The organism is Thalassiella azotivora (assembly GCF_054781695.1).
The window spans coordinates 1-55603 of sequence record NZ_BAAGTX010000024.1 but is presented as its reverse complement, the minus strand read 5'-3'; the positions used below and the strand labels follow the sequence as shown (position 1 = coordinate 55603).

The window sequence follows — 55603 nt, the reverse complement described above, 5'->3', positions numbered from 1 at the left end:
GCTGCTGGCAACGGCGCGGCTGCCGACGGCGCGGCCGGGGACGGCGCGGCCGGGGACGGCGCGGCCGGGGACGGCGCGGCCGGGGACGGCGCCGACGCGTAGGGGGCCGGTCGCGGCACGGGGGTGGTCGACGGCTCCACGGGCAGGACGCGGGTGCGCGGCGTGGCGATGGCGGCGGTGCGGTCGTCGACCGGCGCGTGCACGACCTGCGTCGCGTCGGCGGCGTCGTGCCCCCGGCCGTTGAGCAGGTCCTCGCGCAGCGGGACCCGGGAGGCCAGCCACAGGTCGCGGACGGCGGCGCGCAGCTCGGTCGGATGGGGCCGTTGCCAGGGTTCGGCGACCAGCGACCGCTCCAGGACGGGCGCGAGCGCAGCGGGGACGCCGTCCAGGTCGACGTCGCCGCGACGCACCCGGTCCAGGACGGCGTCCACGGGACCGCGGCCGAACGGCGGCCGGCCGGTCGCGGCGAAGGCGAGGGTCGCGGCCCACCCCCACCAGTCGGTGGCGTGGGTGGCAGGGTTCCCGTCGAGCACCTCGGGGGACAGGTACCCGGGAGTGCCCATCACCAGGCCTGTGCTCGTCAGCCGCACGTCGTCGGCGACGTGCGCGATCCCGAAGTCGATGACGACCGGCTCGCCCTCGTCCATCAGGACGTTGCCGGGCTTGAGGTCGCGGTGGACGACACCGGCGGCGTGGATGGCGGCGAGCGCCTCACCGAGCCCGTCGGCGAGGCGGGCCAGGTCCCCGCCGGTCAGCGGCCCGCGCAGCCGGACGTGGTCGTCCAGCGGCGGCGCGGGGACGTACCGGGTGACGACGTAGGGCTGCTCGCCGACGGTGTCGGCGTCGAGGACCTCCGCGACGCGCGGGTGCCGGACCCGCTGGAGGGTGCTGACCTCCCGCGCGAGGCGGTGGCGGGCGGCCGGGTCCTCGGCGACGTGGGGGCGCAGCACCTTGACGGCGACGGCGCGGCCGCTGGCGTCCAGACCGAGGTGCACGACGCCCATCCCGCCGGCACCGACGCGCTGGACGAGCCGGTACGGGCCGAGTCGCTGGACGTCGGCGGGCCTGGGGACGGCGTCCCACCCGTGGTCCTCCACGCCGCCCACGGTACGTGAGCGGCGGCGCGCGCCGGTGGCTCCGCCGTCCGACGAACGTCTCGTCCGCGGGCGCTCGGGTCCGACGAAGGTCGGTCCCCCGCGGCGTCGCCGGCCCGCGCCCGCGCGCGGCGGGCACGGTCCAGGAGGTTCAGGAGGTGATGTACGCGGTCAACTGGTCGCGCTCGCTGGTCAGCTCGTCGATGCGGTGCTTGACGACGTCGCCGATGCTGACGATGCCGACGAGCCGGCCCTCGGACAGCACCGGCACGTGCCGGATCCGCTGCTCGGTCATCAGCACGGCCATGTCGACGACCGGGCTGCCCGGCTCGCAGGTGTGGACGTCCGCGGTCATGATCTCGGCGACGGTCTCGTCGAGCAGGCCGGTGCCGTCGCTGTGCAGCCGCCGGACGACGTCCCGCTCGGAGACGATGCCGTCCACGGTGCTGCCGTCCGCGGACACCACCATCGCGCCGATGCCGTGCTCGTCGAGCCGGGCCAGGAGCGTGCGGACGGACTCGTCGGGGGCGATGGTGACCACCCGGTCGCCCTTGCGGCGCAGCACGTCGGAGATGCGCATGGCTCCCACCCTCCACCGTCCGGTCTGCTGCACGGACCGTCCGTGCCGAGCGCGTCCGGTGCGTCGACCGTAGTGCGCCGTGCCCGTTTCGTCAGCCCCCGACCGGCCCGCGTCCCACGAGGTGGGCGCGCGGCCGACGCGACGGGTTCGAGGGGGGCGGCTAGGGTCGACAGGACACCCGCCGGCTGCCCCGGGAGCGCCGCTCCGGACCTCCCTCGGCGCCCTCGCACAGAGCAGGAGTTGGTGCAGCGTGCCCACAGCGTCCGGGCGCTACGACTTCGTGGTGGTGGCCAACCGGCTGCCCGTCGACCGGGTGGAGCAGCCGGACGGTTCGACCGCCTGGCGGCAGTCCCCCGGGGGCCTGGTGACCGCCCTGGAGCCGGTGATGCGGCGCGCGGACGGCGCCTGGGTCGGGTGGACCGGTGCCGCCGGTGAGCACCTCGACCCGTTCGACGAGGGCGGGATGCGCCTGGTGCCCGTGGAACTGTCGGCCGACGAGGTCACCGACTTCTACGAGGGCTTCTCCAACGGCACGCTGTGGCCGCTGTACCACGACGTCATCGTCGCACCGGAGTACCACCGGGACTGGTGGGAGGCGTACGTCCGCGTCAACGAGCGCTTCGCCCGGGCGACGGCCGAGCAGGCGGACGAGGGCGCGACCGTGTGGGTGCAGGACTACCAGCTGCAGCTCGTGCCGGCGGTGCTGCGCCGGCTGCGCCCGGACCTGCGGATCGGGTTCTTCAACCACATCCCCTTCCCCCCGTACGAGATCTTCGCCCAGCTCCCGTGGCGTCGGCAGGTCGTGGAGGGGCTGCTCGGCGCGGACCTGCTGGGCTTCCAGCGCACCCAGGACGCGAACAACTTCCTGCGCGCGTGCCGGCGGGCGGTGGGCCTGACGAGCCGCGCGCACACCCTGGACGTGCCGGACGGCGAGGACGGCCGACGTCGCCGGGTGCACGCGCGCGCGTTCCCCATCTCGATCGACGCCGGGAGCCTGGACGAGCTGGCGCGCAGCGAGGAGACGGCGGAGAGGGTGCGGAGCCTGCGCGAGGAGCTGGGCAACCCGCGCAAGGTGGTCCTCGGGGTCGACCGGCTCGACTACACCAAGGGCATCCGGCACCGGCTCAAGGCCTGGGGTGAGCTGCTGGAGGACGGCGTCGTCGACCCCACCGAGTCCGTGCTGGTGCAGGTCGCGACCCCGAGCCGGGAGCGCGTGGAGCAGTACAAGCAGCTGCGCGACGAGATCGAGCTGACCGTCGGCCGGATCAACGGCGACCACTCGACCATCGGCCAGCCCGCGGTGCACTACCTGCACCACTCCTACCCGCGGGACGAGATGGCGGCGCTGTTCCAGATCGCCGACGTGCTGCTCGTGACGTCGCTGCGGGACGGCATGAACCTCGTCGCCAAGGAGTACGTCGCGGCACGCCACGACGAGCGCGGCGTGCTGGTGCTCAGCGAGTTCACCGGCGCCGCGGACGAGATGCCGCAGGCGCTGCTGGTCAACCCGCACGACATCGAGGGCCTCAAGGAGTCGGTGTGCCGGGCCCTGGCGATGCCGGCGAAGGAGCAGGGACGGCGGATGCGGGCGCTGCGCCGTCGGGTGCGCGAGCACGACGTGACGCGCTGGGCCCAGGACTTCCTGCGCTACCTGCAGGACCCGCCCGTCCCGCGCGGCGGTTCGGCCCAGGGCCCGCGGGAGTCCACGTCGGACTCCTCGGGGAGCCACGAGGCGTCCGTGCAGCAGCAGCGCGACGCGGCGAACGAACCGTCGTCGTGACGGGCGAGGGGGTGCGCGGCGCGTTCGAGGCGCTGCGCGGGAGGTCGGTGCTGGTGGCGCTGGACTTCGACGGGGTGCTCGCCCCGATCGTCGAGGACCGCGACGCAGCGACCCCACTGCCGGAGGCGTCCGCGGCCCTGCGCCGACTGGTCCGCGCCGACGGTTCGCACCTGGCCCTGGTCAGCGGGCGGGCGCTCGAGGACCTGCGCCTGCGCGCCGGCCCACCCGAGGGCGCGCTGCTCGTGGCCAGCCACGGCGCCGAGGTCGAGGGCGCACCGACCGACCTGGACGACGCCGAGCGGGAGCGCCTGGAGCGGGTGATGACCGCGGTGCGGGACGTGGTGGACGACCACCCGGGCACCGACCTGGAGACCAAGCCGGCCGGCGCCGTCCTGCACACCCGGCAGGCCGACCGCGACGTCGCGGCCGCCGCGACCCGCGCGGTCCTCGACGGCCCCGCCACCCTGGACGGCGTCCACGCGATGCAGGGCAAGGAGGTCGTCGAGCTGTCGGTCGTCGACACCGACAAGGGCCGCGCCGTGACGTCCCTGCGCGAGCAGCTCGGCGTCGACGCGGTGGTGTACATCGGGGACGACGTCACCGACGAGACCGTGTTCCGGGTGCTCGGCGAGGGGGACGTCGGGGTCAAGGTCGGGGACGGCGACACCGCCGCGGGCTGGCGCCTGCCCGACCCGCCGTCCGCCGCGGTGGCCCTGCACCACCTGGCCGACGTCCTGGGCGCGCCGGCCGCGGACTGACGAGCCGCCGTCAGCGGGTCCCGGCGCAGCGCAGCCGGAGCGTCGTCACGCCGTCCCCGTCGAGCTCGTCGCAGAACACTGGCCGGCCCGCCATGGCCATGGTCAGCGCGAGCGTCGTGCCGGTGACCAGCGGGCCGGCGCCGGTCGCGAACGGACCGTCGGTCGCCGCGAGCCGCAGCCCCTTCACCGTACGCCTGCTGGCGACCGTGAAGTCCCGGTTGGCGTAGAACCGGGCGACCGCGGTGACGGCGGCGACGTCGGGCTCGCGGGCCAGGCCGAGCGGGCGGCGGACGTCGGTGGCGTGCACGACCACCTCGCCCAGCCACGCGGCGGTGTGCCCCGACGCCGCGGTGGTGCTGGCGACCACGGCCCCGAAGCGCTCGAGGGTCCCTGCCGGGTCGGTGCCCCGGTGCTCGGCGAGCCGCCGCTCGTTGTGCACGGCCGGGTCGAACCGGGCGCCGACGATGCTGGCGATCCACCGCAGCCGTCCGGTGCTGGCCGCCGCCGTGAGGTGGGCGACGACGTCCTCGACGGTCCACTCGCCGCACAGCGTCGGGTGCGACCACTGCTCACGAGTCAGGTCGGCCAGGTCGTCGGCCAGCGCCTCGCGCTCGGCGTGGACCGCGTCCCACAGGGCTGATCGGTCGGTGGTCGGTGACGGCACGGGTCCTCCTGGTGTGGTGGTGGCACCGATCCGACCAGCCGCGCAGGTGGAACTCATCGGTGACATGCGCCTGGCTCCAGCGAGCGTCGGTGACTACTATTCGAGTCATGAGCACCAGGTCCCTGGCATACACCAAGGCGCACTTCAGCGACGTCGTGAACTCGGTGCGAACCACGCACGAACGAGTGACGGTCACCCGCAACGGCGAGGCAGCGGTGGTGATCATGGCGGCCGACGACCTCGAGGCGCTGGAGGAGACCCTCGCCCTCCTCCAGGACCCGGAGGCCATGGCCGCCCTGCGCGAGGGCGAGCGCGACGCCGCCTCCGGGGCGTTCACCACGATGGAGCAGCTGGAGAGCGACCTCGCCCAGCGGCGGCGCGGCGGCCGTTGACGTATCGCGTCGTCCCCACCGCCTCAGCCCGACGCCACCTGCAGACGCTGCCCGAGGCAGTCGCCGCCGCTGCCATCGAGTTCATGGTCGGCCCGCTGGCGAAGAACCCGCACCGAGTCGGCAAGGCCCTCAGGCCTCCCTTGACGGGCCGGCACTCGGCCCGTCGGGGCCAGTACCGGATCGTGCACGTCGTCGATGAGGACGCCCGGACCGTCACCGTGCTAGCCGTGACTCATCGGCGGGACGCCTATGCCACCTGACCTGATGGGCGCCCACGGCGGTGTCGGTTCGTTGACCGACGTACCGTGAACGGGTCACGATCACCGTCGTGGGACGCACCGGGCGCGACTGGCGACGACCGTGAGCGACCGGCTGTCGGACCGGTTGCGTCGTGTCGTGGACGCCCTGCCGCTGGAGCAGGGCACGCGCGTCCTGGAGGTCGGCGGCGCCCCGGGTGCCGCCGCGCGCGAGGTCGCGGCGCGCGTCGGTCCGTCCGGGCACGTCCTGGTCCTCGACCGGTCGGCCTCGGGCATCGCCCGGACCCGCGCCACCTGCGTCGACGAGATCGCGTCGGGCGTGCTGTCGACCCTGCAGGCTCCCGTCGAGGCCTTCACCCTGCCGGACGGCGTCGACCTGTTCGACCTCGCGTTCGCGTGCCGGGTGGGGGCGCTCGACGGACGCCACCCCGACCTCCTGCGGCCCGCGCTGGCCTGCATCGCGCGCGCCCTGCGGCCGGGCGGCCGGCTGCTCGTGGACACCGGTGACCCCCTCGCCGAGGTGCCCCTGCCGCGCTGACCAGCCCCAGCGGGCGCGGTGGTCCGGTCGCATGGCCCGGACGGGGACGGGTACGGCTCCGGCACGACCGGACGGAGGCCCGATGAGCACGCACGCCACCGCACCGCAGCGCGGCGGCCCGACGTCCTGGAACGTCCGCGACGTCCACATGGCCGACACGCTCGACGCCGTCGCGGAGCACCACGCCGAGGTCGCGGGCGGCACGCCGGTCCGGGCGGTGGTGTGGGAGCACAACACGCACGTCGGTGACGCCCGGTTCACCGACATGGCCACCGCCGGGATGGTGAACGTCGGCCAGCTGGTCCGGGAGCGGCACGGTGAGCGGGACGTCGTCCTCGTGGGCTTCGCGACCCACCGCGGCACGGTCGTGGCGGCCGACGCGTGGGGTGAGCCCGCGACCGCGATGCGGCTCCCCGCGGCGCGGCGCGGCTCGCTGGAGCACCTGCTGCACGAGACCGTGCCGGGCGGCGCCGCGCTGTTCGTGCCCGGTGGTGACCGGGCCGGCGGCTGGGCCGCGGAGACCCTCGACCACCGTGCGGTCGGCGTCGTCTACCACCCCGACCGCGAGCCCTGGGGCAACTACGTGCCCACCGTCGCCGGGCGGCGCTACGACGCGCTGCTGTGGCTGGACGAGACGACGGCGCTGGCACCCGTCCACGGAGTCCGCCCGCACGGTGAGGAGCTCGAGGCCTACCCGACCGGGCAGTGACCCCGCGCCGCCGCCCGTGGGGTCACCGGCGTGGGGTCACCGGCGCGGCGTCACCGGCGCGGCGCGGCCCCTGTCGAGGACCTGACCACCAGTTCGGGCCGGAAGACGTACTCGGCGCGCGGCGCCGGGACGCCGCTGATCTCGTCCAGCAGGGCGCGGACGGCTGCGGCGCCCATCGCGGGGACGGCCTGGCGGATCGTCGTCAGCGGTGGGTCGGTGTAGGCGATGAGGAGCGAGTCGTCGTAGCCGACGACGGACACGTCGTCCGGGACGTCCAGGCCCCGCTCGCGGACGGCGCGGATCGCGCCGAGCGCCATCATGTCCGAACCGCAGATGACGGCGGTGCAGCCGCGGTCCATGAGGTGCTGCGCGGCCGCGGCCCCGCCCTCGACGGAGAACAGGGTGTGCTCGACGAGGTCGGAGGCGTCCTCGACACCGAGGTGGGACGCCAGGGCGGAGCGGAACCCGGCGACCTTGCGGGTGGACGGGACGAAGCGCCCCGGACCGAGGGCGAGCCCGATCCGACTGTGCCCCTGGGCGACGAGGTGGGCCACGGCCAGGTCCATCGACGCGGCGTCGTCGTTGGAGATGAACGGCGCGTCGACGTCCTCGGCGTACCCGTTGATCAGCACGATCGGCAGCCCGCGGTCGCGTAGGCGGGTGTACCGGCCGGTGTCCGCGGTGGTGTCGGCGTGCAGGCCGGAGACGAAGACGATGCCGGAGACGCCGCGCTCGAGCAGCATCTGGGTGTAGTCGTCCTCGTGCACCCCGCCGGGCGTCTGGGTGCACAGCACCGGGGTGAACCCCTGCCTGGCCAGGGCCGACTCGATCACCTGCGCGAACGCCGGGAAGATCGGGTTCTCCAGCTCCGGGGTGATCAGGCCGACCAGACCGGCGGACTTGCGGCGCAGGCGGGCGGGCCGCTCGTACCCGAGGACGTCGAGCGCGGTCAGGACGGCCTGGCGGGTGGACTCCGCGACGCCGGGCTTGGCGTTGAGCACGCGGCTGACGGTGGCCTCGCTGACACCCGCCTGAGCGGCGATGTCGGCCAGGCGGGCTCGGTCGGTGGCCATGGGCCGGACCCTAGCGCAGCGATGCAAGATCCTTCAGAGTTCCGCTTCTTCTTGCTGCAAGTTCTTGCTACGTTGCCGCCACGGCCTGCCACAGCCACCCCGGCAGCACCCGCGGCAGGCACCCCAGCGACAGGAGACCCACCATGCGCAGGTCCCGCGGCGCCCTGGCCCTGACGGCCGGCTTCGCCCTCCTCCTCACCGCGTGCGGAGGCGGCGACGACTCCGCGTCCGAGCCGGAGCCCAGCCCCAGCGAGAGCGCCGAGGAGAACGGCGTCCCCGAGCGGGCCGACGCCGACCTGGTCATCTGGGCCGACGCGAACCGGACCGAGGCCCTCACCGACGTCGCCGAGCAGTTCGGGGAGACCAACGGCATCTCCGTCGCCGTCCAGACCGTCGCCAACGACCAGCTGCAGACGAACTTCGTCACCGCCAACAGCGCCGGCAACGGCCCGGACATCGTCATCGGCGCGCACGACTGGATCGGCAACCTCGTCCAGAACGGCGCCATCGACCCCGTCCAGCTCACCGACGCGGACAAGGCCCGCTACTCCCCCATCGCGGTGAAGGGCGTCACCTTCAACGGCCAGACGTACGGCCTGCCCTACGCCTACGAGACCATCGGCCTGTACCGCAACACCGACCTGGTGCCCACCGCCCCGTCCTCGATCGAGGAGCTCGCCCAGCTCGCCGCCGACTCCGGCGCCGAGAACGCGCTGTGCCTGCAGGTCGGCGAGAACGGCGACGCGTACCACATGCAGCCGCTGTACACCTCGGGCGGCGGGTACCTGTTCGGCACCGACGCCAACGGCGACTACGACCCGACCGACCTCGGCGTCGGACAGCCCGGCTCCCTCGCCGCGGCCGCCAAGATCGGCGAGCTCGGCGCCCAGGGCGTGCTGAAGACGTCCATCACCCCGGACAACTCCATCTCCCTGTTCACCGAGGGCCGCTGCGCCTTCCTCGAGTCCGGCCCCTGGGCGGTGTCGGACATCAAGACGGCCGGCATCAGCTACGAGCTGACCCCGATGGTGGGCTTCGCCGGGATGCAGCCCGCCCAGCCGTTCACCGGCGTCCAGGCGTTCTACGTGGCCAGCAAGGGCGTGAACAAGGCCTACGCCCAGCAGTTCGTCCTCGACGCGGCGAACTCCCCGGAGACCATGCGCGCCCTGTACGACGCCGAGCCGCGTCCGCCGGCCATGACCGAGGTGCTGCAGGAGATCTCGGCGTCCGACCCGGACACCGCCGCGTTCGCCCAGGCCGCCGAGGGCGGCCAGATCCTGCCGGCCATCCCGCAGATGGCCGCCATCTGGGAGCCGCTGGGCAAGGCGCAGTCCGCCATCGTCGGCGGAGCCGACCCGGCGTCCACGATGACCACCGCCGGCACGACCATCGCCGAGCAGCTGCAGTGAGCTGACCCTCCCGACCCCGGCGCCCGGTCTGCCGTCACGGCGGACCGGGCGCCGGTCCCCAACCCACCCGCGAGAGGGCCACCCCCGTTGAGTCCGACGTCCCGTGACCCGTCCGTCGCGCCACCCGCCGAGCCGCTGCACAGCCGCGGCCGCTCCAGCACCGTCACCGTGGTGCTCGTCAAGGTGGCCGTCGTCGCCGTCCTCGCGACCGCGTGCCTGGCCCTGACGCCGGTGCTCCTGGCCGCCGAGCAGTGGCTCGGCCTGGCGGCGCTGTGGGGCGGCACGCTGCTGGTCCTGGCGGTCTACTCCACCCGGCGCCTGGTGCCGCTGAAGTACCTGCTGCCCGGCACCCTGCTGCTGACCGCCTTCATCGTCTACCCCATCGCCCTCACCGTGCAGCTGTCCTTCACCAACTTCGGTGACGGCCACCGCGGCACCAAGGACGAGGCGGTCGCCAGCATCGTCGGCAGCTCGGTGACCCAGCTGCCCGACTCCCGCGCCTTCACGCTCACCGTCGGCACCACCGGCAGCCCCACCGAGGGCCCGTTCACGTTCTTCCTCGTCGACCAGGACACCGGGGATGCCTTCTCCGGCGACGCCGAGGGGCTCGAGCCCCTGGACGGCGGGGACGTCACCGTCGCCGACGACCGCGTCACCGAGGTCCCCGGCTTCACGCTGCTCACGCCCCGCCAGGTCAACGAGGCCGGTGCGGCGATCCAGGACCTCGCCGTCCCCACCGACGACGGCGCGATCCGGCCGCTCGGGACGAACCGGGCCTTCGAGGGCGTCACCGCGCTGCGCTACGACGAGGCGGCCGACGAGATCGTCGACACCGCCACCGGCACCCGGTACCCCGTCGGGGTCGTCGGCGACAGCGAGTTCTTCGTCGACGGCAGCGGCCGCCCCGCGTTCAGCCAGAGCTGGCTGCAGGGCGTCGGCACCAGCAACTACGAGCGCATCCTCACCAACGAGACCATCCGCGAGGGCTTCCTGCGCATCGGCGCCTGGACGCTCGTCTTCGCGCTGCTGTCCGTCGGCGTCAGCTTCGCCTTCGGCCTGGGCCTGGCCATCGCGCTGGACGACGCGCGGATCCGCGGGCAGCGCCTGTACCGCTCCGTGCTCGTGCTGCCCTACGGCGTCCCGACCGTGGTGGCCCTGCTGGTCTGGTCGAACTTCTACAACCGCGACTTCGGCCTCATCAACGAGCTGACCGGGCTGGACGTCAACTGGCTCGGCGACCCGACCCTGGCCAAGGCGGCCGTCGTCATCACCAACGTCTGGATGACGGTGCCGTACTTCTTCGTCGTGTCCACCGGTGCGCTGCAGGCGATCCCGTCCGACGTCCGGGAGGCCGCGGCGATGGACGGCGCCAGCGGGTGGCAGACGTTCCGGCAGGTCGTCCTGCCGCTGCTGCTCGTCGCCGTCGCCCCGCTGCTCGTGGCGTCGTTCGCCTTCGCCTTCAACAACTTCAACGCGATCCAGCTGCTCACCGAGGGCGGGCCGTTCCCACCCGACAACCCGCAGGCGGGGCACACCGACATCCTCATCAGCTACGTCATGCGGCTGGCGTTCGGCGGGTCCGGCGCCCAGCTGGGGTTCGCCGCCGCGGCGTCCGTCCTGCTGTTCGTCATCACCGCGGTCATCGCGACCATCCAGTTCCGCTCCACGCGCGTCCTCGAGGAGGTCAGCTGATGGCCCGCACCCGCGCCCAGGCGCACGACCGGCTCACCGGACGGCGGTGGTGGCGCGAGGTCGGCTGGCGGCACGCCGTCGCCTGGCTGGGGATGGCGGTCGCCGTGTTCCCCATCCTGTTCGTCGTCTCCGCGGCGCTGAACCCGCTGGGCACCCTGGCCAGCACGACCCTGCTCCCCCGGCAGGTCAGCCTCGACAACTTCGCCAGCCTGCTCGCCGGCGACCGCGGGCCGTACACGCGCTGGTACCTCAACACCGTCGTCGTGTGCACGGTGGTGTGCACCCTGCAGGTCTTCTTCAGCGCGCTGGCCGCGTACGCGTTCTCCCGGTTCCGCTTCTCCGGCCGTCGCGGTGGGCTGCTCGCCATCCTGCTCATCCAGATGTTCCCGCAGTTCCTCGCGATCGTGGCGCTGTACGCCATGTTCACCTCGATCGGTCAGGTCCTCCCGCAGGTCGGGCTGAACACCCTGGCCGGCTACGGGCTGCTGCTGATGGGCGGGGCGCTCGGCAACGTCTGGCTCATCAAGGGGTTCTTCGACTCGATCCCCCGCGACCTCGACGAGGCGGCCCGCATCGACGGGGCCAGGCACGCGCAGACGTTCTTCCTCATCATCCTGCCGCTGGTCCGCCCGATCCTCGCGACCACGGCGCTCATCTCGTTCGTCACCGTCGTCAACGAGTTCCTCATCGCGTCGGTGTTCCTCACCGACAACCGGGTCAAGACGCTCGCCACCGGCCTGTACTCGATCCTCGACGGTGACCGCTCCAACAACCTCGGGGTGTTCGCCGCCGGCGCCGTCCTGATGAGCGTGCCGGTCGTGCTGCTGTTCCTGTACCTGCAGCGCTACATCGTCGGAGGGCTGGCCGCCGGGGCCGTCAAGGGCTGAGGGGCCGTGGCCGTCCCCGGATCAGGGACGGTCCCCGGCTCAGGGACGGCCGCCCCGGCCCACCTCCACCCGCTCGGTCAGGACGACGCCGTCCGCCGCCCCGCCGCCGTCCCACCGGTTGGCCACCACGAAGAGGGTGCGGCCGTCGTCCCCGCCGAGCGCGCACGAGAAGCACCCGCGGTCCGCCTCGACGGTCGCGAGCACCTCCCCGCCCGGCGCCACCCGGACGCAACGCTGCCCCGGGACGCTGGCGTACCAGACGGCGCCCTGCGCGTCGGCGCACAACCCGTCCGGGGCGGCGCCGTCGGGCAGCTGCGCCCACACCCTGCGGTCGACCAGCGCCCCGGACCCGTCGATGGTCCAGGCCGTCAACCGGTCGGCGTGCGACTCCGCCACGACGAGCGTGTCGTCACCGAGGACCACCATCCCGTTCGGGAACCACACGTCCTCCGCGGCCCGGCGGAACGTCCCGTCCGGCAGGACGACGCCCACGAAGCCCGGCCTCGGCTCCTCGCCCGGCGCCGCCCCCGGCATGTCCACCCAGACCCGGCCGGCGGCGTCGACCACGATCTCGTTGAGAGGCTGCCCGGCGGCCCCGTACGGACGCGGTCCCGACGGCGAGTCGGCGCCCCGGACGACCCCCTGCGGGGTCGTCATCACCAGGTCACCGTCGGGTAGCCAGTCGATCGAGAACGGCAGGCCCTCGCACCGGGCCACGACCTCGCGGCCCCCCGCCGCGTCGAGGGCCAGCACCTCACCGGCCAGCCAGTCGCACAGCCACAGCCGACCCTCGTGCCAGCGGGGCGACTCCCCCATGCGGACACCTGTCGCGAGCACCTCGGTCACGTCCGTCAGACCGCCGCGCGGCCGGGAACTCACCGGCCGCGGCGAGACGACCCTTTACGCCGGGCCCGGGGTAGGACACGATGACGAGGTCGTCCGCCGACGGCGCCACAACTGCATCACCCGAGGGTCGACCGGCCGCTCGGCACACCCTGATCACTCGGATCGTCCGGCACGTTCCTGCCGGTGAGAGGGAAGGCACCCCCATGGCTACGGTCACGTTCGACAAGGCCACCCGGGTCTACCCGGGCAGCGACACCCCCGCGGTCGACCAGCTCGACCTGCACATCGAGGACGGCGAGTTCCTCGTCCTCGTCGGCCCCTCCGGCTGCGGCAAGTCCACCTCGCTGCGGATGCTCGCCGGCCTGGAGGACGTCAACGCCGGCCGCATCCTCATCGGGGACCGGGACGTCACCGACGTCCAGCCCAAGGACCGCGACATCGCGATGGTCTTCCAGAACTACGCGCTGTACCCGCACATGACCGTCGCCGACAACATGGGCTTCGCCCTGAAGATCGCCGGCGTCAACAAGACCGAGATCCGCAGCCGGGTCGAGGAGGCCGCGAAGATCCTCGACCTCACGGAGTACCTGGACCGCAAGCCGAAGGCCCTCTCCGGTGGTCAGCGCCAGCGGGTCGCGATGGGCCGGGCGATCGTCCGCCAGCCGCAGGTGTTCCTCATGGACGAGCCGCTGTCGAACCTCGACGCCAAGCTGCGGGTGCAGACGCGTACCCAGATCGCCCAGCTCCAGCGCCGCCTCGGCGTCACCACCGTCTACGTCACCCACGACCAGGTCGAGGCGATGACGATGGGCGACCGCGTCGCCGTCCTCAAGGACGGCCTGCTGCAGCAGGTCGACACGCCCCGCCGGATGTACGACCACCCGAACAACGTCTTCGTCGCCGGGTTCATCGGCTCCCCCGCCATGAACCTGCTCGACCTCAAGGTCGTCGACGGCGGCGTCCAGTTCGGCGACACCACCCACCCGGTCGAGCGCGGCGTCCTCGGCGAGGCCGGCGACGGCCGGGTCACGGTCGGCGTCCGGCCCGAGGACCTCGAGCTGTCCGAGCACGGGCTGCCGGTCGAGGTGGACGTCGTCGAGGAGCTCGGCGCCGACGCCTACGTCTACGGCCGCACCCGCATCGGCGACGACGAACACGAGATCATCGCCCGCGTCGACGGCCGTCGTCCCCCCGAGAAGGGCTCGACGGTCCACTTCACGCCCAAGCAGGGGCACACGCACCTGTTCTCGACGGCCGACGGCCGACGGCTGGGCGACCAGCACTGACACCCGCGCGGGGCCCGGACCACCGAGGGTGGGCGCCGGGCCCCACGCCGTGCCACGGTCGAGGCGGGTACGCGCGGACGGCGTGCGCCCCGGCCGCAGGGTGAGGAGGAGCGATGGCCCTGCAGATCACCTCGGCGTCCCCGGACCCCGCGCTGCTCGACCTGCCGTGGGAGCTGCCCCTCGAGGAGTGGCCCGAGGAGCGCCTGGCGGCGCTCCCGCGAGGCATCTCCCGGCACGTCGTCCGGTTCGTCCGGCTCAGCGGCGGCGTCATCGCCATCAAGGAGATCAAGGAGGAGCTCGCGCGGCGCGAGTACGCCCTGCTGCGCGAGATGCGGCGGATCGGGCTGCCGTGCGTCGTTCCCCTGGCCGTGATCGCCGGACGCACGTGCCCGGACGGCGAGCCGCTCGACCCGGTCCTCATCACCCGGCACCTGCAGTTCTCCCTGCCGTACCGGGCCCTGTTCAGCCAGAACCTGCGCCCCGACACCGCGGCGCGCGCGATCGACGCGCTCGCGGCGTTGCTCGTGCGGCTGCACCTGGCCGGGTTCTGGTGGGGCGACGTGTCGCTGTCCAACGCCCTGTTCCGGCGGGACGCCGGCGCGTTCGCCGCGTACCTCGTCGACGCCGAGACCGGTGAGCTGCACGACCAGCTCAGCGACGGCCAGCGCGCCCACGACCTCGACGTCGCCCGGGTGAACATCGCCGGGGAGCTGATGGACCTGGCCGCCGGGGAGATGCTCGACCCGTCCGTCGACCCCGTCGCGACCAGCGAGCAGATCATGGACCGGTACGCCTCGCTGTGGGCCGAGCTCACCGAGCCGGAGTCGTTCGAGACCGGGGACCGGTGGCGGGTCGCCGCCCGGATCGAGCGCCTCAACGACCTGGGCTTCGACGTCGACGAGCTGGAGATCAGCACCGACGTCGGTGGGACCACTGTCAGCATCCGCCCGAAGGTCGTCGACGCGGGACACCACTCCCGGCGGCTGCTGCGGCTCACGGGCCTGGACGCGCAGGAGAACCAGGCCCGCCGCCTGCTCAACGACCTCGACAGCTACATCGCGGCGACCGACCGGCAGAACGAGGACGAGGAGATCCTCGCCCACGACTGGGTCGACCAGTGCTTCAACCCCGTGGTGCGGGCCGTCCCGAAGGAGCTGCGCGGCAAGCTCGAGCCGGCGGAGGTCTACCACGAGGTGCTGGAGCACCGCTGGTACATGTCCGAGCAGCAGCGGCGCGACCTGCCGCTGCGGGAGGCCGTCGACTCGTACGTGGAGAGGATCCTGCCGCTCAAGCCCGACGAGGCCGCCGTCCTCGGCGTCGACACCCAGGAGCTCCCGGTCGTCGTGGACGACCCGCCGGCGCGCTGACCCAGCGGCCGTGCCGGCCCGACCTCAGCCGCGCCGGCGCGCCACCTCGTACAGCGCCACCCCGGCAGCCACCCCGGCGTTGAGCGACTCCGTCGCCGCGTGGATCGGGATCGACACCACCTGGTCGCAGGTCTCCCGCACCAGCCGGGACAGGCCCTGCCCCTCGGAGCCGACGACGAGCACCAGCGGCTCCGTGGCCAGCGTGAGGTCCGGCAGCAGCACGTCGCCCTCGGCGTCCAGCCCGAGCACGAAGACCCCGGCCTTCTTGAGCTGCTCCAGGGCCCGGGTGAGGTTCGTGGCCCGCGCCACCGGGACCCGGGCGGCGGCGCCGGCCGACGTCCGCCAGGCCGACGCGGTCATCCCGGCCGCGCGGCGCTCCGGCACGAGCACGCCGTGCCCACCGAACGCCGCCACCGACCGGACGACGGCTCCCAGGTTGCGCGGGTCGGTGACGCCGTCCAGCGCCACGAGCAGCGGCGCCTGCCCGGCCTCCGCGGCGACGTCGAGCAGGTCCTCGACGTCCGCGTACTCGTACGGCGGCACCTGCAGCGCCAGGCCCTGGTGGACGGCGCCGTCGGTGAGCCGGTCGAGGTCCAGCCGGGAGACCTCCATGAGGTTCAGCCCGCGCTCCGCGGCCGTCTTGAGCGCCTCCTTGACCCGGTCGTCGGAGTCGATCCTGGAGGCGACGTACAACGTGGTCGCCGGGACGTCGGCCCGCAGCGCCTCCACCACGGGGTTGCGCCCGGCGAGGACCTCGCTGGTCGAGCCCTTGCGCCCGGCGCGGGCCCGCGCGCCCTTCGCGGCGGCGCCCGCCCGGCGCTCCGCGGACTTCTTGCGCTTGTGCGCGACGTGGTAGATGCGGTCCTCCGCCTTGGGCGTGGGCCCCTTGCCCTCCAGTGCCTTGCGGCCGTGCCCGCCCGTCCCGACGCGGGCCCCCTTCTTCGAGCCTGCCTTGCGGATGGCACCGCGGCGCTGCGAGTTGCCTGCCATCGGCCACCCTCCCTGTCCAGGTCCGGCCCGCGACTGCGGACGGTCGATCGTAACGACTGGGCGGGGCCGGCCGTCACGGCAGCAGGTGCTGCCGGGCGGCGGTGACGACGGCCTCGGCGACGCGGTCGAGCAGCGGCGAGCGCAGCTTCCACTGCTGCCAGTGCAGGACGACGTCCACCGCCCCGTGGGGGTCGAGGACGACGAGGTCGCCGGCGTCCACGTGCTCACGGCCCTGGGCGTCGGGGAGCATCCCCCACCCCAGGCCGAGACGGACGGCGTCCATGAAGTCCGCCGACGACGGCACGTAGTGGGCGGGCGGGCGGACGTCGTCGCCCAGGTGCCGACGCAGGTACCGGTGCTGCAGATCGTCCTTGCGGTCGAACACCACGACCGGCGCCCGGGCGAGCGCGTCCGGCGTCGGGCCGTCGGCGAACCAGCGGCGCACCAGCTGCGGGGCGGCCGTGGGCCGGTAGCGCATCCGCCCCAGCCGGGTGGCCGAGCAGCCCGGCACCGGCTCGGGGTCCGTGGTGATGCCGGCGACGACCGTGCCGGCCCGCAGCAGCGCTGCCGTGTGCTCCTCGTCGTCGCGGTGGACGTCGAAGGCGGCCTCCCCGGCCAACGGGGCCAGGGCGGGCAGCACCCACGTGCGCAGCGAGTCGGCGTTGACGGCCACGGGCACCGAGCGCCACCGGCCCGCCCGCGGCTCGTCGAGACCGTCGGCCGCGGCCCCGAGCTCGGCGAGGGCCTCGTCCGTGAGCAGCTCGACCTGGCGGGCGAGCCGCAGCAGCACCTCCCCCGACTCCGTCGGCCGCACCGGCTTCGAGCGCACGACGAGCACCCGGCCGGTGACCACCTCGAGCGCGCGCAGCCGCTGGCTGACGGCGGAGGGGGTGACGTGCAGGGCGCGGGCCGCTGCCTCGAAGGTGCCCTCGCGGACGACGGCGTCGAGAGCACGCAGCTGACCCGGGTCCACCTGCATGAAGCAACCCTAATGCTGCGTGAGGAACGTGAGCTTCACTTCACAGACGCGGCGTCCTAGCGTCGTCCGCGTGACCCCGCACCTGCTCACGGCGCTGGCCGGCCTCGGCCTCGGCCTGTCCCTCATCGTCGCGATCGGCGCCCAGAACGCGTTCGTCCTCCGGCAGGGGCTGAGGGGCCAGCACGTCGGTGGTGTCGTGCTCGTCTGCGCCGCCTCCGACGTCGTCCTCATCGTCGCCGGCGTCGCCGGAGCCGGCGCGGTCGTGCAGGGACGCCCGGTCGTCCTGGACGTCGTCCGGCTCGGCGGGGCGGCGTTCCTCGCCGGGTACGCGGTGCTTGCCGCGCGCAGGGCGCTGCGCCCGCAGGCGCTCGAGGCGGGCGGCGGCGCCTCGCCGGTGTCCGCGGCGTCGGCCGTCGGCACCGCCCTGGCGCTGACCTGGCTGAACCCGCACGTGTACCTCGACACCGTCGTCCTGCTCGGCTCGATCGCCCAGAGCCACCCGGGTCGCGAGTGGTGGTTCGCCGGCGGCGCGGTCCTCGGGAGCCTGCTGTGGTTCACGGCGCTCGGGTACGGGGCCACGCTGCTGCGGCCCCTGTTCGCCCGCCCGCGCTCCTGGCAGGTCCTGGACGCCCTCATCGCCGTCGTCATGCTCGGCCTCGCCGTGTCCCTGGTCGCCGCCGTCGGCTGACCCGCGTTCCCCAGTCCAGCGCCGCCCCCTCACCGCCACCCGTCCCCATCCCCCATCCCCCACCGCGAGTCGGACGAACACGCCGCGCGCCCTCGATCGCACGCGGCGTGTTCGTCGACCTCGCGAGGGGCCCGCGGACGCTCCGCCCCGCCCGGTCAGTGCTGCGGCTCCAGGTCACGCGACCACAGGACGGTGCCGTGCAGGTCGCGCAGGCTGACGGTGAGGACGCCGTCCGCCGCGACCGCGCAGTGACCGAAGAACTGGTTGCCCCCACGAGGCGACTGGTTCGGGCGGTCCGCGGCCCTGCTGAACTCGACCCGCGGGCCGAAGGTGCCGTCGAGCTGGTTCGGGCCGAACGTGCCCGCGGCGATCGGTCCGGCGACGACCTCCCAGAACGGGTCGAAGTCGGTGAACGCCGCGCGCGACGGGTCGTAGTGGTGGGCGGCGCAGTAGTGCACGTCCGCGGTGACCCACAGGACGTTGCGGACCCGGTGGCGCTTGAAGGCCGACAGGACGTAGGCGATCTCCAGCTCCCGTCCCAGCGGCTGCCCGGGGTCCCGGTTGGCGACGGCCTCCTGGTTCACCGGACCGTCGGGGACGACCAGCCCGAGGGGCATGTCGGCCGAGATGACCTTCCAGGTCGCCCGGGAGCGGCTGACCTCGCGCACCAACCAGTCGGCCTGCTCCCGCCCCAGGATCGGGGTGCGGTGCGGCTCGAGACCGTCGGTGTTGGGCCCCTTGTGGGTGCGCATGTCCAGGCAGAAGAGGTCGAGGTGGGCGCCGCGCTCGATCCTGCGGTGGACGCGGGTCGGCTCGAAGCCGGTGCCGGGGCGCAGGGACGCCGCGTCGCCGACGGGGTTCCACTCCTGCCAGGCCCGCCGGGCGCGGGCGGCCAGCACGTCGACCCGCCTCTCGGTGTACCGGGGGTCGGTGAGGACCTCGCCGGGGTACCAGTTGTTCGTCGTCTCGTGGTCGTCCCACTGCGCGACCAGCGGCACGCTCGCCGCGAGCGCCCGGACGTTGTCGTCCAGCAGCGTGTAGCGGTAGCGGGCACGGAACTCGTCGAGGGTCTCGGCGACCTTCGCGACCTCGGGGAGCACGAGGTTGCGCCAGACCTGGCCGTCGGGTTCGACGACCTCGGGCTGGATCGGGCCGTCCGCGTAGACCATGTCGCCGGCGTGCACGAACAGGTCCGGCTCGGTGTCGAGCATCGCCCGGTACCCGACCAGCCCACCGAGGTCGGGGTTGATGCCCCAGCCCTGCCCGCAGGTGTCGCCGGTCCACACCAGGCTCGTCGGGGCGCGGTGCACGGGCGCGGTCCCGAAGGTCGCGCGGCCCACCTCGCCGGGGGTGCCGTCCGAGGCCTCGACGTGCAGGTCGACGTCGTACCGGCGGCCGGGCGGCAGGCCCCGCAGCAGCACCTTCGCGGTGTGGTCGGTCTCCGGGGTCGCCAGACCGCCGCGGACGACGCGGTGGAACCGGCCGCTGCGGACGGTGGCGACGAGACGGCCCGGCCCGCTGGACCGCGCCCACAGGACGGCGGAGCGCGTGGTGACGTCACCGCTCTGGACGCCGGAGGTGAGGGTCAGGCGGTCGCGGACGAGCGCCGGGGCGGCGCGGTCGGGGGCGGCGAGCGCCGGGGAGGCGGGGGTGGCGAGTGCGGGGGGTGGTGAGTGCGGCCGTGGTGAGTGCGGCCGCGCCCGTGGCGGCGGCACCGGTGAGGAAGGTCCGGCGAGGCAGCTGGCTCATGCCGCCCAGCGAAGCGGTCGCCGGTGGCCGGACCGTGCCGGCCGGGTGACGTCGCGCGGAACACCCCCAGGCGCCGCCGGCGCGCGACGAGTCGGGCGGACACGCCGTCCGGCATCACGTGCACACGGCGCGTCCGTCCGACTCGCGGGTGGCGGGAGCGGGGGACCGGAGGGCGGCTGGGACGGCGGAGGGCGGGGGCGGGGAGGTGAACGGGGACGGGCAGGGCCCCGTCAGGTGCCGTGCACGCTCCACCGGGCCCCGGCCGGGGTGTCCTCGATGCTCACGCCCGCGGCGGCGAGCCGGTCACGGATCGCGTCGGCCCGGGCGAAGTCGCGCGCCGCCCTGGCCTCGGCCCGCTCGGCGAGCTGGGCGTCCAGCAGCGCCGCGAGCGCCGTCCGCTCCGGGGAGGACCGCGCGCCGGACGGGTCCTGCCAGTGCGGGTCGGTCGGGTCCACGCCGAGGACGCGCGTCATCGCGACGACCTGGCGCAGCGCCGCCCCCGCGCCAGCGGGGTCCCCCGCGTCCAGTGCGGAGTTGCCGGCGCGGACGGCGTCGTGCACGGCGGCCAGGGCCCCGGAGACGTTGAGGTCGTCGTCCATCGCGGCGCGGAACGCGGCGGGCAGGTCGTCGGCGCCGGGCTCGGCGACCGGACCGGAGACCTCGGCAGCGCGGCGGACGAAGCCCTCGATGCGGGTCACCGCCGCCTCCGCCTCACGCAGCGAGTCGGCGGTGTACTCGAGGGTGGAGCGGTAGTGCGCCGACCCCAGGTAGTAGCGCAGCACCAGCGGCCGCACGGACTTCAGCATCTCGGCGACGACGAGGGAGTTGCCGAGCGACTTGCTCATCTTCTCCCCACCGAGGGTGAGCCAGCCGTTGTGCAGCCAGTACCGGGCGAAGCCGAGTCCGGCCGCGCGGGACTGCGCCTGCTCGTTCTCGTGGTGCGGGAAGCGCAGGTCGACGCCGCCGCCGTGCAGGTCGAACTCGTCGCCGAGGTACTTGCGGGCCATCGCCGAGCACTCCAGGTGCCAGCCGGGACGCCCCCGCCCGTACGGGGTCGGCCACGACGCCGACTCCGGCTCGCCCGGCTTGTGTCCCTTCCACAGCGCGAAGTCGCGGGGGTCGCGCTTGCCGCGCGGGTCGGCGTCCTCCGCGGGGGCGAGGTCGTCGAGGCGCTGGTGGGTGAGCTCGCCGTAGGCCGGCCAGGACCGGACGTCGAAGTACACGTCGCCGCTGCCGTCCTCGGCGGCGTAGGCGTGGCCGTGCTCGACGAGCAGGTCGATGAGCTCGACCATCTCGGGGACGTGCCCGGTGGCCCGCGGCTCGTACGTGGGCGGGCGGACGCCGAGCGCCTCCAGCGCCGCCGTGGTGGCCCGCTCGTGCTCGTACGCCCACGCCCACCACGGCCGGTCGTGCTCGGCGGACTTGGTGAGGATCTTGTCGTCGATGTCGGTGACGTTCCGGACGAGCGTCACCTCGTAGCCGTGACCGGTCTCCAGCCAGCGGCGGAGCTGGTCGAACGCCACGGTGAACCGCACGTGCCCGATGTGCGGGGCGCCCTGCACGGTGAGCCCGCAGATGTACATGCCGACGTGGCCGGGGCGCAGCGGCTCGAAGTCGCGCAGGGCGCGGGTGGCGGTGTCGTACAGGCGCAGGCTCACCGGCCCAAGGCTACCGGCGGGACGCCGGGCGCCCCTCGCGACCGCAGGTCGGTGGAAAGGTGCGGTCCCGACCGGCCCCGTGACCGCAGGTCGGTGGAAAGGTGCGGTCCCGACCGGGCCCGTGACCGCAGGTCGGTGGAAAGGTGCGGTCCTGACCGGGCCCGTGACCGCAGGTCGGTGGAAAGGTGCGGCGAGACGGGGGCGGGTAGCGTCGTGGACGCCGCGCGCCGGACCGGTGACGCTCCGGCGCGGCCCGGGCCGCCCGGCCCGGATCGGCCGCCGGATACGAGGAGGACACGTGCCGCACACCGTCAAGGGGGTCGTCGCCCGGAGCAAGGGCGCGCCCGTCGAGCTCGTCGACGTCGTCGTCCCGGACCCCGGTCCCGGTGAGGCCGTCGTCGACGTCCAGGCCTGCGGCGTCTGCCACACCGACCTGCACTACCGCGAGGGCGGCATCAACGACGACTTCCCGTTCCTGCTCGGGCACGAGGCGGCCGGGGTCGTCAGCGCGGTCGGCGAGGGGGTCACCGACGTCGCCCCCGGGGACTTCGTCGTCCTCAACTGGCGGGCCGTCTGCGGACAGTGCCGGGCGTGCCGCCGTGGCCGGCCGCAGTACTGCTTCGCCACCCACAACGCCGCCCAGAAGATGACCCTCACCGACGGCACCGAGCTGTCCCCCGCCCTCGGCATCGGCGCCTTCGTCGAGAAGACGCTCGTCCACGCCGGTCAGTGCACGAAGGTCGACCCCGAGGCGCCGGCGACCGCGGCCGGGCTGATCGGGTGCGGGGTCATGGCGGGCTTCGGCGCCGCCGTGAACACCGGCCAGGTCGGCCTCGGGGACTCGGTCGCGGTCATCGGGTGCGGAGGGGTCGGGGACGCGGCCGTGGCGGGTGCCCGGATCGCCGGCGCCACGACGATCATCGCCGTGGACGTCGACGACCGGAAGCTGGAGTGGGCCAGGGGCTTCGGCGCCACGCACACCGTGAACTCCCGGGAGCGCGACGCCGTCGAGGCGGTCCGCGAGCTCACCGGCGGGTTCGGCGCGGACGTGGTGATCGAGGCGGTGGGTCACCCCGAGACCTACAAGCAGGCGCTGGCGGCGCGCGACCTCGCCGGCACCGTCGTCCAGGTCGGCGTCCCCACACCGGACATGGTGCTGGAGGTCCCGCTGATCGACCTGTACGGGCACGGCGGGGCGCTCAAGCCCGCCTGGTACGGCGACTGCCTGCCGAGCCGCGACTTCCCGATGATGATCGACCTGTACCGGCAGGGCCGGTTCGACCTCGACGCGTTCGTCACCGAGACCATCGGGATCGGCGACGTCGAGGCGGCCTTCGACAAGATGCACCGCGGCGAGGTGCTGCGCTCGGTGGTGGTGCTGTAGTGGGCGCCCGCATCGACCACACCGTCACCTCCGGCACGTTCAGCCTGGACGGCGGGACCTGGGACGTCGACAACAACGTCTGGGTGGTCGGGGACGACGCGGAGTGCGTCGTCGTCGACGCCCCGCACGACGTCGACGCCATCGCGGCCGTCGTCGGCGACCGCCGGCTCGTCGCCGTCCTGGCCACGCACGCCCACGACGACCACGTCCGCGTCGCGCCGCAGCTGTCCGACCGGTTCGGGGCGCCGGTGGCCCTGCACCCCGGGGACCTGGAGGTGTGGCGCCTGACCCACCCCGACCGGGACCCCGACGCCGAGCTGCGGGACGGCCAGGTGGTCGAGGTCGCCGGGACGGACCTGCACGTGCTGCACACCCCCGGCCACTCGCCGGGGGCGGTGTGCTTCTACGCGCCGGCGCTGCACACGGTCTTCACCGGGGACACCCTGTTCGCCGGCGGGCCGGGGGCGACCGGCCGGTCGTTCTCGGACTTCCCGACGATCATCGCCTCCATCCGGGACCGGCTGCTCGCCCTGCCGCCCGAGACGGTCGTCAGGACGGGTCACGGGGACTCGACCACCATCGGCGACGAGGCCCCCCACCTGCAGGAGTGGATCGACCGGGGCCACTGACCGCCTCGACCCCCGGGACGGGCCCGCACGCAGCCGCGTGCGGGCCTGTCGGCGTATCCACGCCACCACTGGCACATTTTTAAGCGTATGCTCAAAAACGTGCCTCCGTCTGCGCCACCACCCACGCCACCCCCCGACCTGCCGGCCCACCCCGACCCCGGGCCCCCCGACCCCCCGGCCCGCGGGGACCGCACGACCCGCACCGGGCTGCTGCTCCTGGTCGCGGTGGTCGGGACCGCGGGGGTGCTGCTGTCCGCGCACCTCGGACGGCTCGACTCCGCACTCGTCTTCGTGGGCCTCCCCTGCGCGGTGGCCCTGGCCGTCGCCCTCCTGCCGACCCGCGGGGACGGGTGGGGGACGGTCTTCCAGGTGACGACCGTGACCCTGCTCGTCGCGTCCGCCCTCCTGCACGAGGGGGCCCTGTGCGTGCTGCTGGCGGCGCCCCTCGTGTACGCGACGGTGGCCGTCGTCTACTCCGCCGCGCACGCCTCCGCCGGCGGACGGCGCGACCGGCTCGCCGTCGTCCCCCTCCTCGGGGTGCTGGCGCTCGAGGGCGTGGTCCCCGGTCTGCGGGTCAACCCCGAGCAGTCCTCCGGCGCGAGCGAGCTCATGGCCACGTCCTGCCAGCGGCTCGTCGAACGACTGGACGGCGGGCCCCGCGTCGACCCGGACGCCGACCGGGGGCTGCTGCTGCGGGTGGCGCAGTACCCGACGCCCGTCGCCGTCACCGGAACGGACCTGCGCCCCGGTGGCACCTGGACCCTGACCATGCCCGCCGGTGCCATCCGCACCGAGGTCGTCGACCGCACGGGGTCGGCGACGCGGGGCCGGATCGACTTCGCGGTCACCGCGGACGACGCCCGCACCACCCGCTGGGTCGACCTTCGCTCCGGCTCCCTGGCCTGGGAGCAGACCCCGGACGGCTGCGTCGCCGAGGTGACGGTCGACTACACCCGCCGGCTCGACCCGAGCTTCTGGTTCGGGCCGGTCACCGACGTGTTCATGGACGCCGGGTCGGGCGCCTTCCTCCGCTCGCTCACCTGACCGTGCGCGCGCCCGACGTGTCCGCCGACCTGCTGCGCAACCTCACGCTGCTCGGCCCCCTCGTGGCGCTGGTCGCCGTCGCCGGGCTGCGCCGGCGCGGGGTGCTGGCGCGGTGGCCCGGCGACGTCCCGCTCGCCTGCCTCGCCGGCCTCCTCGTCTGGCTCGGTGTGCTGGCCGTCGAGGTCGCCACCGACCTGTGGCGATTCGCCGACGGTCCCACCACGTTCCTCGGGATGCCGCTGGAGACGAGCGTGGGCTGGGCGCTCACCTGGGGGGCGCTGCCCGCGCTGGCCGGGGGGCGGCGCGTGCTGTGGTTCGGCGCGTTCGCCTGGACCGACGTCCTCGTCGTCCCCCGGCTGGAGCCGCTGCTCGTGCTCGGTCCGCGGTGGTGGGTCGGGGAGGTCCTGCTGCTGGCCGCGGTCGCCGCACCGGCCCTGCTGCTCGGGCACGCCACCGAGCACCGACGCTGGCTCGCGGGACGGGTGGTCGTGCAGGCGCTGACGGCGGGCGCCCTGGTGCTGTGGCTGCTGCCGACCGTGGCGTTCTCGCACGGCCCGGGCGGGTGGTCGTCGGTGGCTGACCACCCGCTGCCGGTGCGCGCGGCGCTGCTGGCGGCCGCCGTGGTCGTCGGCGTGCCCACGCTGTCCGCGGTCGTCGAGCTGGCCCGCGCCGGGCGGGGCACCCCCTACCCGTGGGACCCCCCGGAGCGCCTGGTGACCACCGGCCCCTACGCGTACGTGGCGAACCCCATGCAGCTCGGTGCGGTCGCCCTGCTGGTGCTGCTCGCCGTGGCGGCCGGGTCGCCGTGGCTGCTGCTGACCTCCGCGATGACCGGTGTCCTGCTGCACGTGGTGGCCGGCCCGCACGAGCGCGCGACGATGAGCCGCTGGGAGGGTTTCGAGGACTACCGGCGGCAGGTGCCCTCGTGGCGTCCGCGTCACCGGCCCTACGTGCCGGCGCCCACGTACGTGTGGGTCAGCCGCGACTGCGGGCTCTGCCGGGCCACCGGCAGCGGGATCGAGGCGCTGCACCCCGTGCGGCTGGTCGTCGTCGACGCCGAGGACGCCGGCGTCCGCCTGACGCGGATGCGGTGGGCGGGCGCCGGGCTGCACGAACGCGGCGTCGCGGCCTTCGCCCGCTCGCTGGAGCAGGTGCACCTGGGGCTGGCGTGGCTCGGCTGGGCGGTGCGCCTGCCCGGGGTGACGTGGGCCGTCCAGACGGTCGCCGACGCGTGCGGGCTCGGGCCCCGTGAGGTGCGACCCCCCGGCGCGCGGCACCGGGCCGTGCGGGATGCTGGGGCCACCGGCGCCGCCGCCGGGCCCTCTCCGCGGGCCCCCGGCGCCCAGCCAGGCGGGTCAGGGAGGTCGGGCCGTTGAGCACCGCCCGGACGAGGTCGGCGCTGATGGACGCGGCGGTCCGGCTCACGTCCCGCGAGGGGGTGCGGGCCGTGACCGCCCGGGCCGTCGCCGCCGAGGCGGACGTCAACCAGGCCCTGGTCTTCTACCACTTCGACGGGGTCGAGGGTCTGCTGCGGGAGGCGTTCGACGACGCCACGACGCGGATGGTCGGCCGGTACGTCGCCGAGCTCGACGAGGTCCGCAGCTTCGCCGACCTGCACGCCCTCGGTGTGCGGCTGTCCGCAGACAGCCGTGCCGACGGCTCCGCCGCCCTGCTGTCCCACGTGGTCGCCGCCTCGCACACCGACCCCGCCGTGGCGGCCGTCCTCACCGCGCAGCTCGACAAGTGGCGCGCCGCCCTCAGCGCCACGCTGCAGCGGGTCCTGCGGACGCACCGGCTGGACGACGCGCTGGACGTCGGTTCCCTGACCAGCTCCCTCGCGGCGGCGTCGATCGGGATGATCACCCTGGACGCCGTACCCGGTCAGCCGCTCGGGTCCACCCTGCCGTCCCTCGGCCGCCTCGCGCGCCTCACCGACCGGGCGGCCCGGCTGCTCCCGGCGCCGCTCGTCCGCCGGCTGCTGACCGACCGGCCCTGACACCCGTCCGGAGAGCCCGCTCCCCCCGGGTACCGTCCGCACTGTGAGATGCCGACACGTAGTACCGCTGACCGCCCCCGTCGTCCTGGCAGTCGTCACGGCCTGCGGCGGCGCTGAGGCACCGACAGCGTCCCCCGGTGCGGGTCCTGCCCGTTCCGCGTCCGCATCTCCCGCGGCGTCACTCGCGCCGCCGGACGGGACCGGGTCCTCCACCGACGCCCCCGAGGTCCCCGAGTGCCGTGACCTCAGCCGGGACCCGGACGCACCGGTCGACGGGCACGTGCTCGGCGCCTGCGTCGTCGCCTCCATGTACGCCGCCGGGACCGGGAGGATGGAGTCCAGCTCCTCGGACGGCACGGTCACGACCACGACCTACCAGTTCGTGCCCGAGCTTCGCATGCACGCGGTCACGCCGACGAGCGAGGTCGTCGTCACCGACACCACCGGCTGGCTGCGGACCGAGGGCCACCCCTGGGTCCAGGAGGCCCCGGGGGCCGCCGACCCCAGGACGCTGCTGGCCACCGCGACCATCGGCGCGACCCGCGACCTCGTCGCGCCGCAGTCAGCGGCCGCGTCGTACGCGCAGTGCACGGACTGGGTCGGCGAGGGGCTCCAGCCCGTCGACGGGACCTCCGACGTCCACCGCAAGTACCGCTGCCGGACGCCGTACGAGGCGCTGGGCGTGACGGTCTCGGACCTCACCCTGTGGCTGGACGCGGACCACCTGCCCGTGAGGTCGACAGCAGACAGCGCCGCGATGGGCCTGTCCACGAGCACCGTCACGACCTTCTCTGCGTGGGGGCACCCGGTCGACATCCCGGACCCTGCCGCGGGGTGACGGGCCCTCGCGTCAGCGGCGTCGTCGCCGCTCCTGGACGACCGGCACCCAGCTGGTGAGGCAGCCCACCACCAGGGCCGCACCGGCCACGTTCACCGCCTCGACGCCCCACCGCCACGGCGCGACCGCCACCAGCGTCAGCGCGACCGCCGCGACGACGCACGCGGCGCCCCACACGACGGTGACGCGCGACCCGCGCAGCACCCGCCAGACGACGACCCGTGTCCGCCCGGGCAGCCGCCCGACCGTCCGCCACGTCCACCACGCGAGGCCCGCGGCGCAGACCAGCCCCCACAGGGTCGGCCACCCGACCGCGGCGTCCGTGGGCCCGGCCCGCAGCGCGGGACGCATGACGAAGAAGGTGGCGAACAGCGCGAGGTGCGTGCGCTGCAGCCAGCGCAGCACGACGAGGCGGACGTTTCCGTGCACCACCTGCTGGCGGGGGTCGGCGGCACCCGCGGCGACGAACCCCTGCGCGGCGTCCACCAGCTGCCCGGCGCCCTGACGCAGCTGCATCACGGCGAGGTTGTTCCGTGCGCGGGCGTCCTGCGGGTCGAGCCGCAGCGCCTCCCGGTACGCGCGCTCGGCGACCTGCTTGTCGCCGCACGCGTCGGCGACGTCACCCATGGTGGCGTGCACGGTGGGCAGGTCGGGCGCGAGGCGGGTCGCCCACCGCGCGGCCTCCCACGCCTCGGTCCGCGTGGGGACGCCGCCGACGGCGGCCCGGGCCCGCAGGTCGTGCGCCAGCCAGTGGTCCGGGTGGGCAGCGACCAGCGCGCGGGCGCTGGTGAGCGCCTCGCCGGAGCGCCCCAGGGCGAGCAGGGCCTCCGTGCGCCAGCACGCCAGCGCGAAGGAGTCCGGCGCGACGGCCAGCCCGCGCTCGGCCGCCTGCAGGGACCGCTCGTGCGCGTCGGTCTCCGCGTGGGCGTGCGCGAGCAGCTCCCACAGCCGCGGGTCGTCCGGCGTGGTCGCCACGAGCCGGCCCAGCGACCGCAGCGCCTCCTGCGCCCGGCCGAGGTCGAGGAGCGCCGCCGCGGCGCGCAGCGCCCCGTCGTCGTCCGCGCCGTACCGTCGTGGGCCGCTGGGCCCGGGGGCGGCAGAGCCCTCGTGCTCGCGAGCGGTCACAGCCGCTTGCTCTTCCTGAGGTAGTCCCGCAGGTCGCCGTACGTGCCGGCCTCGTCACCGAACAGGACCACGTTGCGCGCCGTCTCCATCCACGGGCCCGTCGAGGGGCGCACGTCCTTCACGGCCGCCTCGAGGTCGGCCATCCGGATCAGCCGCACGTCCCCGGTCCGGGCGCCCTCGAGCAGCACCGCCTCGGTGGCCGTCTCGCACACGTAGGCGATGTCCGCGCCGCTGTAGCCGTCGGTCATCCGGGCGAGCCGCTCCAGGTCGATGCCCTCCACCGGCCGGTCCCTCAGGTGGTGCCGGAAGACGCCCACGCGGGCGGCCCGGTCGGGCGGCAGCACGAGCACCGTGCGGTCGAGGCGACCGGGACGGCGCAGCGCGGGGTCGACGTCCCACGGCTGGTTGGTGGCCGCCAGGACGAACACGCCGTCGTTGACGGACTCCGCGCCGTCCAGCTCGGTCAGGAGCTGGACGACGGCGCCGCGCATCCCGCTGTTGCGCGTCATGCTGCGCTTCTGGCCGAGCGCGTCCAGCTCGTCGAGGAACAGCACGCACGGCGCCTCGCGGCGGGCGAGCTGGAACACCTCGTGGACGTTCTGCTCGCTGTTGCCGAGGTACATGTCGAGGATCTCGGCCAGGCCGACGGTCATGAACTTCGCGCCCAGCTCGCCGGCGACGGCACGCGCCAGGAACGTCTTGCCGCACCCGGGCGGGCCGTAGAGCAGCAGGCCCCCGCGCAGGCTCTTGCGGAACAGCCGTCGCAGCTGCGGGTTGCGCAGCGGCGCGAGGAACGCGGCGTCCAGGCGGGCCTTCACGTCGTCCATCCCGGCGACGTCGTCGAGGGTGACGCGGCTGCGCTCGACGTCCCACGCCGGCGCGTCGGGCAGCCCGCCGCCGGCGGCGTCGTCGGCCCCGACCGTGAAGGGCGGTCCCACGACGTCGCCGAGCTGCTCCTCCGCCTGACCCCAGTCGAACCCGCCCGCGGGCTCACCGGCTCGCGGGAGGTTCGGGTCCGCTGCTGTGTCCGGCAGCGCGCCCGGCGCCGCGCCTCGCACCGGGTCCGGCGCCGGGTCCGGCGTGGTCGCCCCCGGGGCGTCCTGCGCAGCCGCGGCCGCGACGACGACGCGTCGCGCGCCCTCGTGCAGGGGGTCGTGCTGCAGCGCCGTGGCCCCCTGCTGGACGGCGTCCGCCGCGCGCCCCCTGGCCAGCAGCAGCTCCGCGAGGTGGACGCGCAGCGCGACGTCGGTCGGTGCGGCCTCCACCGCGCGGCGCAGGCTGTCGACGAGCTCGTCCGTGGTCACGCGGGAACCGTAGTGGGGGCGCGGCCCCACCGGGGCCGACCCTCCACACGCGTCCCCCGGGCGGCGGGGGACAACCCCCGGGCCACCCCGGGGGCTGGCCCCGACCGGTGAGCGGGCAGCACCAGGGTTCGACCGGGGACGTCCCGGATGGGCCCGGAGCGCCCGCGGCAGCAGCCTTGTGGTCGCCTTCACCGCCGGCCGGGACCCGCCCGGCCCGGACCCGCCGCGTGCCGTGGCCCGTCCGCAGGTGCCGTCCCCAGGAGCGTCCCCGTGTCCGCACCGCCCGCACCCGACCCCGTCCTGCTCGACCGTCCCCACGACCGCCGGGACCGGTCCCGACGGCACCCCGACGACGCCGTCGCGACCGGCGGGCTGGTGGCCCGCACCGCGCGCTGGAGCGCCACGCACCGGTGGACCGCCATCGGCCTGTGGGTGCTGCTGGTCGTCGGGTCCGTCGCCGCCGGGCTGGTGGCCGGCAACCGCGAGCTGACGGCCGCCGAGTACGGGGTCGGCGCCTCGGCCCCGGCCGACGCCGCGCTGAGCCGCTCGGACTTCGGCGACGTGCCCTCCGAGTCGGTGCTGGTACGGGCGGCCGACGGCGGCACCGTCGACCCGGCGTCCCCCGCGGTCACCGGGCTGGCCGAGCGTCTCGGCGCCCTCGACGGCGTCTCGGCCGTCTCGCCGCCGCTGCCCTCGGCCGACGGCGGGTCGGTGCTGCTGCAGGTCGAGCTGGCCGCCGGGACCGGCGACGACTCCGAGCGCGCCGCCGTCGCCGAGGACGCGGCGAGGGCGGTCGCGGGTGCGCTGGCCGACGCGGAGGCGCCCGGCCTGGTCCTCGCGCAGACCGGCGACACCTCCCTCGGGCTGGCCGTGGACGAGATGTACTCCGACGACCTGCGGCGGGCCGAGCTGCTGTCCGTGCCCGTCACGCTGGGCATCCTCGTCCTGGTCTTCGGCGCGCTCATCGCCGCCGGCATCCCGGTGCTGCTCGCGCTGACGTCGGTCGCCGGGGCGTTCGGCCTGTCCCAGCTCGCGTCGCACCTGGTGCCGTCGAGCGACGTCCTCGCCTCCGTGATCCTGCTCGTCGGCATGGCGGTGGGGGTCGACTACTCGCTGTTCTACGTGCGCCGCGAGCGCCAGGAGCGGCTGCGCGGGGCCGGGACGGTCGAGGCCGTCACCGTCGCCGCGGCGACCTCCGGGCGTGCGGTCGTCGTGTCCGGCGCGGCCGTCACGGTGTCGATGGCGGGGATGTTCCTCGCCGGGGAGGCCACCTTCTCCTCGCTGGCCGTCGGGACGATCCTCGTGGTGTCCGTCGCGGTGGTCGGGTCCGTCACGGTGCTGCCGGCGGTCCTGGCCCTGCTCGGTCGCTGGGTCGACCGGCCGCGCGTCCCGCTGCTGCACCGGCTGCGCCGTCGGGACGGCGGTTCGCGGTTCTGGCCCGCCGTCCTGCGTCCCGTCCTGGCGCGGCCGCTGGCCGCGCTCGTCGTGGGCACCGTCGCCCTGCTCACGGTCGCGGCGCCGGCGCTGGGGATGCGCCTGGGCTTCCCCGGTCTGGAGGACCTGCCCGACGACGTCCCCGCCGTCGCCGCGTACGAGGCGGTGACCACCGCGTACCCGTCACAGGGGGCGTCGCACACCGTCGCGGTGTGGAGCGAGGACGGCGAGCCGCTGGACCGCGTCACGGTCGACGCCGCCGTCACCGCGCTGGCGTCCGCCACGGCGGGCACCCCGCCGTTCGCCACGGGAGACGGCCTGGCCGCCGAGTACTCCCAGGACGGCGACGTCGCCCGGCTGAGGGTGCCCGTCAGCGGCGAGCCGGACAGCGACGAGGCGTCCCGCAGCGTCGTCGACCTGAGGGAGGACCTCCTACCGACGACCCTGGGCGCGCTGCCCGGGGTGGACGTCGCCGTCACGGGGCCGACCGCCGGCTCCGACGACTTCGAGGCGCTGCTGGCCGAGCGCATGCCCTGGGTGGTGGCGTTCGTGCTGCTGCTGACCGTCACGGTCCTGGTGCTGTCGTTCCGCTCCCTGGCCGTGGCGCTGACCGCGGCGGCGCTCAACCTGCTGTCGGTCGGTGCCGCGTACGGCGTCCTGGTGCTGGTCTTCCAGGGCACGTGGGCGGAGGGCCTGCTCGGCTTCACCAGCAACGGCGCGGTCGTCACGTGGCTGCCGCTGTTCCTGTTCGTGATCCTGTTCGGGCTGTCGATGGACTACCACGTGTTCGTCGTCAGCAGGATCCGCGAGCTGGCGCTGGCCGGCGTCCCGGTCCGGCGGGCGGTGCGCGACGGCATCACCGGCACCGCCGGCACCGTCACCAGCGCCGCGGTCGTGATGGTGGCGGTGTTCTCCATCTTCGCGACGCTGACCCCGCTGGACTTCAAGCAGCTCGGGGTGGGGCTGGCCGTGGCCATCGCGATCGACGCGACGATCGTGCGGGCGGTGCTCCTGCCGTCGGCGATGGCGCTGCTGGGTGAGCGCAACTGGTGGCTGCCGGGCTGGATGGCACGCGGGCTGGACCGGCTGCCCGACCTGGCGCACCGCTGACGGGCGGCGCCTACGCCCCGTACGCCGAACGGACGAGCGCCACGGCCTCGTCCTCACCGACGCCGAGGGTCCGCACGCGGGTGACGAACTCGCGTGCGGCCCGTCGGGCGGCGCGGCCGTCGTCGTCGGCGACGAACGTGCCCGCCCGGCCGCGGCCGACGAGCAGCCCGTCGCGCTCGAGCTCGGTGTAGGCGCGGGCGACGGTGTTGGCGGCGATCCCGATCTCGGCGGCCAGCACCCGCACGGGCGGCAGGCGGTCCCCGGGGGCGAGCCGGCCGCTGTCGACGTGCTCGCGCACCTGGCGGCGCACCTGCTCGTAGGGGGCGACGTCGCTGTCGGCGTCGACGACCACCCGCACCTCGGCGTTCACGGGTCCACCCTGTCGGACCACGCGGCGCCGGGCACGACGAGGGCCGTGGCGACCGCCGCGACGCCCTCCCCGCGACCGGTGAGCCCCAGCCCGTCGGTCGTGGTCCCCGAGACCGACACGGGGGCGCCGCAGGCGGCCGACAGCGCCTGCTGCGCCTCCTGCCGGCGGGTACCCACCTTGGGTCGGTTGCCGACCACCTGGACGGCGACGTTGCCGATCTCGTACCCGGCGTCGCGGACGCGACGCGCGGCCTCGGCCAGCAGCGCCACCCCCGACGCACCGGCCCACTGGGGCTCCGACGTGCCGAAGTGGGCGCCGAGGTCCCCGATGCCCGCCGCCGAGAAGAGCGCGTCGCACGCGGCGTGGGCGACGACGTCGGCGTCGGAGTGCCCCGCGAGCCCGCGCTCGCCCGGCCAGTGCAGGCCGGCGACCCACAGCTCACGGGTCCCCGTCTCGTCGACGGCGTGGACGTCGACGCCCACCCCCGTGCGGGGCAGGGGCGGGTGGGTCACGGTCCGGCTCCCTCGCTCGTCGTCCTGTTCGTCGTCCTGTTCGTCGTCCCGTCCGTCGGCCCGTCGGTCGTCTCGTCCGTCGTCCGGCTCGTCGGGACGGTAGCGGCCCCGGTGACCTGCGTCCGGCCGGGGGCGTGCTGCTGCGCGACGAGCGCCTCGGCGAGGAGCAGGTCCGTGGCGGTGGTGACCTTGAACGCCTGCGCCGAGCCGTCGACCAGGTGGACCGGGTGCCCGGTGCGCTCGACCAGCCCCGCGTCGTCCGTCGCCGCCAGCGTCTCGTCGTCGGCGTGCGCGGCGGCCGCGGCGTGCGCCCGCTCCAACGTCGAGCGCTCGAAGCCCTGCGGCGTCTGCACCGCGCGCAGGCGCGCCCGGTCGACCACGGCGCCGCTCACGTCCCGCACGGTGTCGGTCACCGGCACCACCGGGACGACGGCCACGTGCCCGGCCCGGACGGCGCGGGCCACCGCGCGCACCGTCGACGCCGGGGTGAGGCATCGCGCCGCGTCGTGCACCAGGACGGTTCCGACGCCCGGGGCCAGGGCGGCCAGCCCGCGCGCCACCGAGGCCTGACGGCTGCCACCGCCGGCGACCGCGCTCACCCGCACCGCGGGCGGGGCGGCGTCGGCCAGCCGACGGACGAGCGCGTCGCCCACGGCGTCGGCCGGCACGACCAGCACGACCTCGGACACGACGTCGGCGGCCAGCACCCGCTCGAGCGCGTGCTCGAGGAGGGTGCGGCCGCCGACGGTGACGAACGCCTTCGGCACCCCCGCCGCGAGGCGGGTGCCGCTGCCGGCCGCGACGACGACGCAGCCGACCGTGCCGGTCGTGCTCAGCTCGCGAGGACCTCGTCGAGGATGGCCTCGGCCTTCTCCTCCTCGGTCTTCTCCGCCAGGGCCAGCTCGGAGACGAGGATCTGGCGGGCCTTGGCCAGCATCCGCTTCTCGCCCGCGGACAGCCCGCGGTCCTGGTCCCGGCGCCACAGGTCGCGGACGACCTCGGCGACCTTGATGACGTCACCGGAGGCGAGCTTCTCCAGGTTGGCCTTGTACCGGCGCGACCAGTTGGTCGGCTCCTCCGTGTACGGGGCGCGCAGCACCTCGAAGACCCGCTCCAGGCCCTCGGCCCCCACGACGTCCCGGACCCCGACGAGGTCGCAGTTCTCGGCCGGTACCTCGATGGTCAGGTCGCCCTGGGCGACCTTCAGCTTGAGGTAGAGCTTCTCCTCACCCTTGATGGTCCGCTTCTTGATCTCCTCGATCAGTGCCGCACCGTGGTGCGGGTACACGACCGTCTCGCCGACCTTGAAAGCCATGTGCTCTTATCCCCTTTCGCGACCTCCACTCTAACACGCGCTCGGCGGCGGACGTGAGGGTCGTCACGACGTTTGCCCTGGTCAGGGGCACATTCGCCCGTCGAGCGGACTTGACAGACGTCGTGACTGCGTGCTCCGCGCCACCTCGACCAGGGCCGCGGGCGACCCGGCGATAGGGTGTGGCGCGACATGGCAGGACCCGTCCGGGGTCCCCGCGCCCGCCGCCTCGAGCGGACGTCCCCGAGGAGTCGCAGTGAACCGCATCGCCCGTCCGGTGACCCTGGCCGCCGCGGCCCTCGTGGCGCTGGGGCTCTCCGGGTGCTCGCTGACCAGCCAGCAGACGACGCAGCTGCAGTACACGCCCAGCGACGGCTCGCAGCTGGACCTGCAGGACGGCGTGGGCCTGCGCAACGCCATCCTCGTCTCCGAGGGCCGCGGCGAGCCCGCGACCCTCGTCGCGACCGTGGTCAACGACGGGCCGGAGGACGTCACCGTCCTGATCGAGGGCGGGGGCCTGGCCGGCGACGTGGAGGTCCCCGCCTACGGCACGACGAGGATCGGCCCGGACCAGGACACGACGCTGCGGGTGGACTCCCTCGACGTGTGGCCCGGCGAGCTGGTGACGCTGGCGATCGCGACCCCGGGCGCGGCCGACGAGCTCGACGTCCCGGTGCTGGACGGCACCCTCGAGGAGCTCGGCGACTACCTGCCGACGCCCGAGCCGACCCTCGAGCCGACCCCCACCGCGGGGGCGACCAGCGCGCCGACCGGGGAGCCGACCAGCGAGCCCACCACGGGCGGGACGCCGGCGCCGACCAGCACGGCGACCACGACGCCCTGACGGACCGCCCGACCCGGACCGCCCGACCCGGACCGCCCGACCCGGACGGGCAGGGCCGGGCAGGGCCGGGCCGGGCCGGGCGGTCCGCGGCGTCACGCCTCGAACTTGTAGCCCAGCCCCCGCACCGTCACCAGGTACCGCGGGGTGGACGGGTCCGGCTCGATCTTGGCCCGCAGCCGCTTGACGTGGACGTCGAGGGTCTTGGTGTCACCGACGTAGTCCGACCCCCAGACCCGGTCGATGAGCTGTCCGCGGGTGAGTACCCGGCCGGCGTTGCGCAGCAGCATCTCCAGCAGCTCGAACTCCTTGAGCGGCAGCGGTACCGCCGCCCCGTCGACGGTCACCACGTGCCGCTCGACGTCCATCCGGACGGGACCCGCCTCGACCGTGGACGGCACGAGCTCCTCGGGCTCCGACCGGCGCCGCAGCACGGCGCGCACCCGCGCCACCAGCTCCCGCGAGGAGTACGGCTTGGTCACGTAGTCGTCGGCCCCCAGCTCGAGCCCCACGACCTTGTCGATCTCGCTGTCCTTCGCGGTCAGCATGATCACCGGGACGGCGCTGCGGGTCCGCAGCTGGCGGCACACCTCCGTGCCCGGCGTGCCGGGGAGCATCAGGTCCAGCAGGACCAGGTCGGCGCCGTGCCGGTCGAACTCCTCCAGGGCGGCGGTCCCGGTGTCGGCCACCGTCACCTCGTACCCCTCCTTGCGCAGCAGGTACGACAGCGGGTCGCTGAAGGACTCCTCGTCCTCCACCACCAGGATGCGGGTCACGTCGGCACGCTCCTCGGTTCGGGCGCCGGCGGCGCCTGGTCGTCACCCCGGGCACCGTGCCCGGGTCGTGCGCCGGCGCCGTCACGGCGCCCGGCGTCCCCGGCGTCGTCCGCCGGGAGGTCGTGGGGCCCGGTCGCCACGACGGGCAGCCGCAGCGTGAACGTCGAGCCCTGCCCGGGGCGGCTCCACACCGTCACGTCCCCGCCGTGGTTGGACGCCACGTGCTTGACGATGCTGAGCCCGAGCCCCGTGCCGCCGGTCTCGCGGGAGCGCGCCGGGTCGACGCGGTAGAACCGCTCGAACACGCGGTCCTGCTCCTCCGGGGGGATGCCGATGCCCTGGTCGGCCACCGCGATCCCGACGAGCCCGCCGTCGCGGGTGACACCGACACCGACCCGGGTGCCGCGGTCGCTGTACCGGACGGCGTTGTCGACGAGGTTGCGCACCGCGGTGACGAGCAGCCCGTGGTCGCCGTACACCTGCACCCCACTGGGGGAGCCGACGACGACGGTGACCTCCCTGGCGGTGGCCACGGTGCGGGACCGGTCGACCGCCTCCGCGACCACGTCGTCCACCGACACGGCGGCCGGCTGCTCCAGGCCCTGGGCGACCTGCAGCCGCGACAGGTCGATGATGTCCTGCACCAGCTCGGCCAGCCGCTCGGACTCCCGGTGCATGCGCGCGGCGAACCGGCGGACGGCGTCGGGGTCGTCCGCGGCGTCCTGCAGCGCCTCGCTGAGCAGCGAGATCGCCCCCACCGGCGTCTTCAGCTCGTGGCTGACGTTGACCACGAAGTCGCGGCGGACCTCCTCGACCCGCCGCGCCTCGGTGCGGTCCTCGACGAGCAGCAGGATGTGCAGCGGCCCGAGCGGCGCGACGCGGGCGTGGACGAACAGCGTCCCCGACCCCAGCGGGCCCCGCGGCAGCTCCAGCTCCTGCTCCCGGATCTCGCCGTCGCGCCGCACGTCGCGGGCCAGGTCGAGCAGCGCGCCGTGGACGACGTCCCGCCCCCGGACGAGACCGAACGCGTACGCGGCCGGGCTGGCGCGCACGACCGCGTCGGCGACGTCCAGGACGACGGCGGCGGAGCGCAGGACGGCGAGCACCTCGCCGACGCCGCGGGGCAGCTCGGGCTCCGGCGGGGCGGGGACGCGGGACTGCTGCCGCTCGCTCCAGCGGAACGCCAGCAGGGCGGTGACGACCACGAGCACCGCGAGCGCGGCCGCCGTCGTCGCCGCGACCTGCACGTCCACCTCCACGTCGGCCAGCGTAGGGGCGCCCGACACGTGGTCCCGGACGCCGGGGGCCGCCACGACGCACCCGTCGCCAGGTGTTCACCTGGGGTCGCCGTGACGTTCACGATGCACTGTGATGGTGTGGCCACGACGCGCCCCCGCCGGGAGGGGCGCCCGCACAGGACCGGAGCACGATGCGCGACGTCTTCCACCACGAGCTCGACCAGCTCGCCGACCAGCTCGTCGAGATGGCCGACCTCGTCGGCCAGGCGATGACCAGCGCGACGAAGGCGCTGCTCACCGCGGACCTGCCGCTGGCCGAGAGCGTCATCGCGGAGGACGCCCGGATCGACCGGATGCAGCTCGACCTCGACGAGCGCGCCGTCGCGATCCTCGCCCGCCAGCAGCCGGTCGCCACCGACCTGCGGGTGGTCGTGTCGAGCATGCGCATGTCCATGACGCTGGAGCGGATGGGTGACCTGGCGCGCCACGTCGCCAAGATCGCCCGGCTCCGCTTCCCCCACCACGCCGTCCCGGAGACGCTGGAGCCCGCGTTCGCGCAGATGGGCGAGATCGCCCAGCGCGTCGCGCACAAGGCCGGTCAGGTGATCCGCACCCGCGACCTGGACGTCGCCGCGGAGCTCGAGCGGGACGACGACGAGCTCGACCGGCTGCACCGGGACATGTTCGGCCTGCTGCTCGAGCGCGGGGAGCAGGTCGGCGTGGCCACCACCGTGGACCTCACCCTGCTGAGCCGGTACTACGAGCGCTTCGGCGACCACGCGGTGTCCGTCGCCGAGCGGGTCGAGTTCCTCGTCACGGGCGGCACCGAGCGGCCGCTGGACGCGGACCGCTCCCGCGCGGTCGACGACGACTGAGCGACCCGGCCCCGGCGGCCGGCCGGTAGCGTCGTCCGCGTGACCTCACGCGTGCTGGCCGGACTGGCCGCCGGACTCGGCGCCCTGGCCCTGACCGGCCTGACGGCGTGCACCTCGGACGACGGGGCGGCCGCCCCGCCCCCCACGCCCACGGCCTCGGCCACCGGGACGGGCGACCCCGCGGCGCCGTCCCCCTCGCCGGAGCCGGGCCCGCTCGACTGCGACGTGGTCGCGGTCGCGCAGGGCGAGCTGGAGCAGGCGACCGGGGCCGAGCTGGAGCGGCTGGGCCTCGGCCGGGAGGACCCGCGAGCGTTCCCGGTCACCCTGTTCGTCGCCACCCGCGACGGCGCGGACTACTGGGAGCAGGTGCGCGGCGCGGTGACCGACGAGGCGCCCGCCGACCTGCGCGACGACGTGGCGGTCGTCGCCGGCTGGTGGACCGAGGTCGGCCCGCGCCTGGCCGGCGTCGAGGTGGCCGGCCCGTCGAGCACCGCCGTGCAGGAGGCGCTGACCGAGACGGAGCGCATCACGGCGGACGCCGCGGACGCCCGCGTCACCCAGGCGCAGCAGCGGGTCCAGGCGGTCGTGGACGCCACCTGCGGGACCCTGCCCGACGCGGCCGCGACGACGCGGTGAGGGCGGGCGGTCAGCGCCCCTGGTTGGCGACGGCCGCGGCGGCCTCGGCGGCGGCGTCCGGGTCGAGGTAGCGACCGCGCGCGGTCACCGGCCGCAGGTCGTCGTCGAGCTCGTACAGCAGCGGGATGCCCGTCGGGATGTTGAGCCCCGGGATCTCCTCGTCGGAGATCTGGTCGAGGTGCTTGACCAGCGCGCGCAGCGAGTTGCCGTGCGCGGCCAGCAGGACCACCTTGCCGGCGCGCAGGTCCGGGACGACGTCGCTCTCCCAGTAGGGCAGCATCCGCGCGACGACGTCCTTGAGGCACTCGGTGCGCGGCATGTCCGCGCCGAGGTCGGCGTAGCGCGGGTCACCGTGCTGGCTGAACTCGTCGGCCTCGTCGATCTCCGGCGGCGGCACGTCGTAGGACCGGCGCCAGGTCATGAACTGCTCCTCGCCGAACTGCTCCAGGGTCTGCTTCTTGTTCTTGCCCTGCAGCGCGCCGTAGTGGCGCTCGTTGAGGCGCCAGGAGCGCTTGACCGGGATCCAGTGCCGGTCCGCGACGTCCAGGGAGATGTTGGCGGTCGCGATCGCGCGGCGCAGCAGCGAGGTGTGGACGACGTCGGGCAGCAGACCCTCGGCGGCCATCAGCTCGCCGCCGCGACGGGCCTCCTCGACGCCCTTCTCCGACAGGTGGACGTCGACCCAGCCGGTGAAGAGGTTCTTGGCGTTCCAGTCGCTCTCACCGTGACGCAGCAGCACGAGGGTGTAGGTCATGGCGTCACCCTACTGACGCGGGTCAGGACCCGCCGTCCCGCTCCAGCAGGTGCCGGAACGCCTCGAGGTTGCGGGTGGACTCGCCGCGCGAGACGCGCCACTGCCACTCCTTGCGCATCGAGCCGAGGAAGCCGAGCACGAGCAGCTCGTCGAAGCTCTCGTCGGCGGTGCGCGCGACCACCCCCATCAGCGCGTCGACCGTGGACGGCGTCACGCCCTCGAGCGGGACCCGCCCGACGAGGTACACGTCGCCGTCCCCGTCGAGCGCGAACGCGGCACCCCGCAGCCGGGCGTTGCGCTCCAGCAGCCAGCGGTGGAACGCGCCCTCGTTCTCGTCGGGGTGGCGGATGACGAAGGCCGACACCGACAGCGAGCGCTCCCCCACGATGACCGACACCGTGGTGCGCAGCTTGTGCTCCCCGGGCAGCTGCAGCACGTACTCGCCCTGCCGGGCACCCGGCTCGACGCCGACCCCGGCGTCCTCGCCCAGGTCGGCCAGCCAGTCCAGCAGCGCGCGCTCCGCGCGCTCGCGCAGCGGGCCCGGTCCGTCCACGGCGTCGCTCACGGGGCCACCTGCAGGTCGCCGGCGGGCGCCGGCGCGGGGGTCGACGTCGAGGCGTCGGCGGGCAGGGACAGCAGGCGGCTGATCCGCTCGGTGCGGGCCGCGTCGTACACGGCGAGGGTGCGCTCCACGGTGGCGTCCCAGCCGAAGCCGGCGGCGTGCCGGGCGGCGCCGCGGGCCAGGGCGTGGCGCCGCGCGGGGTCGGCCAGGAGCGAGCCGAGGGCGTCCGCCCAGTCGGCCGGGTCGTGCGTCGGCACGAGCAGCCCGGACTCGCCGTGCGCCACGGCGGTGGTCAGCCCCCCGACGTCCGCCGCCACCACCGGGGTGCCGGTGGCCTGCGCCTCGATCGCCACCAGTCCGAAGGACTCGTTGTACGACGGGACGGTCACCACGTCGGCGGCCCGGTACCACTCGGCGAGCCGGGCCCGGTCGACCGGCGGGTGCAGCCGGACGACGTCCGGGACGCCCGGCACGCCCATCAGGCCGAGGCCGCGGGCCAGGTCGGCGATCTCGGTCGGGTGCCGCAGCCCGCTGCCGCTCGGCCCGCCGACGACCGCGACGACGAGGCGCGAGCGCAGGGACGGGGTGGTGCGCAGCAGGTGGGCGACGGCGCGCACGAGCACGTCGGGGGCCTTGAGCGGCTGGATCCGGCCGGCGAACAGGACGACGTGCGCGTCGTCGGGCAGGCCGAGCGCGGCGCGGGCGCGCCGGCGTCCGGCGTCCCCGGTGTCGGAGAACACGTCGAGGTCGACGCCCGGCGGCACGACCTCGACGACGTCCGGCGGCGCGTCGTAGAGGGTGACGAGGTCGCGGGCCTCCGCGGGGGTGTTGGCGACGAGCCGGTCGGCGGCGGCGACGACCTGCTCCTCGCCGATGACCCGGCCGGTCGGCTCGGGCACGTCGCCGTCGGCGAGGTGCTCGTTCTTGACCTTGGCCATGGTGTGCATCGTGTGCACGAGGGGCACGTTCCAGCGGTCCGCGGCGAGCCAGCCGACCTGGCCGGACAGCCAGTAGTGCGAGTGGACGACGTCGTACCAGTTCGGCTCGTGCCGGGCCTCGGTGCGCATGACGCCGGCGGCGAACGCGCACAGCTGGCCGGGCAGGTCCTCCTTGGCGAGCCCCTCCAGCGGACCGGCGGACACGTGCCGGACGAGCACCCCGGGGGCCAGTTGCACGACCGGGTCGTGCTCGGACGACGTGGCGCGGGTGAACACCTCGACCTGGGTGCCGCGGCGGGCGAGGCGGGTGGCGAGCTCGACGACGTAGACGTTCAGACCGCCGGCGTCCCCCGTCCCGGGCTGCTCCAGCGGCGAGGTGTGCACCGACAGCATCGCCACGCGGCGGATGGTGGGCGCCCCGTCCGGGACGGCCGGCGGGTGGGCTGTACGCACTCCCGCGACGCTACCCGCGCCCCCGGGGGCCGGCAGCACGAGGTGGCCCGGCTCACGCGGGGCCGGGCCCCCGTCGCGGCTGCTGGCACCATGCTCCGGTGCCCGTCCAGCGTCCCGTCGGCTCCGTCACCCGGGGCACGACGAACGCGAACCGGCTGCGCCGGGTCGACCGCTGGCTGGCCGGTCCGGCCGCGGGTGCGCTGCGCCGCGCCGCGGACCCCCTCGTCGTCGACCTGGGGTACGGCGCCTCCCCGGTCACCGCCCTGGAGCTGCACGCGCGGCTGCGGGCCGTGCGGGCCGACGTCGAGGTGGTGGGTCTGGAGATCGACCCGGCGCGCGTGGACGCGGCGCGGCCCCTGGAGCGGCCCGGGGTGTGCTTCGGCCTGGGCGGTTTCGAGGTGGGCGGACCGGTCGCGGGCCGCCGCCCGGCGCTGGTCCGGGCGGCGAACGTCCTGCGGCAGTACGACGCGTCGCAGGTGGGCGGGGCGTGGTCGACGGTGACGGCGCGGCTCGCCGACGGCGGGTTGCTGGTGGACGCCACCTGCGACGAGGTCGGACGGCGCGCCGCCTGGGTCGCGGTGACCGCGGACGGTCCCGCGTCGCTGACCGTGTCGCTGCGGCTCGCGGGGCTGGACGCGCCGTCGTCCGTCGCCGAGCGGCTGCCGAAGGCGCTGATCCACCGCAACGTGCCCGGCGAGCGCGTGCACGCCTGGCTCGCGGCGCTGGACGACGCGTGGCGGCGGCACGCGCCGCTGGCGTCGTTCGGCGCCCGGCAGCGCTGGGTCGCGACGTGCCGGTCGGTGGCCGCGGCGGGGTGGCCGGTGCTCGGCGGCCCGTCGCGATGGCGGCTCGGCGAGGTCGGCGTCGCCTGGGACGCCGTCGCGCCGTCCTGACGCCGGCCGTGCGCGGGCCTCAGGACCGGTGGCGGTCCAGGGCGTCCAGGAAGGCCTCGTGGGCGCGGCGGCCGAACAGCACGAACCGCACCAGCTCGACGGCTGCGACGTCCTCGGGCCGGCCGTGCAGCACCTCGTGGACGGTGCGGACGGCGACGTCGGCGACCTCGCGCACGTCCCACCCGTAGACCCCGGCGCTGACCGCGGGGAACGCGACGCTGCGGGCGCCGGCACCGGCCGCGACGAGCAGCGAGGTGGAGAAGCAGGACGCGAGCAGCGCCGGGTCGGTCTGGCCGCGGCGGGCGTCGGGGCCGACCGTGTGCACGACCCAGCGGGCGGCCATCCGGCCGGCTCCGGTCACGGCGGCCTGCCCGGTGGGCAGGCCCTGCGGCCAGGCGGTGCGCCGCAGCCGCTCGCACTCCTCGAGCAGGGCCGGTCCCGCGGCGGCGTGGATCGCCCCGTCGACGCCGCCGCCGCCCATCAGCGAGGAGTTCGCGGCGTTGACGACCGCGTCGACCGCCTGGACGGTGATGTCCCCCTCGACGGCCTCGACGACCACCCGAGCCGGCTGCGCGGGGGCGCCGGTCACGTCACCAGCCGCCGTAGCCGCCGGGTCGCGACCCCCGGCCGCCGACCGCGCGCAGGGCCGGGCGGACGTCGGTCAGGTACACGGCGGCGGCGACGACCGCGATCACGACGAGGAACAGCAGGCCGCCGTTGCCCAGGGACACGAAGCCGACGGCGGTCGCGACACCGAGGATGATCAGCCACTTCTGCTTCGTGAGCTTGCCGGCCGCGGCGTACGCCTGGGCGGGGTGGCGGGCCGCGTCGACGAGCGCGAAGACCTGCATCACGAAGGCGGCCAGGGTGAGCAGCCAGAACACGAGGCCCTGCGCCGTGGCGAGCGAGAAGACGTCCACGCCACGATGGTAGGCGTCCCCGGTGCCGGGCCGTGCGCCGCGGGTGGACGGTTCACGCCTCCAGCAGCAGGGTCACCGGCCCGTCGTTGACCAGCTCGACCGCCATGTCGGCCCCGAACGCCCCGGTCGCCACCTCCAGGCCGCGCCCGCGCAGCGCCGTCACCACGTCGTCCACGAGGGGCTCGGCCACGGGGCCGGGGGCGGCCTGGTTCCAGGTGGGACGCCGTCCCTTGCGCGTGTCGGCGTACAGCGTGAACTGGCTGACGACGAGGACCGGGGCACCGGCGTCCACGGCGCTGCGCTCGTCGCGCAGCACGCGCAGCTCGGCGACCTTGCGGGCGATCCGCTCGACCTGGGCGGGTCCGTCGTCGTGCGTGACGCCGAGCAGCACGAGCAGGCCGGGCCGGTCGATCGCGCCGACGACCTCGCCGCCGACCGTGACGGCCGCGCGGGTGACGCGCTGGACGACGGCCCTCACGCGGGCGACCCGGCCGCGGCGAGGTCCCGCAGCGGGACGGCGCGGACCTCACCGACGGGCCGGCCGTGCCCCAGCACCGGCACGTGGCCGACGCGGTCGAGGACGTCGGCCTGCACGCCGAGGTGGCGCAGCGCCTCGACGAGGACGACGGGGCGGGGCCGGGACGCGCCGTCCAGCACCTTCAGGGCGACGGCGCGGCCGTCGGGCAGGGCCGCGGCGTACACGCCCTCGGCGCCGTCCTTGGCGACCAGCCCGTCGACGCCCGCGACGAGGTCGGTGACGTCCCGGCCGGTGCCGCCGACCATCTCGGGGTGCGCCCGCACGGCGGCGGCCACCCGGTGCTCGGGGGTGCCCTCGGCGGCCGTGGCGATCCGGGCGAACGCGCGCGCCAGGCCGGCCAGCGAGCAGGAGAGCAGCGGCGCGCCGCAGCCGTCGACGGTGGTGTGGCGGACGGGGTCGCCGGTGAGCTCCTCCACGGTCGCCCGCACCGCGCGCTGCAGCGGGTGGTCGGGGTCGAGGTAGGTCGCCGGGTCCCAGCCGGCGGCGGCGCAGGTGACGACCATCGCCGCGTGCTTGCCGGAGCAGTTCTGCGCGACCGACGCCGGCGGGGTGCCCGCGCACCGCCACTGCAGGCCGGCGACGTCGTCCAGGGGGTGGTCCGGGGTGTTCTGCAGGGAGCCCTCGTCGAGGTCGGCGACGGCGAGCATCCGCCGGACGCCGTCGAGGTGGTGCGGCTCGCCGCTGTGGCTGGCGCAGGCGAGCGCCAGCAGCGGGCCGTCGAGGTCGAGGCCGTGGCGCAGCATCGCCACGGCCTGCAGGAGCTTCAGCGAGGAACGGGCGAGCACCTCGACGCCGGGGTCGCCGAGACCGGCGACCGGTGCGCCGTCGGCGCCGAGGGCGACGACGTGGCCGTGGTGCACGGACTCGACGACGTCGCCGCGGACGACCTCGGCGACGGGTTCGCTGCTCCGCGCGACCGGTGCTGGCGGCCGCGCGGTGCGGGCGAGCGGGGCGGGGGTGCTGGGGGCGCTGCTCACGCGGCCGAGGCTAGTGGTGGCGCGGTCGTCGCCCCGCCACCCGGTGGGTGCCGCCACCGCGGGTCGACCCGTCCCACGGCGGCGGCACCCGGTCGTCACCGGGTCCGGCAGGTCACTTCAGGGTGATGGTGAGGGTGTTGCCGGCCCCGGACATCATCCGGGTGAGCACGGGCGTCAGCAGGCCGCAGCCGGTGAAGCCGGAGACGTCGAACTGCCCGCTGAGGGTGGTCTCGCCGAAGATGTCGATCGGCGTGGTGTTCGTCAGGGTCGCCTCGGAGGCCTCCGCGGTGCGGCAGCCCGACTTCACCAGGTTCAGGCTCGGGATCCAGTCCTGGGAGACGCGGGTGACCTGCATCTCGAAGCGGCTGGTGGAGGTGATCCGGTCGTTGGCGAGGTCGACGGTGCCCGTGGTGGCGTCGACCGACTTGAGCTTGACGACGGCCGTGACCGGCACGAAGCCGAGGATGTGGGTCTTCACGGTCAGGTCGGGAACGGTCAGCTCGCCCTGCAGCTCCCCGGTGGCCAGGTCGACGTCCGCGACGAACCGGGAGGTCGGGATCTGGACGGCGAGGTCGGGGTCGGGCTTGACGAGGATCGTCTCGCCGGTCACCTGGTTCCACTCCAGGTGCACGGGCTCGGCCTGGGCGGCCGGCGCCGTGGCCAGGGTCGTGCCGGCGACGGCCGCTGCGGCGACGGCGGCGGCACCGAGCCGCCGCAGGCGGGTGCGACGGGCTGGACGGGTGGGGCGGCGGGTAGGAGCGTGGTGCACGGGTCCTCCTCGGAGGGCTGAGCGCAGGGCTCGCGGTGGGGTGGGGCGGGAGCCCCGGTGGTCCGGTTCAGACGTCCGGGTCACGGACGCGGGTACCGCTGGCCAGGCGGTGGTCGCGCACGTTACCCACGAGTAGCAGAATGACGGAACCCCGGTTACAGATACTTTCTGCGGCCGTCGCGCGGGGCGCCCGGCTCCGTGCGACGGTGAGGTGCATGACGCGCTTCGGGTACACGCTGATGACCGAGCAGAGCGGGCCCCGCGAGCTGGTCGGGTACGCCGCGGACGCCGAGCGGGCGGGCTTCGACCTGCTCGTCTCCAGCGACCACTACTCGCCGTGGCTCACCGAGCAGGGCCACGCGCCGTACGCCTGGTCGGTCCTCGGCGCGGTCAGCCAGGTGACCGAGCGGGTCGAGCTGATGACCTACGTGACCTGCCCGACCATGAGGTACCACCCGGCTGTGGTGGCGCAGAAGGCCGCGACCCTGGGCCTGCTGTCCGAGGGCCGGTTCACGCTCAACCTCGGCAGCGGCGAGAACCTCAACGAGCACGTCGTCGGCGAGGGCTGGCCCACCGTCGAGGTGCGCCACGACATGCTCGAGGAGGCCCTGCACGTCATCCGGCACCTGCTCACCGGCGAGCTGACGAGCCTGGACGGCGAGTACTACCGGGTCTCCTCCGCCCGGCTGTGGGACGTGCCGGACGACGGGGTGCCGATCGGCGTCGCGGTGTCCGGGGAGCAGTCGGTGGAGCGCTTCGCCCCCCTGGCGGACCACCTCGTCGCGGTCGAGCCGCAGGCCGACCTCGTCCGCGGCTGGACGGACGCGCGCCCGGGCGACGCACCGCCGTCCCGGGTGATCGGGCAGGTCCCGATCTGCTGGGACCCGTCGGAGAAGGCCGCCGTCCAGCGGGCCCACGAGCAGTTCCGCTGGTTCGCCGGCGGCTGGAAGGTCAACGCCGACCTGCCGACCCCGATGGGGTTCTCCGGCGCCACCCAGTTCGTCCGCGAGGACGACGTCGCCGAGGCAATCGCGTGCGGCCCGGACGTCGACCGCATCGTCGAGTCGGTGTCCGCCTTCTGGGAGGCGGGCTTCACGGACGTCGCCCTCGTGCAGGTCGGCGACGAGGGGCAGCAGCGCTTCCTCGACGAGGCGGCGCGCGACGTCCTCGGCGCCCTGCGCGAGGCCGCACCCTCCGACTGACCCCAGGTAGGTACTGATCGTCAGACGTACGTGGGGGTGATCACCCCCGAACCGGTCTGACGATCAGTGCGGCGGGGTGGGGACCTCGGGCCGCAACAGGCGAAGGGCCCTCCCGCCGGCGTGGCGGGAGGGCCCTTCGTGGTGCTCGGAGCGTGCTCAGAAGAGCGTGGCGGCTCTTCAGTCGCCGACCTTCTCGGCCGCGGCCTCGGTGGCCTTGGCTGCGGTCTCCGCGGTCTTCTTCGCGGTGGTCACGGCCGCCTTGGTGGCGGACTTGGACGACGCGGCGCGCTTGCGGGCGGTGGTGCTGGTCCGCTTCGCGGCGGACTTGGTGCCCTGCGTCCTGGTGCGGGTGGTGGTGCGGACGGCGGACGCGGTCTCGGCGACCTCGCGCTCGGCCGTCGTCGCCGTGGCCTTCGCGGCGGTGCGGGTGTCCGCGGCGCCACGGCGCACCGTGGTGACGGCGGCCTTGCCGCGGCTGATCGTGGAGCGGCTCTGCGCCAGGAGGTCCTTGGTGGACTTCTGGTTGGCGATCCGGGAGACGAGGGTGCGACCGCGCTCGGCGAGCCCGTCGAATGCCTGCTCGGCCTTGCCGGCCGCCTCGACGCCGGCGGACACGGCGGACGCCGGGAGGGTCTGGACGCGGCCCTGCAGCTTCTTCAGCTCGGCCTCGACGCGGACCCGCTCGATCTCGGCGCGGACGGCGGCGGCGCGGGCCTGCGCCTCGCGGATCTGCTCCACGGCCAGGTCGGTGATGCCGACGACGGCGTAGCCGGTGTCGGTCGCGGTCTTGCGCAGCTCGGTGGTGACGCTCATGGGGTGCCTCCTCAGGCCTCGGTGCGGGTGGTCTGGTCCTGGGCGGCCGGGGTCGCCGGCGCGTCAGGGGACGTGGGGGTGGACTCTGCGGTGGACGACGCCCTCGTCGCCCGCGTGGACGACGTCGCCGTCGTCTTCTTCGCGGCCTTCTTAGGGGCCGCCCTCTTGGTGGTGGTCTTCGTGGCGGTGGCCTTCTTCGCGGCCTGCGTCGAGGCGGATCGCGTCGCCGGGGGCTTCTTCGCGGCCGCCTTCGTGGTCGCCGCGCGCTTCCGCGTCGCCCGCTGCGGGGTGGACGCCGCAGCCGCCGCGGCCACGGCGGCCGTGACCTGCGGGTCCGGCGTGACGTCCTCGTCGCGCACGTTCTCCGCCCGGAACGTCTGGTAGAGGTCGACGAGCACGCGACGCTGCCGGTCCGTCAGGTGCGGGTCGGCGAGCAGGACGGCCTCGACCTCGACGACGTCCCCACGCTCCTCGAGGATGCCGGCGCGGACGTACAGCGCCTCGGCGGAGATCCGCAGGCCCTTGGCGATCTGCTGGAGCACCTCGGCACTCGGCTTGCGCAGCCCGCGCTCGACCTGGCTCAGGTAGGGGTTCGACACCCCGGCGACGTCGGCCAGCTGCCGAAGCGACAGCTTCGCGCTCTGCCGCTGCTCGCGCAGGTACGCGCCGAGCTCGGAGACCTTCAGGTCACTCACCTTCAGTGCAGCCACGACTCCACTGTGCTAACTGGCGCTAGCAAATGCAAGCAGAGGGCGCACGCACGCCCGGTGAGGCTCCTCACAGGGAGTCGAGGACCACCCGATCCCCAGGGCCTCTCAGGCCGTCCCGCGTGCTTGCTGCCAGCAAGCGCAACTGTCCGCGGTCTCAGACCGTGGCGCCCGGCTGCCCCGCCCCGGAGTCGGCGGCGCCCGCGTCGACCCGCCCGCTCTCGACACGGCGGGCGAGCTCCGCCGCCGCCGCGTCGGCGACCTGCTGGACGCGGTGCCGGGTGACCGACACGTCGTGCTCGAGCCGCTCGAGGCGGCTGACCGCCGCGGCGAGCTCGTCGTCGCCCAGGTGGGATGGGTCACTGAGCCGCAGGTCGGCGACCGCGCACTCGGCGGCGCGCCGCCGCTCCGACTCACCACCGGGCGTCCCGGCGTCACGCGTCACCGCGGCGCCCTCGCCGGGGCGCCCGGCGAGGACCCGCGCGAGGACCTTCACGAGCTGCGCGTCGTCATGGACCTCGTCGAGCGCGGGGGCGTCCCCGGCCGCTCCGCTGCGGCGGGACACCTCGAACCGCAGCAGGTCGAGCCGGCCTTGCAGGAGGCGGCGGACGTAGGACAGGTCGGCCTCCTCCTGCACCGCGTCGTCCCGCAGCGCCAGGACGTCGGCGTCGGCCGCGCCGTCCAGGCCGTCGGTGGCACGGGGGTCGGTGAGCCGGTCGACCCGCCGGCGGCCGCTCTCGAGGAATCCCGTCATCGCCCCAACCCCTCAGCCGGAGGCAGCCCCCTGCCGCCTGTCCTTCGTGCCGAGCAGGGTACGCGCCTCGTCGGCGGTCAGGGGCGGTCGTTGCAGCTCTTCGGCCAGACGCGCGGCCCTGGTCACGAGCTCGGCGTTGCCGGTGACGGGGCGTCCGCGCCCGTACATCAGGTTGTCCTCCATCCCGACCCGCAGGTGGCCGCCCATGGCCAGGGTCGCGGCCATCACGGGCAGGTGCGCCCGGCCGATGCCGGTGGCCGACCAGGACGTCACCTCGGCGGGCAGGGCCTGCACCCCGGCGACGAGCGCGGCGGCCGTGCCGGGCATGCCACCGGGGACGCCGGTGACGAAGTCGACGTGGACCGTGCCCCCGTACGGCAGCCCGCACTCGTCGAGCAGCCGGCGCAGGGACCACACCTGGCCGAGGTCGAACAGCTCGAACTCGGGGACGACCTCGCGCTCCTGCGCCTGCCGGTACAGGTCGACCATGAGCGACCACGGGTTGAGGAACACGTCCGGCCCGAAGTTCACGGTGCCGCACGTCAGGGAGCAGGAGTCCGGCTCGGCCTCCAGGACGCGCAGCCGGGACTCCAGCGGGTCGTGGACGCTGCCGCCCGTGGACAGCTGGACGACGAGGTCGGTCTCCTCGCGCAGCGCCTGCACGGTCGCCTTGAGGCGGCCGAGGTCGAGCGTCGGCCGGTGCTCGTCGTCCCGGACGTGCACGTGGACGAGGGCGGCGCCCGCCGCCTCGCACTCCTTCGCCTGGGCGACCAGCTCCTCCAGGGTGGTGGGGAGCTGGGGCCAGTCGGCCTTGGCGGTCTCCGCCCCGGTGGGGGCGACGGTGATCAGGGTGCCGGACGTCGTCGGCCAGCGGTCAGCGTTCACGGGCGCCATCCTGCCAGTCCCCCGGGCGCCGCGATGTCGTGCCACGCACCGTCACGCCCCGGCGCCTACGCACGCTTTCCGGACAGTCACGCCACTCTCGGTAGTTGTCAGCGCCCTGTTAGCGGGCGCGTTCGGGGGAAACCTCACTCTGCGTCGACGAGGAGGGGGACGGCTCCCCGGCTGGCGCCACATCCTTCCGACCAGTCCCCGCACGGAGCGCGAGCGCGTTCAGGGGGCCCGCACCCAGGCACCACGGAAGGAAACCCTGTGACCCGTCAACGATCCGCCAGACCCCCGGGGAGGTACGGACGCCTCGTCCGTACGGGTCTCGGGGCCGTCCTCTCCACCGCGCTCATCGCCACCGGACTGGGCTCCGCGGTGGCACCCGCCTCGGCCGCCACCGACACGGACCCCGAGTTCCGCCTCACCAAGGGCGACCTCGAGTACATCCTCAACCAGATCGACATCTCCGAGGCGCACGCCGAGGCGCTGCGCACCGGCGACACCGGCTACTCGCTCGTGTGCGAGGACCCCACGGACCGCTCGTGGACCTGCGTCCCCGACCCGAAGCTGCCGTACGGCCTGCGCACCGTCGACGGGTCGTTCAACAACCTCGAGACGGACGAGCGGAGGACCTACGGCGCAGCGGGGCAGGTGTTCCCGCGCCTGGCGGAGCCCACGTTCCGCGACGCGGACTCCTACGACCCCGACGGTCCCAACGGCCCCGCCGGGCCGGTGCAGACGTCGTACACGCAGAAGAACGGGTACGTCGTCGACTACGACCCCCGGATGATCAGCAACCTCGTCGTCGACCAGACCGTCCGCAACCCCGCCGCGGTCGCGATGATGGAGCAGGTCGAGGGGGCCTACGCCTTCGACCACGACGGGGACGGGTTCAGCTGGCAGGAGTACAGCAGCTCGCCCGACTACGACCCGACGCGCAAGCTGCCGGGCACCCCCGACCGGGTGTTCATCCCGGCCCAGTCGCCCGACGTCGGCCTCTCCGCGCCCTTCACCGGGTGGTTCACGCTGTTCGGCCAGTTCTTCGACCACGGCCTGGACCTGGTGTCCAAGGGCGGCAACGGGCAGGTCCTGCTCCCCGTGCAGCCTGACGACGAGCTGTACGTCGAGGGCAGCCGCACCAACTTCATCCCGCTGACCCGCGCCACGAACCTCCCCGGTGCGGACGGCGTGCTGGGCACCGGGGACGACGTGCAGGAGCACGTCAACCGCACCACCCCCTGGATCGACCAGAACCAGACGTACACCTCCCACCCGTCCCACCAGGTGTTCCTGCGCGAGTACGTGCTCGAGCACGGGCGCCCCGTCCCGACCGGGCACCTGCTGGACGGCGCGAAGGGCGGCGCCCCGACCTGGGCCGAGGTGAAGGCCCAGGCGCGTGAGGTCCTGGGGATCGAGCTGGACGACATGGACGTGCTGTCCGTGCCGCTGCTGGTCACGGACCCCTACGGGCGCTTCGTCGCCGGCGACTCCGGGCTCCCCCAGCTGGTCACCGCCGACGGCCCCGTCGAGGGCGACCTCGTCGCGCCCGCGGACGCGACGGCGGCGCTGGACGCCGGCGTGGCGTTCCTCGACGACATCGCCCACGGCGCCGAGCCGAAGGCCGACGGCACGCACGACGTCACGCTGCTCGAGTCGCACTACCTCAACGGCGACGGCCGAGGCAACGAGAACATCGGCCTGACCGCCGTCCACCACATCTTCCACTCGGAGCACAACCGGGTCGCCGACCACGTCGACGAGCTGCTCGACTCCATCCAGGCGTCCGACCCCGAGTTCGTCGAGCGCTGGCACGCCGACGACCGCGCGTGGGACTACGGCGAGCGCGTCTTCCAGGCCGCCCGCTACGTGACGGAGATGGAGTACCAGCACCTCGTGTTCGAGGAGTTCGTGCGCACGATCCAGCCGGAGATCGACGCCGGCCCGCTCAACGAGACGCTCTACCACAGCGACATCGACCCGGCCGTCACGGCCGAGTTCGCGCACGTCGTCTACCGGTTCGGGCACTCGATGCTCACGACGGACGTCGACCGCTCCGGGTTCGGCACCGAGAGCCTGCCCCTCTTCGACGCCTTCCTGAACCCCTCGGAGTTCACCGACGGCGGCCGGCTCACGCCGGACCAGGGCGCCGCGTCCGTGCTGCAGGGCATGGCCGGCCAGACCGGCAACGGGATCGACGAGTTCGTCGACAGCACGCTGCGCAACCAGCTCCTCGGCGTCGGCCTCGACCTGGCCGCGATCAACATCGCCCGCGCCCGGGACACCGGCATGCCCACCTTGCAGGAGATACGGGCGACCTTCTACGAGCAGACGGCGGACTCCTCCCTGAAGCCGTACGCGAGCTGGAAGGAGTTCGAGCTCGGGCTGAAGAACCGCGCGTCCGTGGTGAACTTCATCGCGGCGTACAGCACCCACCCCACCGTGGTCGCCGAGACGACCGTCGACGGGCGCCGGGCGGCGGCGCAGGCCCTCTACGCGGACCCGGCCTTCATGGCCGGGAACGACGGCCTGGCCCAGGTGGACTTCTGGGTCGGCGGTCTGGCCGAGCGTCCGATGGACTTCGGCGGCATGCTCGGCAGCACCTTCAACGCGGTCTTCGAGGGCCACATGGAGGCCCTGCAGAACGGGGACCGCTTCTACTACCTGTTCCGCGTCGTGGGGACCAACCTCATCCACCAGCTCGAGGGCAACTCGTTCTCGGAGCTGGCGATGCGCAACACCGACGCCTCGCTGCTGCACCACGACATCTTCGCCGACCCGACCCGCACGTTCGACGTGGCCGACCGCTCCACCTGGGACGACGGCGACCCCGCCACGCCCGACCTGGCCGAGATCGACGGCTGGGTGCGGTTCGACGGTGAGGACCACGTCAACATGCACGGCACCCCCCAGGACGACCGCCTCCACGGCGGCGTCGGCGACGACTCCATCTGGGGTCACGACGGCGACGACCGGCTGGAGGGCTGGGAGGGCAACGACATCCTCGTCGGCCGTCACGGCGACGACATCCTGCAGGACCGGTTCGGCGCGGACGTCATGCACGGCGGCGACGGCAACGACGCCATCAACGCCGGGTCAGGCCTCGACCTGCTGTTCGGCGGGTTCGGCGACGACTTCGTCCTGCACGGGCAGGACATCACCCAGTCGTTCGCCGGCGGTGGCCGTGACCTCGTCAAGGGCGGCAACGCGAACGACGTGCTGACCGGCAACGAGGACGACGACTGGCTCGAGGGCGGTCTGGGCTTCGACCTGCTGCAGGGCGACAACGCCCTGACGTTCCAGAACGACCCGAACGGCGGCGCGGACGTCCTGATCGCCGGAAGCGGCCTGGACGACCACGACGCCGAGGGCGGCGACGACATCATGGACAACAACGGCATCGACCGGCACATCGGGATGATGGGCTTCGACTGGGTGACCCACAAGCACGACTCGTTGCCCGCCAACGTCGACCTCGGCATCACCGCCTTCCAGCCGCCGGACGTCATCCTCAGCCGGTCGCGGTTCTCGAACGTCGAGGGCGCGTCCGGGTGGAACGGCAACGACGTGCTGCGTGGCAACAGCGCCCCGGGCGACCCGGCGCTCGCGTCCCGTGGCGGCCACGAGCTCACCCAGGCCCACCTGGACCGGGTGAAGGGTCTGCGCGAGCTGCTCGGCGGCGGCGACGTCCCGCGCTACGCGACGGCCTTCATGACGGCCGACACGCAGAACGCGAACAACATCCTGCTCGGCGGCGCCGGCAGCGACATCCTCGAGGGCCGCGGCGGTGACGACGTCATCGACGGCGACGCCGCGCTGGACTTCTACCTCGAGTGGCGCCCCGAGAGCGGCCCGGTCGAGCGGCAGGAGACGATGCAGGGCTTCCAGGCGCGGGTGTTCGACGGGGTCATCAACCCCGGCGACATCCACATCGTGCGTGAGGTCGTCACGCCCCGCGCCGACGGGGTCGTCGACACCGCGGTCTACGAGGACGTCCGCGACATGCACACCATCACCGACAACGGTGACGGCACCTGGAAGGTCGCCTACACCGACGGCGACGCCGGTGGCCTCGCCACCGGCGTGGACATCCTGCGCAACATCGAGCGGATCAGGTTCGCCGACGTCACGATCGACCTGACGACGGGCCAGCCGACCCCCGGCGCCGCCTCGGGCACGATCGAGCTCAGCACCATGAACCCCGTCGAGGACCAGGAGATCTCCGTCGTCCTCGACCCGGCCAACCCGTCCTTCACGGACCCCGACGGCATCGACTACGGCACCGTGACCTACACGTGGCAGTGGTCGGACGACGAGGGCGAGTGGACCGACTCGGTCAGCGGCACGGGGGCGATGGCCTTCACGCCGGGCGACGCCGAGCTCGGGACGCTGCGGGTCGTCGCGACCTTCACCGACGGCGCGGGCAACCTCGAGTCGATCACCTCGCTCGAGACCCTGCCGGTGCAGAACGTCAACGACGCGCCGACGTACCCCGAGCTGACGCCGGCGTCGCCGACCGTCGGCGAGGCCGTCGTGTTCGGCGTCGACTCCCTGGTCGACCCCGACGGGACGCACAACGACGACGGTGACCTCGTCGTCGACCTGCGGTTCCAGTGGTTCCAGAGCAACGGGAGCTCGTGGTCCCTCCTCCCCGGCGCGACGGGCAGCACGTTCACGCCCACCGCCGACCAGCAGGACCGCCGGCTGCGGATGGTCCTGACGTACACCGACGTCCGCGGCACGGCTGAGCGGATCGTGCTGGAGACGGGCCCGGTCTCGTCGCTGGCCACGGCGCCGGGGGCACCAGCGCTCGGTGAGGTCACCCCCGGCCACACCAGCGCGACGGTCACCTGGACCGCTCCCGCCGAGACGGGTGGCCTGGACCTGCTGGGCTACTCCGTCGAGGTGCAGGACCTGGACGGCAACCGCGTCGGCCCGCTGCGGCCCGTGGCGGCCGGCACGACCAGCCTGGTCGTGAACGGCCTGGCGAACGGCACGGAGTACCGGTTCCGCGTCCAGGCGACCAACCTCGTCGGGGGCGGGGAGTTCTCCCAGCTGTCGGAGCCGGTGACCCCGGTCTCCCTCACGCCGGGCGCCCCGTCGGTCGGTGAGCCGGTCGCAGGCGACAGGAGCGCGCGCGTCCGGTGGACGGCTCCGACCGAGGTCGGGGGCTCCGAGCTCACCGGGTACGAGGTGCAGGTCATCAGCAACGGCGGCGTGCGCAGGGTCGGGGGCATCCCGGCGTCGGCCCGGCACGCGGACGTCACGGACCTCGTCAACGGCACGCAGTACACCTTCGCGGTGCGTGCCGTGAACGCTCAGGTGACGGCGCCACCGGCACCGCACCCAACGGGCACGTGTTCGTCGGGTTCTCCGAGACGATGACCGGGTTCGACACCACCAGCATCCAGCTGGTCCGGGCCAGTGACGGCGCGCGCGTGCCGTTCACCTACGCCTTCTACCCGACCATCAACCGCCTGACCATCAACCCCTACAGCGACGGCCCCGGCGTCCTGGCCTCGGGCACCCAGTACCGGGTCACCCTCACCGGCGGTCCCACCGCCATCCGCACCACCACCGACGTCCCGCTGGAGACCACCAGCTGGACCTTCACCACC

Annotated in this window: 54 protein-coding genes and 1 pseudogene; 26 read left to right on the top strand and 29 right to left on the bottom strand. The window is 74.5% G+C overall.

Annotated elements, in window-relative coordinates; all coding sequences use genetic code 11:
- A partial coding sequence (locus ACYVQV_RS15930; RefSeq protein WP_461024298.1) for a serine/threonine-protein kinase occupies positions 1-1097 on the bottom strand: 1097 nt, incomplete at its 3' end.
- 148 nt (positions 1098-1245) lie between these two features.
- Positions 1246-1674 (bottom strand): CBS domain-containing protein, encoded by a 429-nt coding sequence (locus ACYVQV_RS15925; RefSeq protein ID WP_461024297.1) that lies wholly within the window; start codon positions 1672-1674, stop codon positions 1246-1248.
- 250 nt (positions 1675-1924) lie between these two features.
- Between ACYVQV_RS15925 and ACYVQV_RS15920 the strand changes: the two genes are divergently transcribed.
- Together ACYVQV_RS15920 and otsB are read left to right on the top strand one after the other, a co-directional pair.
- Entirely contained in the window at positions 1925-3454 is a 1530-nt protein-coding gene (locus ACYVQV_RS15920) for an alpha,alpha-trehalose-phosphate synthase (UDP-forming) (protein WP_461024296.1), read from the top strand.
- Positions 3451-4212, top strand: a complete 762-nt coding sequence (gene otsB, locus ACYVQV_RS15915) for a trehalose-phosphatase (protein ID WP_461024295.1) — start codon at positions 3451-3453, stop codon at positions 4210-4212. The genes ACYVQV_RS15920 and otsB overlap by 4 nt, the downstream gene beginning before the upstream one ends.
- Before the next feature lie 10 nt (positions 4213-4222).
- On the opposite strand, the gene ACYVQV_RS15910 is transcribed toward otsB, so the two are convergent.
- Complete coding sequence (locus tag ACYVQV_RS15910; RefSeq protein WP_461024294.1) at positions 4223-4876, bottom strand: maleylpyruvate isomerase family mycothiol-dependent enzyme; 654 nt, start codon at positions 4874-4876, stop codon at positions 4223-4225.
- 107 nt (positions 4877-4983) lie between these two features.
- On the opposite strand from ACYVQV_RS15910, the gene ACYVQV_RS15905 reads away from it, so the two are divergent.
- The 4 genes and pseudogenes from ACYVQV_RS15905 to ACYVQV_RS15890 form a co-directional block, all read left to right on the top strand.
- Positions 4984-5268 carry a type II toxin-antitoxin system Phd/YefM family antitoxin gene (locus ACYVQV_RS15905; RefSeq protein ID WP_461024293.1) on the top strand — a complete coding sequence of 95 codons (285 nt, stop codon included), beginning with the start codon at positions 4984-4986 and terminating at the stop codon, positions 5266-5268.
- The gene (locus ACYVQV_RS15900; protein WP_461024292.1) at positions 5265-5528 is read left to right on the top strand and encodes a type II toxin-antitoxin system RelE family toxin; all 264 of its coding nucleotides are present in this window, start codon (positions 5265-5267) and stop codon (positions 5526-5528) included. The genes ACYVQV_RS15905 and ACYVQV_RS15900 overlap by 4 nt, the downstream gene beginning before the upstream one ends.
- A gap of 100 nt (positions 5529-5628) precedes the next feature.
- The gene (locus ACYVQV_RS15895) at positions 5629-6063 is read left to right on the top strand and encodes a class I SAM-dependent methyltransferase (RefSeq protein WP_461024291.1); all 435 of its coding nucleotides are present in this window, start codon (positions 5629-5631) and stop codon (positions 6061-6063) included.
- Positions 6064-6175: 112 nt separating this feature from the next.
- A pseudogene (locus ACYVQV_RS15890) lies at positions 6176-6772 on the top strand (erythromycin esterase family protein); the annotation flags it as partial.
- Between the two features lie 50 nt (positions 6773-6822).
- Here ACYVQV_RS15890 and ACYVQV_RS15885 read toward each other — a convergent pair.
- On the bottom strand, positions 6823-7845 hold the full coding sequence (locus ACYVQV_RS15885) for a LacI family DNA-binding transcriptional regulator (RefSeq protein WP_461024290.1): 1023 nt from the start codon (positions 7843-7845) through the stop codon (positions 6823-6825).
- A gap of 143 nt (positions 7846-7988) precedes the next feature.
- On the opposite strand from ACYVQV_RS15885, the gene ACYVQV_RS15880 reads away from it, so the two are divergent.
- The 3 genes from ACYVQV_RS15880 (at position 7989) to ACYVQV_RS15870 (ending at position 11833) form a co-directional block, all read left to right on the top strand.
- Positions 7989-9254 carry a sugar ABC transporter substrate-binding protein gene (locus tag ACYVQV_RS15880; RefSeq protein WP_461024289.1) on the top strand — a complete coding sequence of 422 codons (1266 nt, stop codon included), beginning with the start codon at positions 7989-7991 and terminating at the stop codon, positions 9252-9254.
- Positions 9255-9341: 87 nt separating this feature from the next.
- Positions 9342-10946 (top strand): ABC transporter permease subunit, encoded by a 1605-nt coding sequence (locus tag ACYVQV_RS15875; protein ID WP_461024288.1) that lies wholly within the window; start codon positions 9342-9344, stop codon positions 10944-10946.
- Positions 10946-11833 carry a sugar ABC transporter permease gene (locus tag ACYVQV_RS15870; RefSeq protein ID WP_461024287.1) on the top strand — a complete coding sequence of 296 codons (888 nt, stop codon included), beginning with the start codon at positions 10946-10948 and terminating at the stop codon, positions 11831-11833. The genes ACYVQV_RS15875 and ACYVQV_RS15870 overlap by 1 nt, the downstream gene beginning before the upstream one ends.
- A gap of 39 nt (positions 11834-11872) precedes the next feature.
- On the opposite strand, the gene ACYVQV_RS15865 is transcribed toward ACYVQV_RS15870, so the two are convergent.
- The gene (locus ACYVQV_RS15865) at positions 11873-12649 is read right to left on the bottom strand and encodes an SMP-30/gluconolactonase/LRE family protein (protein ID WP_461024286.1); all 777 of its coding nucleotides are present in this window, start codon (positions 12647-12649) and stop codon (positions 11873-11875) included.
- A gap of 233 nt (positions 12650-12882) precedes the next feature.
- On the opposite strand from ACYVQV_RS15865, the gene ACYVQV_RS15860 reads away from it, so the two are divergent.
- Both ACYVQV_RS15860 and ACYVQV_RS15855 read left to right on the top strand, forming a co-directional pair.
- Entirely contained in the window at positions 12883-13965 is a 1083-nt protein-coding gene (locus ACYVQV_RS15860) for an ABC transporter ATP-binding protein (RefSeq protein ID WP_461024285.1), read from the top strand.
- 113 nt (positions 13966-14078) lie between these two features.
- Positions 14079-15332, top strand: a complete 1254-nt coding sequence (locus ACYVQV_RS15855) for a DUF4032 domain-containing protein (RefSeq protein ID WP_461024284.1) — start codon at positions 14079-14081, stop codon at positions 15330-15332.
- 24 nt (positions 15333-15356) lie between these two features.
- On the opposite strand, the gene rlmB is transcribed toward ACYVQV_RS15855, so the two are convergent.
- The gene (rlmB, locus tag ACYVQV_RS15850) at positions 15357-16322 is read right to left on the bottom strand and encodes a 23S rRNA (guanosine(2251)-2'-O)-methyltransferase RlmB (RefSeq protein WP_461024283.1); all 966 of its coding nucleotides are present in this window, start codon (positions 16320-16322) and stop codon (positions 15357-15359) included.
- Positions 16323-16395: 73 nt separating this feature from the next.
- Complete coding sequence (locus ACYVQV_RS15845; RefSeq protein ID WP_461024282.1) at positions 16396-17301, bottom strand: LysR family transcriptional regulator ArgP; 906 nt, start codon at positions 17299-17301, stop codon at positions 16396-16398.
- Positions 17302-17371: 70 nt separating this feature from the next.
- Here ACYVQV_RS15845 and ACYVQV_RS15840 point away from each other — a divergent pair, with 70 nt between their 5' ends.
- Entirely contained in the window at positions 17372-17989 is a 618-nt protein-coding gene (locus ACYVQV_RS15840) for a LysE/ArgO family amino acid transporter (RefSeq protein ID WP_461024281.1), read from the top strand.
- 155 nt (positions 17990-18144) lie between these two features.
- On the opposite strand, the gene ACYVQV_RS15835 is transcribed toward ACYVQV_RS15840, so the two are convergent.
- Complete coding sequence (locus tag ACYVQV_RS15835; RefSeq protein WP_461024280.1) at positions 18145-19704, bottom strand: alkaline phosphatase D family protein; 1560 nt, start codon at positions 19702-19704, stop codon at positions 18145-18147.
- A 264-nt stretch (positions 19705-19968) separates the two neighbouring features.
- Positions 19969-21396: a cysteine--tRNA ligase gene (gene cysS / locus ACYVQV_RS15830; RefSeq protein WP_461024279.1), complete on the bottom strand. Its 1428-nt coding sequence runs from the start codon at positions 21394-21396 to the stop codon at positions 19969-19971.
- Positions 21397-21694: 298 nt separating this feature from the next.
- Between cysS and ACYVQV_RS15825 the strand changes: the two genes are divergently transcribed.
- The 6 genes from ACYVQV_RS15825 to ACYVQV_RS15800 all read left to right on the top strand — a co-directional run bounded on the left by ACYVQV_RS15825 (position 21695) and on the right by ACYVQV_RS15800 (position 27287).
- Positions 21695-22780: an S-(hydroxymethyl)mycothiol dehydrogenase gene (locus tag ACYVQV_RS15825; RefSeq protein ID WP_461024278.1), complete on the top strand. Its 1086-nt coding sequence runs from the start codon at positions 21695-21697 to the stop codon at positions 22778-22780.
- Complete coding sequence (locus ACYVQV_RS15820) at positions 22780-23409, top strand: MBL fold metallo-hydrolase (RefSeq protein WP_461024277.1); 630 nt, start codon at positions 22780-22782, stop codon at positions 23407-23409. Before ACYVQV_RS15825 ends, ACYVQV_RS15820 begins: the two co-directional genes overlap by 1 nt.
- 99 nt (positions 23410-23508) lie before the next feature.
- On the top strand, positions 23509-24453 hold the full coding sequence (locus ACYVQV_RS15815; protein ID WP_461024276.1) for a hypothetical protein: 945 nt from the start codon (positions 23509-23511) through the stop codon (positions 24451-24453).
- A 2-nt stretch (positions 24454-24455) separates the two neighbouring features.
- The gene (locus ACYVQV_RS15810; protein WP_461024275.1) at positions 24456-25829 is read left to right on the top strand and encodes a methyltransferase family protein; all 1374 of its coding nucleotides are present in this window, start codon (positions 24456-24458) and stop codon (positions 25827-25829) included.
- Complete coding sequence (locus ACYVQV_RS15805; protein WP_461024274.1) at positions 25826-26449, top strand: TetR family transcriptional regulator; 624 nt, start codon at positions 25826-25828, stop codon at positions 26447-26449. The genes ACYVQV_RS15810 and ACYVQV_RS15805 overlap by 4 nt, the downstream gene beginning before the upstream one ends.
- A 280-nt stretch (positions 26450-26729) precedes the next feature.
- Positions 26730-27287: a hypothetical protein gene (locus ACYVQV_RS15800; protein ID WP_461024273.1), complete on the top strand. Its 558-nt coding sequence runs from the start codon at positions 26730-26732 to the stop codon at positions 27285-27287.
- Positions 27288-27299: 12 nt separating this feature from the next.
- Here the strand turns inward: ACYVQV_RS15800 and ACYVQV_RS15795 are convergent, their stop codons facing one another.
- Together ACYVQV_RS15795 and ACYVQV_RS15790 are read right to left on the bottom strand one after the other, a co-directional pair.
- Positions 27300-28412: a tetratricopeptide repeat protein gene (locus ACYVQV_RS15795; protein WP_461024272.1), complete on the bottom strand. Its 1113-nt coding sequence runs from the start codon at positions 28410-28412 to the stop codon at positions 27300-27302.
- Positions 28409-29716 carry an ATP-binding protein gene (locus tag ACYVQV_RS15790; protein WP_461024271.1) on the bottom strand — a complete coding sequence of 436 codons (1308 nt, stop codon included), beginning with the start codon at positions 29714-29716 and terminating at the stop codon, positions 28409-28411. Before ACYVQV_RS15790 ends, ACYVQV_RS15795 begins: the two co-directional genes overlap by 4 nt.
- 270 nt (positions 29717-29986) lie before the next feature.
- On the opposite strand from ACYVQV_RS15790, the gene ACYVQV_RS15785 reads away from it, so the two are divergent.
- Positions 29987-32260 (top strand): MMPL family transporter, encoded by a 2274-nt coding sequence (locus ACYVQV_RS15785; protein WP_461024270.1) that lies wholly within the window; start codon positions 29987-29989, stop codon positions 32258-32260.
- Between the two features lie 10 nt (positions 32261-32270).
- Here ACYVQV_RS15785 and ACYVQV_RS15780 read toward each other — a convergent pair whose 3' ends face one another.
- From ACYVQV_RS15780 to ACYVQV_RS15765, 4 genes are all read right to left on the bottom strand, one after another.
- Positions 32271-32630, bottom strand: coding sequence for a GntR family transcriptional regulator (locus ACYVQV_RS15780; protein WP_461024269.1), 360 nt, complete (start codon positions 32628-32630; stop codon positions 32271-32273).
- The gene (gene ispF / locus ACYVQV_RS15775; protein WP_461024268.1) at positions 32627-33142 is read right to left on the bottom strand and encodes a 2-C-methyl-D-erythritol 2,4-cyclodiphosphate synthase; all 516 of its coding nucleotides are present in this window, start codon (positions 33140-33142) and stop codon (positions 32627-32629) included. Before ispF ends, ACYVQV_RS15780 begins: the two co-directional genes overlap by 4 nt.
- Entirely contained in the window at positions 33139-33909 is a 771-nt protein-coding gene (locus ACYVQV_RS15770) for an IspD/TarI family cytidylyltransferase (protein ID WP_461024267.1), read from the bottom strand. The genes ispF and ACYVQV_RS15770 overlap by 4 nt, the downstream gene beginning before the upstream one ends.
- A gap of 65 nt (positions 33910-33974) precedes the next feature.
- On the bottom strand, positions 33975-34457 hold the full coding sequence (locus ACYVQV_RS15765; protein WP_461024266.1) for a CarD family transcriptional regulator: 483 nt from the start codon (positions 34455-34457) through the stop codon (positions 33975-33977).
- Between the two features lie 253 nt (positions 34458-34710).
- Between ACYVQV_RS15765 and ACYVQV_RS15760 the strand changes: the two genes are divergently transcribed.
- Positions 34711-35298: a hypothetical protein gene (locus tag ACYVQV_RS15760; protein WP_461024265.1), complete on the top strand. Its 588-nt coding sequence runs from the start codon at positions 34711-34713 to the stop codon at positions 35296-35298.
- A 92-nt stretch (positions 35299-35390) separates the two neighbouring features.
- Here the strand turns inward: ACYVQV_RS15760 and ACYVQV_RS15755 are convergent, their stop codons facing one another.
- Complete coding sequence (locus tag ACYVQV_RS15755) at positions 35391-36071, bottom strand: response regulator (RefSeq protein ID WP_461024264.1); 681 nt, start codon at positions 36069-36071, stop codon at positions 35391-35393.
- Positions 36068-37324 (bottom strand): sensor histidine kinase, encoded by a 1257-nt coding sequence (locus ACYVQV_RS15750; RefSeq protein ID WP_461024301.1) that lies wholly within the window; start codon positions 37322-37324, stop codon positions 36068-36070. The genes ACYVQV_RS15755 and ACYVQV_RS15750 overlap by 4 nt, the downstream gene beginning before the upstream one ends.
- Positions 37325-37500: 176 nt before the next feature.
- Here ACYVQV_RS15750 and phoU point away from each other — a divergent pair, with 176 nt between their 5' ends.
- Together phoU and ACYVQV_RS15740 are read left to right on the top strand one after the other, a co-directional pair.
- Positions 37501-38184, top strand: coding sequence for a phosphate signaling complex protein PhoU (gene phoU, locus ACYVQV_RS15745; protein ID WP_461024263.1), 684 nt, complete (start codon positions 37501-37503; stop codon positions 38182-38184).
- Positions 38185-38223: 39 nt separating this feature from the next.
- Positions 38224-38820 carry a hypothetical protein gene (locus ACYVQV_RS15740; RefSeq protein ID WP_461024262.1) on the top strand — a complete coding sequence of 199 codons (597 nt, stop codon included), beginning with the start codon at positions 38224-38226 and terminating at the stop codon, positions 38818-38820.
- Between the two features lie 10 nt (positions 38821-38830).
- On the opposite strand, the gene ACYVQV_RS15735 is transcribed toward ACYVQV_RS15740, so the two are convergent.
- The 3 genes from ACYVQV_RS15735 to mshA all read right to left on the bottom strand — a co-directional run bounded on the left by ACYVQV_RS15735 (position 38831) and on the right by mshA (position 41467).
- Positions 38831-39574 carry a phosphoglyceromutase gene (locus tag ACYVQV_RS15735; protein WP_461024261.1) on the bottom strand — a complete coding sequence of 248 codons (744 nt, stop codon included), beginning with the start codon at positions 39572-39574 and terminating at the stop codon, positions 38831-38833.
- 22 nt (positions 39575-39596) lie between these two features.
- Positions 39597-40073, bottom strand: a complete 477-nt coding sequence (locus tag ACYVQV_RS15730; protein WP_461024300.1) for a YbjN domain-containing protein — start codon at positions 40071-40073, stop codon at positions 39597-39599.
- Between the two features lie 62 nt (positions 40074-40135).
- Positions 40136-41467: a D-inositol-3-phosphate glycosyltransferase gene (gene mshA, locus ACYVQV_RS15725; protein WP_461024299.1), complete on the bottom strand. Its 1332-nt coding sequence runs from the start codon at positions 41465-41467 to the stop codon at positions 40136-40138.
- 158 nt (positions 41468-41625) lie between these two features.
- Between mshA and ACYVQV_RS15720 the strand changes: the two genes are divergently transcribed.
- Positions 41626-42420: a class I SAM-dependent methyltransferase gene (locus ACYVQV_RS15720; RefSeq protein ID WP_461024260.1), complete on the top strand. Its 795-nt coding sequence runs from the start codon at positions 41626-41628 to the stop codon at positions 42418-42420.
- Between the two features lie 19 nt (positions 42421-42439).
- Here the strand turns inward: ACYVQV_RS15720 and ACYVQV_RS15715 are convergent, their stop codons facing one another.
- The 5 genes from ACYVQV_RS15715 to ACYVQV_RS15695 all read right to left on the bottom strand — a co-directional run bounded on the left by ACYVQV_RS15715 (position 42440) and on the right by ACYVQV_RS15695 (position 45624).
- Entirely contained in the window at positions 42440-43009 is a 570-nt protein-coding gene (locus ACYVQV_RS15715; protein ID WP_461024259.1) for an O-acetyl-ADP-ribose deacetylase, read from the bottom strand.
- A gap of 1 nt (position 43010) precedes the next feature.
- The gene (locus ACYVQV_RS15710) at positions 43011-43340 is read right to left on the bottom strand and encodes a DUF2516 family protein (protein WP_461024258.1); all 330 of its coding nucleotides are present in this window, start codon (positions 43338-43340) and stop codon (positions 43011-43013) included.
- 52 nt (positions 43341-43392) lie between these two features.
- Positions 43393-43818, bottom strand: coding sequence for a D-aminoacyl-tRNA deacylase (gene dtd, locus ACYVQV_RS15705; protein ID WP_461024257.1), 426 nt, complete (start codon positions 43816-43818; stop codon positions 43393-43395).
- Positions 43815-44855, bottom strand: a complete 1041-nt coding sequence (locus ACYVQV_RS15700) for an asparaginase (protein ID WP_461024256.1) — start codon at positions 44853-44855, stop codon at positions 43815-43817. Before ACYVQV_RS15700 ends, dtd begins: the two co-directional genes overlap by 4 nt.
- A gap of 112 nt (positions 44856-44967) precedes the next feature.
- On the bottom strand, positions 44968-45624 hold the full coding sequence (locus tag ACYVQV_RS15695; RefSeq protein WP_461024255.1) for a hypothetical protein: 657 nt from the start codon (positions 45622-45624) through the stop codon (positions 44968-44970).
- Between the two features lie 215 nt (positions 45625-45839).
- Here ACYVQV_RS15695 and ACYVQV_RS15690 point away from each other — a divergent pair, with 215 nt between their 5' ends.
- Positions 45840-46826, top strand: coding sequence for an LLM class F420-dependent oxidoreductase (locus tag ACYVQV_RS15690; protein ID WP_461024254.1), 987 nt, complete (start codon positions 45840-45842; stop codon positions 46824-46826).
- 177 nt (positions 46827-47003) lie between these two features.
- On the opposite strand, the gene ACYVQV_RS15685 is transcribed toward ACYVQV_RS15690, so the two are convergent.
- The 4 genes from ACYVQV_RS15685 to ACYVQV_RS15670 all read right to left on the bottom strand — a co-directional run bounded on the left by ACYVQV_RS15685 (position 47004) and on the right by ACYVQV_RS15670 (position 49985).
- Entirely contained in the window at positions 47004-47639 is a 636-nt protein-coding gene (locus ACYVQV_RS15685) for a hypothetical protein (protein ID WP_461024253.1), read from the bottom strand.
- Between the two features lie 11 nt (positions 47640-47650).
- Positions 47651-48349: a helix-turn-helix domain-containing protein gene (locus tag ACYVQV_RS15680; RefSeq protein WP_461024252.1), complete on the bottom strand. Its 699-nt coding sequence runs from the start codon at positions 48347-48349 to the stop codon at positions 47651-47653.
- A 154-nt stretch (positions 48350-48503) separates the two neighbouring features.
- The gene (locus ACYVQV_RS15675; RefSeq protein WP_461024251.1) at positions 48504-49100 is read right to left on the bottom strand and encodes an RsiG family protein; all 597 of its coding nucleotides are present in this window, start codon (positions 49098-49100) and stop codon (positions 48504-48506) included.
- Between the two features lie 12 nt (positions 49101-49112).
- Positions 49113-49985 carry a beta-keto acid cleavage family enzyme gene (locus ACYVQV_RS15670; protein ID WP_461024250.1) on the bottom strand — a complete coding sequence of 291 codons (873 nt, stop codon included), beginning with the start codon at positions 49983-49985 and terminating at the stop codon, positions 49113-49115.
- A 378-nt stretch (positions 49986-50363) separates the two neighbouring features.
- On the opposite strand from ACYVQV_RS15670, the gene ACYVQV_RS15665 reads away from it, so the two are divergent.
- Both ACYVQV_RS15665 and ACYVQV_RS15660 read left to right on the top strand, forming a co-directional pair.
- Positions 50364-55370 (top strand): peroxidase family protein, encoded by a 5007-nt coding sequence (locus ACYVQV_RS15665; protein WP_461024249.1) that lies wholly within the window; start codon positions 50364-50366, stop codon positions 55368-55370.
- A partial coding sequence (locus tag ACYVQV_RS15660; RefSeq protein ID WP_461024248.1) for an Ig-like domain-containing protein occupies positions 55343-55603 on the top strand: 261 nt, incomplete at its 3' end. The genes ACYVQV_RS15665 and ACYVQV_RS15660, both read left to right, overlap by 28 nt.

Excerpts from the sequence above, each read along its gene's own strand:
- ACYVQV_RS15925 (WP_461024297.1), bottom strand. The coding sequence starts at position 1,674 with ATGCGCATCTCCGACGTGCTGCGCCGCAAGGGCGACCGGGTGGTCACC.
- ACYVQV_RS15905 (WP_461024293.1), top strand. The coding sequence starts at position 4,984 with ATGAGCACCAGGTCCCTGGCATACACCAAGGCGCACTTCAGCGACGTC.
- ACYVQV_RS15885 (WP_461024290.1), bottom strand. The coding sequence starts at position 7,845 with ATGGCCACCGACCGAGCCCGCCTGGCCGACATCGCCGCTCAGGCGGGT.
- ACYVQV_RS15880 (WP_461024289.1), top strand. The coding sequence starts at position 7,989 with ATGCGCAGGTCCCGCGGCGCCCTGGCCCTGACGGCCGGCTTCGCCCTC.
- ACYVQV_RS15870 (WP_461024287.1), top strand. The coding sequence starts at position 10,946 with ATGGCCCGCACCCGCGCCCAGGCGCACGACCGGCTCACCGGACGGCGG.
- ACYVQV_RS15865 (WP_461024286.1), bottom strand. The coding sequence starts at position 12,649 with ATGGGGGAGTCGCCCCGCTGGCACGAGGGTCGGCTGTGGCTGTGCGAC.
- ACYVQV_RS15860 (WP_461024285.1), top strand. The coding sequence starts at position 12,883 with ATGGCTACGGTCACGTTCGACAAGGCCACCCGGGTCTACCCGGGCAGC.
- ACYVQV_RS15855 (WP_461024284.1), top strand. The coding sequence starts at position 14,079 with ATGGCCCTGCAGATCACCTCGGCGTCCCCGGACCCCGCGCTGCTCGAC.
- rlmB (WP_461024283.1), bottom strand. The coding sequence starts at position 16,322 with ATGGCAGGCAACTCGCAGCGCCGCGGTGCCATCCGCAAGGCAGGCTCG.
- ACYVQV_RS15845 (WP_461024282.1), bottom strand. The coding sequence starts at position 17,301 with ATGCAGGTGGACCCGGGTCAGCTGCGTGCTCTCGACGCCGTCGTCCGC.
- ACYVQV_RS15765 (WP_461024266.1), bottom strand. The coding sequence starts at position 34,457 with ATGGCTTTCAAGGTCGGCGAGACGGTCGTGTACCCGCACCACGGTGCG.
- phoU (WP_461024263.1), top strand. The coding sequence starts at position 37,501 with ATGCGCGACGTCTTCCACCACGAGCTCGACCAGCTCGCCGACCAGCTC.
- ACYVQV_RS15735 (WP_461024261.1), bottom strand. The coding sequence starts at position 39,574 with ATGACCTACACCCTCGTGCTGCTGCGTCACGGTGAGAGCGACTGGAAC.
- mshA (WP_461024299.1), bottom strand. The coding sequence starts at position 41,467 with ATGCTGTCGGTGCACACCTCGCCGCTGGAGCAGCCCGGGACGGGGGAC.
- ACYVQV_RS15690 (WP_461024254.1), top strand. The coding sequence starts at position 45,840 with ATGACGCGCTTCGGGTACACGCTGATGACCGAGCAGAGCGGGCCCCGC.
- ACYVQV_RS15685 (WP_461024253.1), bottom strand. The coding sequence starts at position 47,639 with ATGAGCGTCACCACCGAGCTGCGCAAGACCGCGACCGACACCGGCTAC.
- ACYVQV_RS15675 (WP_461024251.1), bottom strand. The coding sequence starts at position 49,100 with ATGACGGGATTCCTCGAGAGCGGCCGCCGGCGGGTCGACCGGCTCACC.